We start from the raw sequence: 57,671 nt of genomic DNA, 5'->3' as shown, positions 1-57,671 counted from the left end.
GGGAGCGTGTGGGCTAGACCTCATATGGAGCAAGATGGCGCAGACATGGCGTATCGCCACTTACAATACCTGGAAGTGCGATGGCCTTTACCGTGATCGTTTGAACTGGATGGGGCTGCGCCTGCAGGCGCTAGCTCCTGACATTCTGTGCCTACAAGAAGCCTTCGATTGCACGGAGCGCAACGCAAATACAGCACGGCACCTGTCGGGCGTTTTGGGCATGACCGCAGAAGTCTTGTCTGCACGGCGTAAACACCGTGCGTTTGAGCAAGACAATCGGATGTCCAACTCCAGTCTCGCCATACTATCAAAGCACGACATGACTCGTAAGCCAGACATGAAACTCGCTGAGCATGAAGACGACAGAGACCGATGGGCGATGCAGGTGAATGTCTCGACGGGCCTGGGCTGGAGATTACGCATTGTGAATACGCATCTCACACACATACGCGGCAAAACGGGTGACCTGGTCCGAAAGTCCCAGGCCGGACAGCTCGCGAGTATCTGCACCCCGCTGGATCGCGAAATTGTGATCCTGTGCGGTGACCTGAACGATGATTGGCATTCAGAATCCCTCTCCGCTGTGCGAAAGCTTGAATGGCTGAGGGCGCAGTATGAAGTAGACGGCGGAACCTGGCTGGGCCCACGCGGAAGTGCACGTTCTCTGGACCGTAGAATTGATCAGGTCCAAGCGGTCACCAAGTCCACTGGCGGAGTCAATGTACTAAGAAGGTTCCCGGCGCTTAACACGCCAGTTGGGCAAGGCGGAGAGTATGCCAGCGATCATGCCGCCTTAGTCATTGATCTTGAACTTCGTCCACCGCACCAAGGGGCAGTGTGATGGCAGACGGATATCCCACTACCAGCACCAAGAAATCAGATGCTTATCCGGGAAAGTCTGTCGGATGGAGAGACGTGCTGGGACTTTGCGCACACTATTGGAAACAACAAGAACGACTGCTTGGACTGATCCTCGCCGTGATCCTGGTACAAATTCTGATAGATCTCACCATTCCGATTACGTCTGGCCTTTTGGTTGACCGGGTCATCGCAGCCCTGAATGAGCAGGCAGAATTCGGGCCAGCGTACCAGGCTTTGTTCCTGCTTTCCGGCGCTACGATCGGCTTCCATTTTTTCCGTTGGATCCGGTTTCACCTGCTGCACCATTTTCTGACCAAATCCATGGACCAAATGCTCAGAGATGGCTTCGCCAAAGTTCAACGCTTTTCCGCAGATTGGCATGCCACCACATTTGCAGGCGCGACGGTACGAGAGCTCACACGCGGCAAATGGGCTTTTGACTCGATGACCTCGATCCTATGGAATAATTTCTTTCCCATTCTCCTGAGTATTTGCGGTTTAACTGCGTTGATCGCTTATCGCTTTCCTTTCATCGGATTGATGTTCGCGATGGTTGTAATCTTCTACACCGTCACAGCTGGTCTCATCGCGACCTTTTACGTACGCCCAATGAATATCAAAGCGGCGACGTCCGATAGCGCGATCGGGGCCTCAATGGCCGACACCATCATGAACAATCCTGCTGTGACTGCCTTTGGCGCAGCCAGTAGAGAAGACGACCGTTTCCATGGATTGACCGAGCGTTGGCGCGGATTCTGCCGCCGGGCCTGGAACCGCGGCGCGGACATGTTTTTCATCCAGAAATTCATCTGGGCAGTGCTGCAGTTTTTCCTGGTCCTGGCTTTCATCCACATGGTTCGAATGGGCCGTGCCTCGCCAGGTGATGTGACCTTTATCCTGACAGCAAACCTTTTGGTAGGATCATATCTGCGTGCGATTGGCGATCATATCCGAATGCTGCAGCAGAGCTTCAGCGAAATTGCCGACATCGTCGAAATCATACGCAGGCCGGTTCAGATTGCGGATGCTGAAGGCGCTAAGGCGATCCACCCAGAAGCCGGCCAAATTCAACTCGAAAATGTCACTTTCGGATATGAAGAGGGTGCGCCCATTCTTTATAAGGACTTTTCCTTGTCAATTGGTGCAGGCGAGATTGTCGGCTTGGTCGGCCCTTCTGGTTCTGGCAAATCAACCTTCGTCAAATTGATTCAGCGCCTGTACGATGTGAATGACGGGGCCATCAGGATCGATGGAAAGGACATCTCGCATGTCGACCAAGCTTCGTTACGCCGGTCGATCGCTTTGGTGCCTCAAGACCCCTACCTGTTTCACCGCTCATTGGCCGAGAACATTGCGTATGGCCGGCCGGATGCAACATTGGAAGAAATCCACAAGGCTGCTCATAAAGCACATGCAGCGGAGTTTATTGAAGCGCTGCCGCTTGGCTACGAGACCCTTGTTGGTGAGCGCGGTGTGAAGCTCTCTGGAGGCGAGCGCCAACGCGTGGCGATAGCGCGCGCCTTTCTTGCCGACGCACCCATTGTCATCTTCGATGAGGCCACATCCAGCCTGGATACAATTACAGAGAAGCACATCCAGGATGCGATGGCGGAGCTGATGAAAGGCCGCACCACGATCATCATCGCGCACCGGCTTTCAACGGTTCGTGATGTTGACAGGATTCTGGTCTTCGCCAAAGGCAGCATTGTCGAACAAGGCAATCACTCAGAACTCATGCGAGTCCCATCAGGTCACTATCGCGCCCTTCACGACCTGCAGATGGAAACAGAGGGGGTGCTGTTGTGAGTGCCGACACCACCTCGACTGCGGCTTTGCATAAACCACGCAAACCCTATCCGCGCCTGAAAACTACGGCTTGGGACATGCTCGCTTTACTGGGGCGTTACTGGTTGCGCCGCCCGCTTCGCTTTTTCCTTTCGTGTGCGATCGTGATCGGAATGGTGGCTGCGGATATTGCGATGCCAATGGCAGCTGGCGCAATGGTCGACAGGATCGTTGAAGCCATTATTGGCGAAGGAGACATGTCAGCTGCACACTTTGCGCTGCTCGTGTTTGCTGGGGCTGGCGTATTTGGATTCACACTTCGGTGGATACATTCGCGCGTTTGGAATGGCATGGCCGCTGCAAATATGCGCGAGCTGCTCGCTGAGACATTTGAGCGGGTTCAGCGCTTCTCATCCGATTGGCATGCCAACACATTTGCTGGTGCAACGGTCCGCAGGGTTACACGTGGCAAGTGGGCCTATGATGCGATGTCTGACATATTCTGGGTCCACTTCTTGCAACTCGGATTGGTGGTCGGCGGCATTACGCTTATAATGCTCCTGCGGTTTCCAATTGTAGGCTTGCTGTTCCTTGTAACCGTCGTCATCTACATCGCAATCTCGACCTGGCTGGCAATCAAGTATGTTCGTCCTGCCAATGTGAAATCGGCAGAGGCTGATAGTGCCATCGGCGCTTCCATCGCAGACAGCATCACGAACAACGCTGCGGTCAAAGCTTTTGGCGCAGAACACAGGGAAGACGGATTGTTCAGGGGCGTAGTCGGACGCTGGTCTGGATTGGCCAGGAATTCCTGGAACCGCGGACAAGACCTGGCGGCTGTGCAACAACTGCTGTGGATCGCGTTACAGCTCTCAACCATTTACGTTCTGATCGAACTGGCAAAAGCAGGTCAGGCAAGTCCCGGGGATGTGACGTTCGTACTGACCGTCAACTTCATGCTTGGTGGCCGGTTGCGGCAAGTCGGCGACCATATTCGCCAGTTGCAACGCACGACCAGTGAGTTTGCCGACGTAGTCGATTTTCATAAGCGTCCACCGCAGGTCAGGGACATGGAAGGTGCGGTTGAAGTTGTACCATCAGGCGGGCGGATTGAGTTCGACCACGTGACTTTCGCTTACGGCCAGTCAGCGCATGCGATATATCAGGATTTCTCTATCGACATTCACCCCGGGGAACGCATCGGTTTGGTAGGGGCATCGGGGGCCGGAAAGTCGACCTTCGTCAAGTTGATCCAGCGGCTTTATGATATTGATAGCGGCGAAATCCGGATTGATGGGCAAGGCATTGACAAGGTCACTCAGGCCTCCCTTCGCCGGGCCGTGGCTCTAGTGCCGCAGGATCCACTACTTTTCCACCGTTCGTTGGCGGATAATATTGCTTATGCCCGCCCTGGAGCGAGCCTTCACGAAATCACAGAAGCTGCTCGAAAAGCCAGTGCGGACAAGTTCATCGATAACCTCGAATTCGGACTCGATACGTTGGTCGGAGAGCGCGGTATCAAACTGTCCGGGGGTGAGCGTCAGCGGGTCGCAATCGCACGCGCATTCCTGGCTGATGCGCCTATTGTGATATTTGATGAGGCTACGTCCAGCCTGGATACAATTACTGAAAAACATATTCAGGATGCGATGGCTGAACTCATGGATGGGCGCACGACCATCATTATCGCACACCGTCTCTCCACGGTACGAGACGTTGACCGCATCCTGGTATTTGAAAATGGCTCCATCGTCGAACAAGGCTCGCATCAGACCTTGTTGCGTAACGACAATGGGATTTATCGCGCCCTGCACGACATGCAGGCAGACGTCTTGGTTTAGAGGATAAGGAACAAGATGATCACTGTGTATGGCCGGCCGGACAGTTCCGCCGTTGCGAGAGTCATGTGGACCATAGGCGAGCTTGGCCTCGAATATGAGCGTGTAGATTGGGGCGGGGCATTTGGCGGCAATGATGAGGCTGAGTATCGTGCTATCTGCCCATCCGGAAAAATTCCTGCGGTCCGCCTCGGGAATGGTGAATCATTGTGGGAATCCAACGCGATTATCCGCTACCTTTGTGTGAAAGACCAAACGCACAGATTTCTCGCTCAGGCCCCGCTGGCGCGCGCAAAGACAGAGGCATGGATGGATTGGTCTGGTGCGTTTCAAACCGCAGTTTCAAATATCCGAAAGGTTTACAAACCCGCTGATGCGACACAAGCGAGTGGTCTGCCTCCCGAAAAGTGGTCCGTTATTTGAGTTAGTTCCGGCTTCAGATATGGAGCTGAGACATGGGCAAGAGAGCCAAGCCTGAAGAGATTATTGCGAAACTGCGGGAGGTGGAGGTTCGCCTCGCTCGCGGTGAGACGGCAGCTTCGGCGGCGCGAGCCGTTGGTGTGACCGAACAGACCTACTACCGCTGGCGCAAAGAGTATGGCGGCCTGCAGGTCGACCAAGCCAAGCGCATGAAAGATATGGAGAAGGAAAACGCCCGACTTCGGCGCGCAGTCTCTGATCTCACGCTGGACAACCAGATCCTTCAAGAAGTCGTGCGGGGAAAGTTCTAAGCCCTTCGCGTCGTCGTGCTGCAGTCGATCACGTGGTGGAAAAGCTTGGCGTCTCCGAACGCCGGGCCTGCCGTGTGATCGGCCAGCACCGTTCGACCCAGCGCAAGCAGCCCATACGGCGAGACGATGAGGACGCCCTGACATCGGCGATTATCCGCCTGGCCGAACGGTTCGGCCGGTATGGCTATCGCCGGATCACGGCGCTCCTCAGAAATGATGGCTGGTATGTGAACGAGAAGCGGGTTTACCGCATCTGGCGACGGGAGGGGCTGAAAGTGCCGATGAAACAACCAAAACGCGGTCGTCTCTGGATGAATGTTGGCTCGTGTGTGCGGCTGAGGCCGGCGCACAAAGGCCATGTCTGGTCCTATGACTTTGTGCAGGACCGCACCCGTGATGGACGTGTGTTCCGCATGCTGTGTGTGGTCGACGAGTTTACACGGGAGTGCCTCGCCATCCGAGTCGAGCGAAAGCTGAACTCACGGGATGTCCTCGACACGCTGGGTGAGCTGTTCGTTCGGCATGGGCCGCCGGAACACATACGCTCTGACAATGGCCCTGAGTTCATTGCAACAGCCCTCCGTGACTGGCTTGAACGGATCGGAGTGAAAACGCTGTACATTACACCGGGATCACCTTGGGAAAATGGCTACTGCGAGAGCTTCAACTCCAAGCTCCGCGACGAGCTTCTGGCGAGGGAAATTTTCTTTGATCTGCGAGAGGCGAAGATCCTGATCGAAGCCTGGCGCCATCACTACAACACCGCCCGTCCGCACTCTTCGCTCGGCTATAAGCCACCCGCCCCAAAAGCCGTCTTGCCCGCAGCGTTCATGCCGCCTTACTATAGGGAGGTGGCAGCATGAACGCTGCTACTTTGAAACCGCCGGGCTAATAAATCTGGTGGATCACCCCTGTGGGGCAGGCCACATATGGTCGGGCATATTTATGGCTGCCCATTCCTTGAGCGAGGCATGTGCCTGTTTGAGGCTGAACGACCGAAGCAACGCACCTTGCAGGCCATGTCCACAGACGCAAATGCGATCCAGCTTTTTCTGCGCCAGGATGCGCAGCGCCTCCCTACCCCGTTGTTGGCAGCTATCGGCACTTTCCCAGCCATTTATTGACAATTCAGGCGCATTGAATGTTGCCGTGACTTGAGTCTCATAATCCTTAAGAAAACGGCCTCTTTGGAGTTCGGCGAAGCGCTCATCGACTTCCACTGATTGATCTTCACCAAATAGCCGCTTCGCAGTTTCCCGAGCTTTGACTTCAGGACTGGTGACAACCAGATCGAAGGACAAGGCTTGTACAAATACACGAATACTGAGCTCGTGATGAGCTACGTCCGGCTCCAGCACCCAAGACTCCGCGTGCTGGCTTGGATCGCTGACAGTTGGACAGTGACGAATGAAATGAACAAGCATGTTGTCTTTCAGTTGCCGGAAAGGTCGGACTCTAAGCCCAATTCAATAGATCGCACATCCTGTTGCTGTACGTAAGGACAAGATAGAACCGGTGTAGACAAGTCCTGGGCTTAGGTGAGCTTTCTGGCACATCCTGACATTTCAACGTCACGGACATGGACTACCCGTTAAGCCTTCTGTCAATGGAGGCACGCCTACGATGCGCTTTGTTCTGATCCTATCTTCGATTTTCGCGATCTTCTTGAACTCGGCCCACGCAGACCCCGGTCACCGTCACGGCGATACGATGCCACCATGGCAAGAAGCAACAGGCTGGCCAGACCGGATCGTGGTCACGCTTGCCGATACCCCACAGAACCGGTTTTCGGTGACCTGGCGTACGGATGAGAGTGTGACAGAAACGATCGCTCAAATTGCTGTCGCAACCGAAGACGCACGTTTTGATCTTGCGGCGACAACAGTTTCAGCGCGTACAGAGCCGCTAAACCCGGCCATGCCCGAATTGCAAGGTACTGTATATCAAGAACCCATGAATGCGGGTTTGCCTGCCGCCCACTTCCACTCCGTTACGTTCTCTGACCTGCAGCCTGACACGGTCTATGCCTATCGCGTTCGTGGGGTCCGGGGCGCTTGGAGTGAGTGGTTCCAGACACGCACTGCTGCTGAAACCGGACCCGTGAAGTTCATTTACGTTGGTGATGCGCAGAATGGTGTGATGTCACATTGGGCGCGTCTTATTCGTGCAAGCTATGCTGCCGTCCCGGATGCAGATTTTATCCTGCATGCAGGGGATTTGGTGAACCGGGCATCAAGAGACTTTGAATGGGCGGAATGGTTTAAAGCCGTCAGTCACATTCACGGTATGGTTCCGGCACTTCCTGTGGCCGGGAACCACGAGTATGCCCGGCTCGGTCTTTCACCCAATCAAACAGACCGGGTGTTGTCGATTTTCTGGCGCCCCCAATTCACGTTGCCGATTGAAGACAGCTTACCACCGGATCTGCATGAGGTGGTCTATGACATGCGCTATTCTGAAGATCTGCACGTGTTCATCTTGTCCACCCAGAACAGCAACATTCAGGCTCAGGCGAAATGGCTGGATACACAACTATCCAATAGCACCGCGACGTGGAAAGTCGTGTCTATGCACCATCCCATTTTCTCTTCGGGACGAGGCCGTGATAGCGAAGCGCTCCGAAGTGTCCTGCTGCCTGTGTTAGAGCGCCATTCGGTTGACCTTGTGCTTCAAGGGCATGATCACACATATGCGCGAGGCGCTATAGGACAGACCCCGGAACGCCTTGGCTGGCGCGACACCGGCGGACATGTACAGACAATGTTTGTGAACTCTGTCAGCGGTCCAAAGCAATACGAGTTCCAGGATTCGGGCTGGGACATGTATGAGGGCTATGACGTTGAACTCGCCCGGCGTGCGGAGAATACGCCTTTCTATCAGATCATCACTGTCGATGGCGACACACTGAACTACGAAGCGCGCACGGTGCTCGATCAACTGTATGATGACTTCGAAATGCGCAAAACCGGAGGCATCAAACAGATCACGCGTGGAGCGACTTCGACCATGTCAGAGCGGTCCTACCAAAACACAGGTGAGTATCCGGGGGTAAATGATCTCAAATAGAGATCATTTACTTCCGCGCTGGCGATACCAGCCGAAACTGGTATCGCACCGAGGCTAAGACAACACGACAAAAGGCGCTCTTCCCTAGATTTGGATAGGAGGCAGAGTTGAAATTACGCCTGCTCGCAGCATTATCAACCTGCCTTTGTACACATGCGCTGGCACAAGCCCCATCAGACGCTCCGATTATTTATGAATCGGATTACTTTGAGCGTTTCGTCCCGCAAACAGCCCTCGATATGGTTGAACGGGTACCCGGCTTTAACCTCGACCAAGGAGAAGACCGACGCGGCCTCGCCGGCGCGGCGGGAAACGTCCTGATCGATGGCCGGGTGCCTGTGGTAAAGGGGCAGAGCATTCGTGGATTTCTACGGCGTATTCCAGCCTCTACAGTCGAACGCCTTGAATTGATCCGTGGGTCTGGCACCAGCGCATCCAATGCCCAGACAGTACGGGTAAACATAGTACGCGCTACAGAGGGCGGTTCGGGGGTATGGCGCACAACGTTTGATTATGCGGAAGATGATCGCATTAGTCCTAACGTTGATGCCAGTTGGACGGGTCGCGTTGGACGGGTGGAATACCGTGTATCAGGCGATTACCGAAAATCGCATGATCCGCGCACCGGTACGGAATTGATATTCGACGAAGCGGGTGTTCTAGACGAGCGCGAAACAGAACAACGTGTTCGCGATGATGATCGCATAGGCGTTTCAGGTGAAATCACCATCCCGTTTGAGACGAGTGAGCTTCTTCTTGTGGGCGCCTTCAACACGAGAGACGAAAAAGCGAGCGAAACAGCCCGGATCTTTTCAGCATTGGGAGTAAGTGATGATCTCGAACTTGTGCTGTCCGAACAGGAAAATGAAAGCAGAGAACTCTCGGCCACATACTCTCAGCATATCGCTGGCTGGGATAGCGAGTTATCAGCATTGATGCTTTTCGAGCAAACCGAAGACCGACAAGCTGGTATCGACTTCGATACTGGTGGCGGTTTTGATAGCCGCACTGTGGAGGTAGAAAAACTAGAAGAAGCCGAAGCCATTTTACGTACCCAGGCTGCGCGCGGACTACGCAATGGTACTATAGCTATCGAGGGAGAGCTCGCCTTTAACACGCTTAAACAGTCCTTACGTCTCACTGAAGACGAAGGGGATGGACCGCTCCTCGTAGACTTGCCTGGAGCAAACACCACCGTGGAAGAAAGCCGGGGTGAATTTGGTGCAACACGGGCGTGGGAAATCGCAACCAATTGGAGCATTGAAGCCGGTATCGCTTTCGAAGTTTCACGTCTCAGTAATGAGGGTGACTTCTCCGATGAACGCGATCTTTCATTTTGGAAGCCCTCTATACAGGTCACACGTAAGTTGGGAGAGCAAAATCAACTGCGCTTTCGTATCTATCGCGATGTCGATCAACTCGACTTCGAAGACTTTGCGGCCGGGGTCGAATTGGACAATGAGGATGTAGTCGCAGGCAATTCCGACCTACGACCAGAAACCTCGTGGCGTGCCGAATTTGTAGCGGACTGGCGCTTCGGTGAAGGAGCTTTGGAAATCTCCGTGTTTGGATGGGATGTTGAATACGCTCAGGACTTCGCATTGATTGAAACCGAGAATGACCGATTTGATACTCAACGAAACATTGGTGATGGTACCATCTACGGCCTGAATGCACGTGCAGAAACGCCGATAAAGTTCGTTCCTGGGTCAACGCTGGCCATTGGGGGGCATTGGCAGAATAGCGAAGTGGAAGACCCCCTGACCGGTAACACCCGCAAGCAATCAGGAACACCGGACACAAATTTCGAATTCGAATTCCGCCAGGATATTGAATCTCATGCCTTTGCCTGGGGCGTGGACTTCGAGCGTGAAACACAGGCGCCCGAATTCCGGTTCGACCGTGTCACAGAAAGCCAAAATCAGGACCGCGCGCGTCTATGGGTGGAAACCACGGCCTTCGGCAATTTCAAGATTCGCCTGGCGGCTGACAATGTGACCGGATCACGACAGACCCGTGATCGCATTCGATTTGATCCCGACCGATTGGGGGCGTTAAGGCAATTTGAACACCGGGAGAGAGATCCCGGCACGGGCTTCAGCCTACGACTGCAAGCTGCCTTCTGAGACTGGCTCCACCAACTATACGACAGATTTGTTGACTGAGTGCCTCGGTAATCGACATGTGACTGTCGCATTCGGGGCTTACGCTTCCATATGAGGAGGATCGCCCTATGAGCCCATTGCAGAATATTTCCAAGCGCACCCTGTTGAAAGCGATTGCCGCCAGCAGCTTCCTCACGCCGGAGTTGCAAGCCCTCGCACAGCATGGAAATTATCCGAAACTGCTGCTCGGGCCGATGCTCGGACCACCTACACCAACCTCAGTCAGTCTCTGGGCTATGGTCAATGGCGTGTACGACGTGGTGATCGAGTATGCTGACAATGATGTCTTTCAAAATCCCATTCGCACAGAACCGCTTCGTGCAACGCAGGACAATCTGTACATCGTCCGGCCAGTCATAGAAGGGCTCAGCCCAGCAACAAACTACTGGTATCGTTTTATCGTCAACGGACGTGGTCAGGAAGGGGGGTATCCTTTACCAATGGGCCGCTTTAAAACAGCGCCGGGTTTAGGACGGGCACAAGACTTTACAGTTGGATATGGCTCTTGCGCCAACTTTGGCTATGACCAGGTTCAGGCGGTCTGGAAAGCTGTATCTGCCAACCTGCCGGACCTGTTCTTCAATCTGGGTGACAATATTTATTGCGACTCATTTGAGCCTTTCGTTCTCGATTTCGAATATCAGCGCCAACGCGGCGTTCACAACTATCAGCATGTCGCACGGAACATACCACAACTTGCCATCTGGGATGATCATGATTTCGGTCTGAACGATCATGACCGAACCAATCCGATCAAAGAGAACGCTCTGGCAGCGTTCAAGCGCTATTGGATGAACCCGTCTTATGGCCTGCCTGAAACGCCTGGCGTGTTCTTCTCCTATCAATACAGTGCGGTCGATTTCATATTCACCGATGGACGCTATTATCGCGACCCCAACTCAGATGAGGACACACCCGAAAAGACCATGCTAGGCAAAGTTCAGCTGGAATGGCTGAAGTCGCAATTGAAAGCGTCGAAAAGCGTATTCAAAATTCTTGCATGCGGCAGCGGGTGGTCAAAGAATAAAGGCCCTGGCGGTGATGCGTGGTCAGCCTTTTTGCACGAGCGAAATGAGCTATTCGACTTCATCCGGGATGAAGAAATCGAAGGCGTGATCCTGATCTCCGGTGACACCCACATCGGCGAGTTCAACTGCATTCCTTGGTCAGAGCACGGCGGATATGACCTTTATGACCTGGTCAGCTCACCGATTTCCAGCCGGCAATCGCACAGCTGGCTCAAACGCGAACCAGAAATCCGTTTGCGGACACCGCCTTATACTATAGGGCCGAATGTCGGCTTCATGAATTTTGACTTTGCGGATGAACCGTCAATGACTTGGTGGCTTTCAAAGCCGGATGGCAAGCCGACATGGCCCCCCGCAACGTTTAAGCTCAGCCAACTGAAGAACGGCGTGTCCTCATGGCGAAGCTTTATGCAGACATAACTCCTCCCACGCCATGATCATTCACATCAACAGTTACCCAGGGGTCGGAAAACTGACGATAGCGAAAGCTCTCACAGTAAAGCTGGGCGCGAGAATTTTGGATAATCACTCCGTATACAATGTGGCGTTTGCGCTGACTGACTTCAAATCAGATGCGTTCTACGATACTGTCCGGGCAGTGCGTGCCATTGCTTATCAGCGCGTTACACAACTGCCGCCAAATGTGCCTGTCATTCTGACAAACGCGCATGCGCAGGATTCCAAATGGGGAAATGAATGCTGGGATGCAGCCATTGAACTAGCGAAAAGCTGCGGCCGCCAGCATGTGGTTGTTCTGCTTGATTGTTCTCGTGAAGAAAATGCCCGGCGTATCCGGGGATTAGACCGTGAGGAAATGCGAAAGCCGCGCGATCCGGGTATGTTTCGTCAAGGCCCGACTGACCGGGTACTAATCGAACGTGGCGCCAATGCGCTTTTACGACTCGATGTGACAGATCTGACAGCAGAATACGCTGCAGATCACATTGCTACGTGGTTGCAAACAATATCTGCAAAAGCCTGAGGCCTGAATTAGAGAGTCAGGTTGCTGCCGAAAATCGATACCTAATCTTCTCCATATGGCCATGGCCTTAGGATGGCGATGGAGGGAGATCAAAACGAAATAAAGGGAAAGCAATTCGAACTCTCGCTACCCCCTCTGAGAATCGCCATGACTTGTGATCTTGTTCAACCAACAAACAGGATACCACTATCAAGTGGGTATTTGTGGAACCTCACTGCACACGCAGCGCACACAAAGGCACATAATCAGTTGTTTTTATTTTATTTTGTTCCCAATCCATCATCGGCGCAATGGAGAAAGTATAATTCAAAGGCATGGCGGAAATCACTTGGGGGCGGCGGATTGGAACGAGTGCGCCTTCTAGCGGAAATAAGTGGCCTGTGCATATTCTTCGCTGCACAATCGCGTTTCCCTACCGTTCCAAAAGTCACAGGCACAAGGCTTGCAGCTGGTTCTACATGGTTTCCATCGACCCATTCGCTTTCCATTTTGACGCTCATGTGCCGGATCACACGATTGTTCGGATCATGGATCATGCGGATGTTGCCGCACACTCCGGCATGCTGAGCACGGTGGATATCCAACGGCTTGCCATGCTCAAAGATGCGGGAAAGCGCCGCGATCTTGAACGCTCGCTGATCGCCGTAAAGCAGGAATTGGCGGATCTGACGGGAAAATCCGTCTCCCAAGTAGACTTGACGCACGATAGCAAGGGTGCCCCTGCCCTTTCATCCTCACCCGGCGTGCACATTTCGATTTCCAGGACCGCAGGCTGGTCGGCCGTGGCAGTGTCGCGGCAAAATGCCTTGGGGATCGATATCGAGCATATGCGTCCTGTCGACTGGACGTCTATGCAGAACATGGTGTGCACGTCGGAGGAAACGGCATTTCTGTCCAGGCTGGGAGCTGATGCGCTCCCCGCCTTCTATCGTCTATGGACCGCAAAAGAAGCTGTGATGAAAGCCGTCGGCGAAGGATTTCGTATGGGCGCGCGAAACCTGAGTCTTCCCGATGCGTTCCTGACAGGAGCAGACCCACACGCTACCATTTCGACCGGACACAGAGTCTTCAGCGTAGGCTGCACTCATCATGATCATCTCATGGTCAGTTTGGCGACCGCCACAGACTAGACCCGATCTTCCAGAGCAAGACTGAAGGGACCAACTTCATACACCCGAAGCCCATCGCGCCACAGACTGCCGCGAGCCGTAACCAGATATCCGTTTCCCCGCTCTTCAATCGAGGTGATTTCCATTACGGATACGACCTCTTTCTTATCGGGCGTTACCTGACCTCTATAGCTCCATTTGAAGGGTGCGCCGGTTGCGATGGTTTTGAAACGCGGACTGCTCATCCCCTGATCCATTCCCTTGAGCAGGATGGCACGCGCAAGAAGCTGCGAGAGGGCATCGAGACCAAGTGAGCCTGGCTGAACTGGATCCTGATAAAAGTGCGCCTTGAAATACCACGCATGAGGATCAACCACCTGTCGCCCTCTTATCAGACCAAGCCCCGCTTCGCCACCCTCGGCATCAAAATAGTCAACGCGGTCAAGCATGCGAAGCTGGCCACTGGGCAGGCGTTTCTCGATCCTCTTCGTCTTCACATTCTGGCCTGGTAGTTCGAACGCGTCTCGGAAATGAGGTTTGTCTGACAGGCCCGCCTGCCGCGCCAGTGCGGCAGCCGGGAAGAAACCAAACTGGGTCGTCAACTCCAGGACAGGCTCACCGCTGGCCAAGCTTACCTTCACGGCAAATGTAACAATCGTCATTGGCCCGACACGGGAGAAAGCAGTCAGCTCACTGTCGACAACCAATGTGCCGTCTTTTGGTCTCAGTTCACGGTGAAGGACACCTTCGCCTTCCAGGTTTCGGAATTTGAGGTCCCCAGAGAGCGCGAAACCACAATGGCTGGCCAGCCAACCGCAAGGCTGCAGTGCAATCTCGGACAGAACTGCAAAAGGCATGGCGCCATTGCGATTGTCGTGGAAGTACCAGGCATCTGCTGGAATGTCATATTCCGCACGAACCCGCGCGCCTTTTTCCGGAACTCCCGGACGCGTCGACACATCCAGAACACGCGTCATCATATGATAGGGGTCCTGAGGCAGGCGCGGCACGATACCTTCCCGGTCGAACCGATTATACATGTCGCCAAAAGCTGCTGACGGCGCACCATTGGCGCAATCAAGCAAGGCTGCATGATCTCCACGACTCTCGCCCTGAGGGCCTGTCCGGATCGGGTGTTCAGCGACACGAGGCACCGGCCAATCCCTGCGCAAGCGCAGACCAAAGCGCGGGCAATGGAAGACCTTCTTGCCATCGGAGCTCGCCAATAAGGAGGCGTAGATTTCGGGGGCCTCGCCATCGACGATCTCATCGATGAACACTTCATAAGTCACGTCATGATCTGCATCCGGAATGACCTGTCCCCGGCACACGAACTTCGCCATATGCCCCGGCACTGGCTCAAAGACATAGCCATCCCGTTCGGTTAGCAGGCCCGCCGCCGCTGCGTAGAACTCCAGCGTCTGAACAGCCGCCTCTGCCATCAGGGTCCCCGGCATGCAGGGATCATTGTGGAAATGACCGTCGTAGAACCAGGCGTCCTTCGGCACATGCGCGCGAGCCTTGAGATACCCCCTGCCCCATGGGCCTCCATGTGGATCGAACATCTCCACATCATCGAACAGGGCAAGACGATCATCAGGCAAGCGATGCGGACGAGAGCGGGCTGCTGCCAGTTCGAACCCATCACCGAAGCAGGCCCATGCATCACCGGCCCGATAGGCTGCGATATCTCCGGCAGTGAAAGTGCGCTTGCGGCTGGCGCCCTCCGCCTTGAACTCAGCAGGCTGAGCGGTTGGTGGCGCGTCCTTTGTGGCATCCCACATGACGCCTTTTCCGGACGCAAGTTCGTCATCGCTGAAGAAACCAGCCTGTCCATTGCGCACCGAGAAGACGCGACGATCACCCGCCAAACAATCGTATTGGAAGAAGAACATCCGCACGCCAGCCAATGTGGCGTGACCCGTTATCTCGATCTGAAAGCGTAGCGTTTCGCCAGGCTCCGGCAGGCCTCCGTCATGGAATGTGATTTCACACCCAAGCAGGCGGTAGACACGGTCATTCTGGTTCTTGAAGTCTGCCCCCATCCAGCCAATCAAGGTCAAATCCGCCTGGCCACTTTCAATCAGCGGCCCCGGCCTGATGCGACCGTCATGGATGAACCACTGGTCCCCAGTCAGATCCGTTTCGGTCCAGATGACACCCGTACTCTCCACCCCTGCTTCAGCGTCGATTCCGGTAATCCGGTTGACTAGCAGCAAGGGCGGCGCTGGCAGCCGGACTTGGCGGTCGTACGTATCCTGCTTCCTGAAGCTTTTACCAAAAAACTCCGACATTTTCTCGCGAGCAGATTTCTCAATCTCCGGATAATCCCAGTTTGGTCCCACCGGCGTACGCGGCAGCAAGGGCTCTGTACCCGCAATCACCTTGCGGGGCGGCGGTAATCGCCGGTCCGACGGAGGCGGCGCAAAGTGAACTGGCTCATCCATCGTCGTAGCGGGACTTGATGGAGGGTAGACAATATCAGAGAGCGCAGGTGCTGCGGGCATCCTGAAGGATGATGCAAGCGGGGGAACGATTGGCGGCGCGTAGGGGACCGGCCGAGTGAGTGGCCAAGCTTCGGGCCGCCTTGACGCATTGCGCCTCGCTGCGTCCAGTGCCTCCGCAACTGGCTTCATCTTGATGGCGCGTCCGTCCGCGAACAGGAATGCCACCAACTCCGCAATCTGGGACAGGTCAGCAGATTCGATCCGGTCTGTGGCGACAGCCTTGAACTGCTTGCCTTCAAGAATGTTCGCCAGAGCAGATGTCAGTGTGTCTCGTGGGCCAATCTCCACGAATGTTCGTATACCATCCTTCCATGCTCGCTCGACTGTGGGCGGAAAGTTTACCGTATCGACGGCCTGCCGGGTAAGCATGTCTGCTGCCAGTTCGCTTGTGGGCTCATAGGCTGCATTGATGGCGTTGGCATAGAGACGAACGTCTTTCCCTTTATGTAGCTTGCGCGTGTGCAGACGCCGCCAGGTTTCTGCGAATGGTTGCATCGCCTTGGCATGGACGATGAGGTGCTGATGCATCTTCGCGCCACTGCCGGGCCCCAATGCTGCGCAAACCTGTCGGCAGGCTTCGGCTGGGCCACCAATCATGCAGTCGGTCCGCGAATAAATGATCGTGATCTCGACACCGTCATGTTTCGTGACTTCTGCTTTTACGGCCTCAACCGGCGCCTGTACCCGCCAATTCGTCCAGTCCGCTGGAACGTTCGGTCCCCAGGCCTCTTTCGCAGTCTCGAAATCTCCTCCGATGTGACGCTCGTACATGGCCGCGTCAGAAATCTCGTCCAGCAGTGCGCCGGGATCTCGCCAGAATCCAAATGCGAACAGGGCATTGCTCTCGCCAAGCGACAGTCCGAGTGCGGCATCCGCTTTCAGGCCGAGTATATCCTGCAGAAGGATCGCGTGTGCCTGGCTCAACAAGGTACCGGCGCACAATTGTTCAAATTCGCTCAGACTGGCGCGCGCCAACAATGGTGCAATCTCTTCAGCCTTGTCGAGTTTTGACAGGCGCTGACGCAATTCCGGAAATGCTGAAAGCAAGCCGCGTCCCATACGCGGATATACGGCGGCCGATCCAGTAAACATGAAAGCCAGCTCACCTTCGGGCTTGCCCTCACCAAACTGAATGCCCTCCCCGTCTGGAATTTCATCCTGCTCCAGCTGTTTCTGTACGGATTTCTGCCGCTCCCGAAGCGCGTCTTCTGTCGGCGCAAGAATTGCGATGCGGCATTTCCCTCTGCCCCCCGCCTTCCCCGATGCAATTCGACTCGCGAGCGTTGCCTTGTCCTTTCCGGCAGCCCAATACAAATATGGCGTCGGTCGCAAGGCATCCGGCACAGGCCTGGCGTCTGCAGGGCAGAAGGAGAGCGCGCCTGTACAATTCGCAGGCGTCGAGCGTGCTACAGTTTCCAAGGCCTCTGGCGAACTTCGCAGATCGGGAATTGCCCCGCCAGCCGTCAGCAATTGGCCGCGCGCGGCCAATTGCGCGTTTAGCGCCAGATCGAACACGACAGATGCACACGGAGCGACTCCAAACACCTCGTCCAAGACGCTTCCAGTAGAGGCTTGTGTTCTGGTCCAATCAACAAACTCTATTGATCCGAAACTATGATCCTTGGCAGACGCTGCGTCATCCGCACGCTTGAGCACTAGCGCAGCAGCCTGATCACCCGGCTGGACCGTGACTCCAAGTTCAGCCAAAACTGACACTCTGACCGGCTCCGCCGCGAAGTCTGCCGCCGCAACAATTACCATATCCAGCCGCGCGCTGCCGAGCGCCTCAAGGGCGAGATCAAGCGCGGCAAGGCCGGATGCCGCTTCCGCCGACACCGAGAACCCCATGCCATGAAAATCGTGAGCGTAGGTAACGCGATTGGCCGTCATGTTCGCCATCGCCCCCAGCACTGTTGAGGCTCGTAATGGCGGCGCCACAGCAGCCTCGGCTTGCACCAGCGCATCAGAATTCGAGCGCAGGGCTGTGAGCGCAGACAGACGCTCTCTCAGCAACCAACGCGCAGAGTCCGACGCGCACCCCATTGCTGTGAAGATGCCGACGCGCTGAGGATCGACAGGCGCTACCGAGGACAGTGCCTCCTCAACCACATCCAATATCGCCAGCTGTTGCGGCTCGGCCTCAAGCAAATCCATTGGGGGTGTGCGAGCAGCTCTGGGGTCCGCGCCAATCTTCCGGCAAGGCCCGACGGGTTTCAACGGAGAATTCATGATCCTGCGCGTCACGGCGTCCGCACCGCGATCAGTTCCGGCCATGAGACCGGTGCCGCAAATCACCACTTGTGGACGTACGGATACGGGATCGATCGGCTCTCTTTGTTTCGCATTTGGATCATACTGATCCAGGATCAAATGGGCATTATTGCCCCCAAATCCGAAATTGCTGATCGCAGCTCGGCGGACACCGCCTTTCATTTTCCAAGGCGCGGCATTCTGGACGACGGTGAGTCCGCCCTCCTGAACTGGTCCGATCAAGTCCCCGGCGACCGGCGTTGGCGGCAAGCTCTCACGTTTGAAAGCTTCGGTCAGCTTCAGAAGACTGGCCAGCCCAGCCGCCGTGATCAGATGCCCGGTATTTGCCTTCAATGAACCAATGGCGAGAGTCTCATTGTCGGCGAACATTTCGGTGGATGCCTGCACTTCGACACCATCACCCGTCGGTGTCCCGGTCGCATGGCACTCCAGATAGGACACACTGGCCGGGTCCAGTCCAGCCATGTCATAGGCACGGCGCATTGCTTCTCGCTGACCATCACCAGAAGGTGCCAGCAACCCTTTGCGTCGGCCATCATTGGACAGACCAATGCCACGGATCACGCCATGAACCCGGTCTTTCTTGCGGACGTCTGACAAACGCTTCAAGACAACCGCCACCGCCCCCTCAGAGGGTACAAGTCCGTCCGCCCCGTTTACAAATGGACGGGATTGCCCGGTCGGACTGAGCGCTTTCAAAGCATCGAACCCGATATGCAGGATAAGATTGTCCGCTGCGTTCACGCCCGCTACGAGCGCGCAGTCTATCGCTCCCGACTGCAACCTGCGGCAGGCGATCTCCAGCGCATAAAGCGAGGAGGCACAAGCCGCATCAAGGGAAAAGGCCGGACCTGACAATCCCAGAACATCAGCAATCAGGTGTGGCGGAAGGGACGCGTTCAACGTCGCTCGCGGATTTTCGGCCTTCTGCCCGGCCCAGAATTCGGCTGCATGTTCCGCGTGCGCCATAGACGGATAGGACAGGTTCGCGACGAACACGCCGCCCTTCCCCTTGCGAACTTTTGGTGTGCGCGCGTCAGACCATGCGTCCAGCGCAGCGCGCAAGGTCCACCCACAAACCGGATCAGCAAGCGCGGCTGTCTGCCAGGACTCGGAGGCGTCATTCGGACGGAAGGCTGCTTCGAACCCATCAACGGTTCCGGACACATATGCGCGGGAGAGCGCTTCCGACTCAGACAACCCCAGATGATTGGCCGATACTGGCCCGTACACGATGCGCTTGTTGAACACGATATCGCCGAGCTCTGCCGGGCTCATTGCGCCTGGCAAGACACACCCCTGTCCGACGATTGCGATCGGTTCGAACTGGTCTGACATACTCATCCTGCCCACTCATCCCCGATCAGAAGCTCAACTTCACTTCGTTCACCCTGCAGGATTTGATCAGCGAAGATACGTGCGCCATCTTCCAGACCGATCAGGGAAATACCACGCGAAGCAAAATGACCCGCAAGAGACGAGTCGACCATGCCGCCAGCCCAAGGCCCCCAGCAAAAGCTCTTCACAATGGCGTCAGGCAAATCGGCAGAGAGCTTTCTCGCCATCGCGCCCAACCAGGCATTCGCCATAGCGTAGTCACTCTGTCCGACATTTCCGAATACGGCCGATGCGGACGAGAAAAGGCCGACATAGCGGAGCTGTGATAGATCGATAGCTTCTAGCAACATGGCCAAGCCTTCAACCTTCGGCCCGAAAACATACGCGACATCTTCGCGGGATTTCTTGAGAGCCAGCCCATCCGACAGCACCCCTGCCCCGTGGACGAGTCCTGTAATGGAGCCATACTGTTGTGAGACTTTCGCAATGGCGGACTGGATACTCGCACGATTTGACATGTCGGTGCGTAAATACACTGCTTGCGCGCCGGACATCGAAATATCGTCCAGCGTCTCTCGAATCTCCTGACCCGCCAGCAGAGCTTTCGCCTGTCGATCGACGTCCGGAAGCGATGGCGTCTGACCGCTCGCGCGAGCGACCGAAATCAGCGCCCCGCGCAACTGTTTCATGTCGCTTGTAACGTCCATCCCTTCTGGCCACGGGACAATGTCTGAGCGGCCCGCGAGCACAAACACTGAGCCGGACTGTCTGCGAGCGAGCTCTTTCACACACGCCGCGGTTACGCCGCGCGCACCGCCTGGAACGAACCAGACATTTGACGCTTCGACGACGGCTCGGCTCAATCGAGGTGCTTGGTGAATTGCTTGAATGGCCGCTCCTTGCCGTGTCAAAACCGCGTCAGACAAATCGGTACCCAGAGCGGTCGTTACCAAATCGGCCCACCCAGTTACGCGTTCGCCAGCGGGCAAACTCCACGTCACCACATCATGGTTCGGCCATTCCTGACGCAAAGTTCGCGACAGTCCAGACAGCCCACACAATTGATCAGCAGCCGCCTCAGAAGACGGCTCCAACATGATTATCCGAACGCCGCGGTCATGAAACTGCCGACACAGATTCAAGGCCTGCCAATGCCGTTCCGTGACAGGAAGACCTGAATGCCCTTCCGTGAGGATGACAGTGCGAAAGTCATCAGATGCCTCGCCCAGAATCCCTGCCTGCGCACCTTGCGACTGCAGGAACTCGACAAGGGCATATGCAAGCTCCGGCGCCGCACCCGATACTGCGAACGGCCCCTGCGCAGCGATATCGACAACCCTGCTGAAGGGCTGTGATGCGCCGAGTGAAACGACACGTACTGAACTTTCATAGTCCGGAACCGAACCGGCCTGAGGGCCGGGACGGGAGAGCGCGGCTGGCGCTCCGCCGCCCCCTACCCAAAAAAATCAGCGATCGCCCGGATCGTGCGCAAGTCGGCAAGAACCTCTGGATCGACTTCGGGCAGCTCCGGGTGCTGATCGCGCAGGGCGGACAAGATTTCCACCTGCTTGATCGAATCGACCCCAAGCTCGCCCTCAAGGTCCATGTCATCTTCCAGCATATCTTCCGGATAGCCGGTCTTCTCCGCTATCAATGCCCGAACTGTATCGGCGGAAATGCCGCCATTGGCCGCGCCCCTTTCCGGCTCCGACACACTCACAGGCGCCGCAGCTGGGGCCGCCGCTCCCGTGCCGGATGCATCAATCATTTCGGCAATTGCCGAAATCGTGCGCAATTCAACAAGCTGTTCAGGGTCGATTTCCGGGAGGTCCGGCATGCGCTCTCTCAGCGTAGAAAGAATCTCCACCTGCTTGATCGAGTCGACGCCGAGTTCGCCCTCCAGATCCATGTCCGGTTCAAGCATATCCTCCGGATACCCCGTCTTCTCTGCAATTATCGCGCGGACCAGGCCAACCGAATCTGCCCCCAGTACCGGCTGCGTGACTGCAGGCGCTGCCACGGGCGCAGGACTGGCAGGTTTCGGCGCCGGAGCACTTTTTGGAACCGGTTCGGGTTCAGATGCTGGCTCGGGCGCGTCCTCATGATAGGCCCCATTAGCTTGCGACTGAACGACAGGAGATGGCGCAGCAACGGGCGCCGGCTTCGGTGCTGGAGCAGGCGCTGGCAACGCGGCTGGCTTTGCCGGCTCGCTCGGCGTTTGTCCGGCAAGTTGAACCGCGACATTCAGGAATGCCGAATGCGCCGTCGACATGGCTGCCATATAATCCGCGTGGCGTTGGGAAACTTCCTGCATGATACGCTCAGTGGTCGAAGCGGGTGCTGCAGGTGCGGAACTTTGTACCGAAGCGAAATACGGGCTCGGTGCGGACGGATCTTGGGTCATGGAAGCGCCTGTCTGTTCTGGAAGGTCTTGAGCAGCCGGACGTGGTGAAACCCCAGCCCGGACCGAAGGAGGAGCGGATGATTCCGCCATGGTGGATTTCGTGGGCATCGCTGGCTTTTCGGGGTTCGGTGTCGCGCGCCCCTCAGCGCCCTTGGCCGGCGGATACGGCTTGTTGTAATTGCCGCCAGTGATCTTCACTGCATGCTTGGACGGAGCTGGATTGGGCGGTTGTGGCGGAAGTTCAGCAAACAGCGCCGGATAGTCGAGCTCAATTCCCGCTACGCCCAACGTGGCAATCGCGAGCAAGAACTGGTTCACCCCATTGCGCCGCTTGTGGTCCAGCGAAATGGCGAGATGAGGCCGATCACCCAATATATGACCGACGAGACCTGTCACGACGCCGCCTGGACCGACTTCGACGAAAACCCTTGCTCCGTCCGCATACATGGCCTCAACCTGCTCACGGAAACGCACCGGCTGGATCAGCTGGTCGGCGATGAATGCCGGCAATTCGGCGACTTTCGCATCATACTTCCGGGCGGTGGCATTCGCATAGACATCAAGCTTCGGCGCGCGGAGCTTCTGCTTAGCAAGCAGCTTTTCAAAAGGCGGCACCGCCTCTGCGACAATCTCGGAATGGAAGGCGGTGGCCACCGGAAGCATCCGCGCCTTAAGGCCTCGCGCGTCGCATTCCGCCTTGGCCGCCTCAACTGCCTCCTGTGCGCCTGAGAGGACGACTTGGTCCGGGCCATTATCATTGGCCAGCACCAGGCCCTGACCCACTGTTTGCAGCACGGGTTTGATCGCTTCTGCATCCGTCTGAACCGCAAGCATCGCGCCCTTGGTGTTGCCAGCTGCCTTCGCCATCAGGGCGCCGCGCTCCGCCGCAACTGTCAGCGCGGTGTCAGCATTCATTACGCCACCAAGGTGCAACGCCATGATTTCCCCGAAACTGTGCCCGGCGGCCATGTCTGCTTTGAGGCCAAGCTGCGATAGCAGCCCCAATTGCGAGAGTGCGACCGCCGCGATGGCGGGCTGGGCATGCTGCATCTCTGTCAGAGTCTGCGTTTGAGCGCCGAAGTCGACTTGATCAAAGGCGGCAGGTGGAAAGGACAGTCGATCCAACCGCAACCTGCCGGTACGTTTGTGACCGGCCGCCCTGTCCCATGCCTCACGCGCCAGAGGGAAGGCCATAGCCAGATCAGAACCCATGCCGACATACTGACTACCCTGGCCAGAAAACATGAAAGCAGTTTTGCCAGTCAACGGCGCGTCCAGCGAGGCAACGCAATCAGCCTTGAACGGACGGACACCGATCTCGCCAGCCCTGATCTGCTGGGACAGGCTTTCTGTTTTTGACTTCAGATCCGCCAGAGACTCAGCAATGATTGCTGCGCGCGCCGGAGCGTCAGCCCTGAAGGCAGCGTGCGTTTGCGACGCGGCGTACGCCAGCCCGGCTTCGTCTAGCTGACCAGGTGCGGCCTCAATCGCGGAGGCAAGCGCATTGCCCGAATCCGCACTAAACAAAAAGAGCTCAGCTGGCATCACCCGATAAGGCTTCGCCGCTGTCTTGCCGAGATACTCCTCCAGCGTCACATGGAAATTGCTTCCGCCAAATCCGAATGAACTGACAGACGCGCGGCGCGGGCGCTTTTTGGGCGCTATCCAGGGGCGAGCCTCGGTGTTCAGGTAGAAGGCTGGGCTATCCTTGATGACTTCCGCAGGTTCTTCAATCTTGATTGTAGGCGGAAGGATTTTACGACTGAGCGCATTCACGACTTTGACAAGACTGGCGGCGCCGGCGGCGGCCTTCGTATGTCCGATCTGGGACTTGATGGACCCAAGCGCGCACCAAGGCGCTTCAGACTCAACCTCACCGAAAACCAGATGCAGTCCGTCCAGCTCAGCCTTGTCACCGGCTTTCGTCCCGGTGCCATGCCCTTCAACCAGGTCGACGGCTTCCGGGCCGTACCCCGCTTGCTCATAGGCACGCCTCAAGGCGCGCGCCTGCCCTTCTGGCACCGGCGCATAAATGGCTGTGCCTTTACCATCTGATCCACCGCCAAGTCCCCGGATCACCGCATGGATCGTGTTGCCATCGCGTTCCGCATCTTCGAGGCGGCGCAGCGCCAGCATGCCGATCCCTTCACCAAGCATGGTGCCATCGGCTTCGTTCGAGAACGGCCGGCAGTCACCTGTTGGCGACAAGGCCGGCGTTTTTGAAAAGCACATATACATCAGGATGTCATTGAGCGCGTCGACGCCACCAGTCAGCACCGTGTCGCTGTCGCCCGAGCGCAGTTCATGCAACGCGATGCTCAGTGCAGAAAGACTTGAGGCACATGCCGCGTCAGTGACCATGTTGCTGCCGCCAAGATCAAACCTGTTGGCAATCCGTCCGGCTACGACGTTTCCGAGCAGTCCCGGAAATGTCGCTTCCTGCCATTCGACATAGTGGCTTTCGATCCGCTCGGCGAGCGCAGTGACTTCACTTTCCGGCAGTCCGGCTTCGCGCATGGCATTGACCCAGACCGGCCGTTGGAGACGACCTGCCATATGCGCCGTCAACTCGGTAGCAGACGCTACACCCAAGACCACGCTCGTACGAGATTTGTCGATCCGACCCTCGCTATCACGCTCAATATCCTGAAGCGTCGCATATGCCGCGACCAGCGCCAGCAACTGTGCTGTATCCGTCCCCTCCATCGCCTTTGGAGGGATACCGAAGGTCAGCGGATCGAAAGCGACAGGATCAATGAACCCGCCCCGCCTGCCATAAGTCTTGTCCTTCGTCCTCGGATCAGTGTCATAGTAGTCTTCGGTCAGCCAATGCGTGGACGGCACATCCGACAGCAAGTCGCGTCCCTCGAACACATCACGCCAGAACCCGGTCACATCCCCGCGCCCCGGGAAGATCGCGCCCATGCCTACAATGGCAATCGGTGTGGCGGCTTTTGAACTCATGGCTTGCTGACCTTGTAAGACATCATATCAGAGAAACCTTTTTGGCGTGCAGGAGAACGCAGTGGGCGGCACAGCAATGCCTGCAGCGCGCATTTGCCCTGCTCGCGTCAATCGTGCCGCACCTTCCATCAGATTCAGGGCGATCTGGCGAACCGTCCGGTTCTCGATTGGCTCCAGAAATGTGCCAGCAACCCATTCATTGAATGCGCCCTGGGCTGGCCCGCACCAGATCTGATAGTCCGAGGCCTTGTCGGCCACACCCTCACGCGCCCATTGTGCGCCCATGAACAGATAGCGACGCGCCGCGAGCGCCAGCCGCTTGTTCCCATCCGCCTCAGCGCGCGCCGCTTCCTTCGGGTTTGATTGCAGCATGAAGGCTCGTGTCTTCTGCCAGACATCGTCAAATGGCTCGCCCAATACGTCTTCCAGCCAGGCCCGATCCTTCTGTGTCATCGTTTCGAACGACAAGCCCGCCTTGTAGAGCGCGTGCAGTTTGCGCCCCCGCATGGCGAACAAGGTTCCGCGCTTCAGCACCTGCACCTCGACGCCCTGTTCGAACATGTCCGCTGCCGGAGCCATCCCGACATCGGCTGGCCCAGCCTTGGCGAGCAATTGTCGCGCAGGTTCGGACAAACCCGACTCGATGGCCGCCTGATTGATTGATCCGGTCAGGACATAGGCTGCGCCCATCTGGAACGCCGCCGCTACGCCGTGCGGTGTGGCAATCCCGCCGCCCAGGCCGATACGGATCATGTTCGCATCGATACCCGTTTCCGCGGCTACTTGATCACGCGCAATAGACAGCGATGAAAACAAGGGCGCCGCGGCGCGGTTGTCGGTGTGACCACCGCTATCCGCCTCAGCCGTTATGTCGAGTGCGACAGGAACCTGCGCCGCCAGTTCGGCCTGCTCCGGCGATATGCGATTTTCTGATACCAGCGCGCGCAGAATTTTCTCTGGCGCAGGCTGCATGAATTGCCGCGCGACTTCAGCGCGCGATACTTTCGCGAAAACATGATTGGCGCGCCGGATGCCGCCTTGTCCGTCCCTCGACAAGCCAAGCGCTGTGTATCGGACGACTTCTGGCGACAAACGCATATAGGCTGACGCCGAAACGCGCCTGACGCCCATCGACAGGAACAAGTCCACGACTTCTGCTTCGTAGCCCGGCTGTTGGGGTGAATGAATCAGATTCGCACCCCAAGAGGTTTGCCCCTGCGCAATGCCTGCCTTGATTTCCTGTATGCCCGCCTGGATCGTGTCGGGCTTCAGTCCGGCGCTGCCATAGAACCCGACACATCCTGCTCGAACGGCTTCGATAACCATCCTGGGCGTGGCGATGCCCCGTGCCATTTCGCCGACGACATAGTTGAATCGAGCGCCATGCGCCTGTGCAAACGCCGCGTCTCCCAGCCATTCCGGATAGATCGCAGGTAGAGATAAAGATCGCGCATCTGCCGACTTCGCAACCAGCACGCCATTCTGGACATGCACATCCACATTCTCGCGAACGCAGTCCAGAATCTGATCCACCGACCGATCCATAAAGCCTTCCTGCCTATCACCCCCGAATTCTTCGGGATTCGATCCATTCTCAACGTCAACATGACGCCCGGCATTTGTGATTGCGAACCGAACCACTCCCCAGCGTCTTACAGTCTCCGAGACAGCCGAAGCTCTCTCCCTCCGACGTTCATTCTATAGCAGCAATTACAGAACGCAACCTGAAATAGAGTTTTTTTAAAATTCTATTCTTGGTTAATTTTTGTGGGGTGATACACGCAGAAGGTGCAGTTTATTGACATGCAAGACCGGGGCCACAGTCGATCCTCGTATTCACCATAGAAATGACACGAAATCAGGTTTTTGAGGCAAAAATGGGCGTCGTCAGGGAACTTATCAGTCTGTACCACGTCCCCAATTGGGACGCCGAAGTGATCCGAACGCTATCGCCTTCACCGCTCGCATGGTAGGTGAGCAGAGGACTGCCTCGATTAAGGCAAAGGGACAAATTCACGTGAAGTATTTCAGATCTATCGTGGCCGCGATGGCCCTTCTGTCATTGCCCGCAATGTCAGCCTCCGCTGACAGCAGCGACCGGACCGACGACCCGGTAACCATGGGCTATGTCGAGAACGTATATGTCGGAAAACTTGGCCTTGAGATGAAAGGCAAGCTGGATACGGGTGCCGATTCCAGCTCGGTGTTTGCACGCGATGTTCACATCTACAACAAGTCCGGCAAGGACGACTGGGTTCGCTTCCGGCTTGTCGGCAAGAATGGGCGCACCGTCCGATACGATCAGAATGTTCGGCGTTTCGCGCTTATCAAATTGAAAAAGGGCGGAACCATAAGACGCCCTGTGATTCACTTGCCGCTATGCATCGGCGGCGTAAGCGGCCTGGCGGAAGTCAATCTGGCTGACCGGGAAGAATTCGAATACGATTTCCTTGTAGGACGCGAATTCATGGCGTCCCGTGTGCTTGTCGATTCCGCCTCGACGTTCATTGCTCCTGGCAGCTGCGAAACAGAAGACCGTGAATAGCTTTACCCATACCCGATTACTTGCCCTGGTTCTGGCCGCCATTGGCCTTGGCATCTTCGCGACGAAAGTGCTTCAGCACGATTATCCGCTGACCCCCGGCCTGCAGACCACAACTTGGGATTTCGAGATCTATCTCGACTTCGATACGAGCAACCAGCCAGTTCGGCTGGAAACCTTTGTTCCCTCGAACAGCGAAAATCGCCGCGTATCGCAGGAACAGTTCTACAATGGTGCTTTCGGATTGAGGCTGAATGGCCGCAATGATGAGGGCCGGACCGCCATCTGGACGTATCGGTATCCGAATGACCGGAAGGTGCTTCGATACCGTGCGCGCCTGCTTGGCGAGACCGTTGAAAGCCCCCTTCCCGACGACATGCGCCGAAAACTGCGCCGCGCCGCGCCTGAGGCAGAAAACGACCTTGAGCGACAGGCTTTCCTCGTATGGTCCACGGACTTGCGCCGGCGCTCAGCCGATGACGAGTCTCTCGCAGATCTCGTTCTGGAAGAGATCTTCGTGGACGGGGATGTCGATGAAGTCGACGCCCTGCTATCGCCAGCCCTGCCACGCCCAATCGCACGCCTTGCGCTTGCCCGCGATGTCTTGACCAGTCAGGGTATCCCTGCCCGCGTGGCGAATGGCGTATTCTTGGATTCTGCGCGCCGCCGGGCGGAAATCCGGCATTGGCTCGAATATCATGCGGATGGCGTTGACCGCCGTTACTTCCCAGGTCCGGATCCGCAGGAATTCTTCACGATCTGGCATGGCACCAAGGATTTCATCCGGGCGGAAGGCATCTCCGATCTCGACCTGCAAGTCAGCATCCAGCCCGTCAATGCCGCTGTCGCGGATGTGGTGCAACGTGTCGCCAAGGACGAAGGCTCGGCGATGCAATGGTTCTCGTTCAATCGCCTGCCTATCACCACGCAACTTGTCTATCAGGTTCTGGTGACCATTCCGGTGGGCATTCTGATGTTGGTCTTCCTCCGCCAGTTCATTGGCCTCCAGACCCTCGGCACATTCATGCCTGTCCTGATCGGGATTGCGTTCCGCGAAACGGCGCTCGTCAACGGAGTCATCCTGTTCACGGCGCTCATCGCGCTGGGACTCGCCGTGCGTTTCTATCTGGAAAAGTTGAAGTTGCTGCTGGTTCCACGATTGGCGACCGTTGTCGTGTTTATTGTTATCTGTATGGCCGTTATCGCGCAGATCATGAACAATAGCGGCCAGCGCATCGGCCTTTCAATATCGCTGTTCCCAATGGTCATTCTGACGATGACGATCGAGCGCATGTCGATTGCCTGGGAAGAATACTCGGCCACCGAAGCCATCAAGCAGGGCATCGGCAGCCTGATGGTCGCTGCGGCGTCTTACCTCGTCATGACCAACACGCATGTCGAGTATCTGATGTTCAACTTCCCTGAACTGCTTCTCGTGATCATGGCGATCTGCCTGCTGATGGGTAAATACACCGGATTGCGCCTCAGTGAACTGATCCGCTTCCGCGAGTTGGACACACGCAAATGATCGGACGGTATCGGGCTTTGCGGAAGGCTGGGCTGCTCGGCATCAACGAGCGCAATGTCCGCCTCGTGAATGAGCTCAACCCACGACGACTGATCCGTCTGGTAGACGACAAGCGCGAGACCAAACGTCTCGCCAACGCGGCAAACATCCCCACGCCGGAGCTTTATGGCGTAATCGCCAACCCGTTCCATATGCGCCATCTGGAGTCTTATCTGGACAAGCCTGATGGTGTGGTGATCAAGCCTGCCAACGGCTCTCAGGGGAACGGGATCCAGGTCTTGATGGAGCCGATGCGGGGCGGTTGGCGCCGGTCGAACGGCCAGCGCGCCTTGCTGGAAGACATCCGCTTCCACGTGAACAATATCCTGTCTGGCATGTATAGCCTCAGCGGCCAGCCGGACGTGGCCATGTTCGAGTATCGGGTGAAATTCGACGAAATCTTCAATCCGATCTCATTCGGCGGTGTGCCAGACATCCGCATCATTGTCGTTCGCGGTATTCCTGCCGTTGCGATGGTGCGCCTGCCAACCGCAGAGTCGGATGGCAAAGCGAACCTGCACAAGGGTGGCGTGGGCGTTGGACTGGATCTGGTCACAGGCAAGACGCTGAGCGGTATGCAGAACGGCAAGACCACAGACATACATCCTGATACCGCGAACCCGCTGCGTAATTTTTCGGTTCCGCATTGGGACACGATGCTGGAAATGGCCTCGAAGGCGTACGATGTGACGGGGCTCGGTTATCTCGGCGCAGACATTGTTCTGGACAAGACAAAGGGACCGCTTCTTCTGGAGCTGAATGCACGGCCGGGGCTCGCCATTCAGATTGCGAACCGGATCGGCATTCGCCCACTACTCAAGGCGACACTGGAAGCAGATACCGAAGGATTGGATGCACTCGGTCGGGTAGAGCTTGCCCGCAAGCTGTACCGAAGCCATGTGCCCGAACCGATCTGATCAGAATTCGTAGTCAGGCAATGAATTGAAGGCGAGCTTCAATGCGTCGCCCCATTTCGAAGAGATCGTCGAGAAGTAAGGATCGTTCTCCTCGACCCGCCGCTTCTGGCCGACCTTGCAGGTATCCAACTCAATGGTTTGCAGGTCGAGCGGCATACCCACGGACAGATTGGCCTTCAGCGTCGAGTCGAACGAGACGTATAGCAGCTTCACGGCCTCTTCGAATGTCATGTCGGGACTGAAAGCCCTCAAAATGATTGGACGACCATATTTGGTTTCCCCGATCTGGAAGAAAGGGGTCTCGTCACTCGCTTCGATGAAGTTCCCTTCAGGGTATACAAGGAACAACCTTGGCTCCATGCCAGCGATCTGACCACCCACGATAAGCGTCGCGCCAAAGGCTGCCTCCGATTCCGGGCCGCCATCCCCTTGCGTGCGGATCACCTCTTTCAGCGTGTCGCCCACCAATTTAGCGACCTGGAACATGGTATCCGCCGCCATGATGCTGGGATTACGTTCTTCCGGTGCTTTCAGTCGCTCATCAAGCAGGCTGATGACGGCTTGTGTTGTCGCAAGGTTGCCAGCCGTCATGATGGTGATCACGCGGCTACCCGGCTTCTCCCAGGTGAACATCTTCTGAAATTTCGAAATATTGTCGATGCCCGCATTTGTGCGAGTATCCGACATGAAGATAAGTCCCCGGTCCAACCGAAGCGCAACGCAATACGTCACTGGGTGATTCTCCGATACGAAAGCTCTCGCAATCTACTGCTGCACTTGAATGGATACTACCAGGTTTTCAGCGCCTGCCCCGTACACCATGCCGCGGATCGGCGCAGCGTCCCGATAGTCCAAGCCGGTCGCAACCTGGATGTAGCGCGCGTCTGGGCAGATGCCATTGGACACATCGAACCCTGTCCATCCGAGGCCATCCACCCACGCCTCCGCCCACGCATGACCCGCGTCCTGATCAATGCGGTCTGTCATCATCAGATAGCCGCTGACATATCGCGTCGGAAACCCCAAAAGCCGCGCAACTGAGATGAAAATGTGCGCATGATCCTGACACACCCCTTGGCCCTTCTGCAGCGCTTCTTCAGCTGTGGTCTCGGAATCGGTTTCGTTGGTTTGATAAGCCACATGAGTGGCAATTTCGGCCATTACCTCATGCAGCACGCCCACATCCTGTGCGGTGTTGCTACCGAACTTTCCCGCAAGCGCCCGCAATCCTTTTGCAGGTGCCGTCAATCCTGTCGGACGCTTGTAGAGCCAAAGCGGTACAAGCTGACGATGCCCGCCCATCATGCCGGACATGTCGTGCGTTTCCACCTCACCTTTCACGCTGACGGTCACGCTCGAAGCGTCTGGATCCACCTGGACCAGGTCGACAAGATTCCCGTGATGATCTGTGTAGCTGGTCTCCAGACGCGCCCCATCAATAGACAGATCCCATGACAGGATCGATTGCGAGGGCAAACTGACAGGACGTTTACGAACCTGTTGGAGAGCGTACGATACGCCTGTCTCATAGGTGTAGGTCGATGTGTGATCTACTGTCAGCCTCATCCCATCACTCCGCAAACCTGTAGTCTCGTTCGATCTGGGTTGATAATGCAGCGTTGCGACCGAGAAAGTCCGTCAGGAACTCATGCAGGCCGCTATCAAACACGCTGTCTACATTCGTCGCGGCCAGACTTGCTTCCAGAGACGTTGCCAGATCGTGGGCCATGACGCGTTGGCCGTACTGCCGAAACAGACAGTCGAGCTCATGCGTGATCGTCTGGTAGCAATAGGCCAGAGAGCGCGGCATGCGCGTGTCAAAAACAAGAAAGTCAGCGATGGAGCGCGGCGTAACACTGCCGCCATTCAGCCAATGAAATGAACGCTGCGCAGAGGCAGACCGCAAGATCATCTCCCACTGAACATTGTCGAGGGGAGAGCCGACAGACGCACTGGTCGGCAGGAGGACATAGTACTTGGTATCAAGGATACGCGCCGTGTTGTCGGCTCGTTCGCACATGATGCCGAGAATGACGAAATTATAGATGTCGTTGCGAAGCATCGTGCCGGTTGTCGCGCCGCGAACTTGCGCACCTTGCTGCCGGATCATGGTGAGGATTTCAGGCAAATCAGTTTCCGAGGGGGGCCGCTTGAGCGCATCTCTCAACGTCATCCAGAAATCATTGATCGCCTCCCACATTTCCCGCGTCAGGGCGGTGCGGGTCATACGGGCATTTTCCCGGGCGGCGTGAAGGGTCGACAAAACACTGGAGGGGTTTGATCGGTCACGGAGCGCAAAGTCTGCCACCTTGGCCCCATCAATCATATCATGTCGCGCACGATAGGTGTCATGGCAACCGGCCGTAACCAGAACAGATCGCCACTCCTCTTCCCCTGGCTGCGACCGGGTCAGCGCCATGCGGAAACCAGCCTCCACAAGGCGACTTGTGTTCTCGGCGCGCTCCAGAAGGCGGGCCATCCAGAACAGACCAGATGCAGTGCGTCCGAGCATCTCCTAGCCTTCCTTCAAAACCCAGGTGTCCTTGGTGCCACCACCCTGGCTCGAATTGACAACGAGCGAACCCTTTTTCATGGCCACCCGTGTCAGACCTCCAGGCGTCACATCAACACCGTCTGGCGACACCAGAACGAAAGGACGCAAATCTACATGGCGGGGCGACAATCCGGCCTTGGTCAGGATAGGTACCGTGGACAGCGCAAGCGTGGGCTGCGCGATATAGTTCGCTGGCTTCGCAGTCAGCTTTCTTCGGAAAGCTGCGATCTCTCGCTTGCTTGCGGCTGGCCCGACCAACATGCCATAGCCGCCTGATCCGTGCACTTCCTTCACCACCAATTCTTCCAGATACTCCAGCACATAGGCCAGCGCATCCGGTTCAGCACATCGCCAGGTTGGAACGTTCTTCAGGAGCGGCGCCTGCCCTGTATAGAACTCGACGATTTCCGGCATGTAGGAGTAGATCGCCTTGTCATCCGAAATGCCCGTACCCGGCGCGTTCGCAATGGTGATCCCGCCTGCGCGGTAGACGTCGAATATTCCAGCGACACCCAGCATGGAGTCCGGTCTGAAATTCAAGGGATCCAGAAAGTCATCATCCACGCGGCGATAGAGTACGTCAATTGGCTCGTAACCTTGCGTCGTCCGCATCGCGACCCGCCCGTCCACCACGCGCAGATCGTGGCCTTCAACAAGTTCGACACCCATCTGGTCGGCAAGGAAAGCGTGCTCAAAGTAAGCCGAGTTGTGAATGCCGGGCGTCAGTACGGCCACAGTGGGCCTGTCGGCTAACGATTTCGGCGCGGACCTTTCCAGGGATCGGCGAAGGGCCATAGGATACCCGGAGACACGCTGCACAGGCACTTGCGCGAATAGCTCGGGAAACATTTTCAACATCGTTTCCCGGTTTTCCAGCATGTAGGAAACGCCAGATGGTGTCCGCGCATTATCCTCAAGCACGAAGAATTCGTTTGGTCCTGTTCTGACAAGATCTATGCCAACTATGTGCGTGTAGATCCCGCCCGGCGGATCGAAACCGATCATCTTGGGCAGGAATGCATCATTCTCGCGGATCAAGTGTTCGGGCAAACGGCCCGCGCGAATGATCTCCTGTCGATGATAGATGTCGTAAAGAAATGCATTGATAGCGCGGACCCGCTGTTCAATGCCGCGAACCAGCAAAGCCCACTCACTGGCCCCAATAATACGCGGCACCAGATCAAACGGAATCAGCCGTTCATCGGCTTCAACATCACCGTAAACATTGAACGTAATGCCGGTGCGACGGAAAAAGGTGCGCGCTTCCCGCGATTTCTTCAGCAGTGCAGACGGCGTCGCGCCTTCAAACCAGGAGGAATAGCGGGCGTACGGCGACCGTACCGCTTCCCCGAAGCCATGCATTTCATCAAAGACGTCGTCACTCTCACCCATGATTTCAGCAACGCACAGTCGCTGAATCAGTTCAACAAACTCAGTTCCGGCCGCTCAGCATCGAACCGAGTTCGCTAAAACTGTGCAGGTTTATGTGACTGCTGCCCAAGGCTTGCTCAGCAGTGCCGCAGAATTGATGATTCCGACCATGCAATAGGTTTGTGGGAAGTTCCCCCAGAGTTTACCGGTCTCCGTATCCACGTCTTCAGACAAGAGGCCCAGATGGTTGCGGGTGGCCAGTACAGTCTCAAACATGCGCCGTGCCTCTTCGACTCGGCCGACGCGATACAGCGCGTCAATGAACCAGAACGTGCAGGCCGTAAAAGCGGTCTTCGGTTTCCCGAAATCGTCCTCAACCTTGTAACGGTACACATGATCGCCCATGCGCAAATCCCGGTCCACTGCATCGACTGTGGCGACATAGCGCTCGTCCGTTGCGGGCAGGAATCCGATCTCCGCCATCAGCAGGACTGACGCGTCCAGATCCGTACCGCCGAACGCGGCCGTGAAAGCTTTGACGTCATCATTCCAGGCTTTGTCCAAAATGGTCGCATGAATTATGTCTGCGCGCTCTCTCCAATAGGCAGCGCGACTTTCAAGTCCGAGCCTGTCAGCGATCAGCGAGAGGCGATCACAGGCGGCCCAGCACATGATCGCGGAAGATGTATGCACATGAGCGATGGTTCGGAATTCCCAGATGCCTGCATCCGGTGTGTCGTAAACGGCAAACGCCCGTTCGCCCACCGGCTCCAATTGTTCGAACTCCGCAATACCGGGCTGAGCGAGCAGTCTGTGGTCGAAGAAAGATTGTGCAACGCCCAATACAACCTGACCGTACACATCGTGCTGAATGTGCTCCGCAGCCTGGTTGCCACGCCGGACCGGACCTGAGTCCCTGAATCCCGGCAAGTGAGGCGCGAGGTCTTCCGTGAGGTCCGCTTCAAGGCCGATTCCGTAAACAGGCTGAATATGTCCACCCTTCGAATGGGCAACAATATTCCTCACCCATCTCATATAATGTTCCAAAGTACCCATTCCGGACAGTCGGTTAAGCGCGGTCACAGTAAAGTACGCATCACGAATCCAGCAGAAGCGATAGTCCCAGTTGCGGGAAGACCCTTCATGCTCAGGAACGGACGTTGTCAACGCGGCAACAATTCCGCCTGTTTCCTCAAACACGCACAGCTTGAGCGTTATGGCAGCGCGGATAACTTCATCCTGCCACTCAAATGGAATGGCGAGGCTTCGCGCCCATTTCGCCCAGTATTGGCGCGTACGTTCTTCCCAATCACGGGCAATGACGCCAGGAGAATCCGTCAGGGATTCATCAGCCCCCAGAATAAAGGTCACATCCTTATCCAGAATAAAGCTGGTTTCTGTCAGAATGTAGGAAACCGGCGCATCAGTCGTCACCCGGAATGACAATTCCTCATCGACGAAGCGCACATGATTGACACCTCGAATTGGCTTCAAGCGGCGTCCGCCCCAATCCGTTTCCGGTGTGAGGGAAATCTTCAGCTGCGGCGCGCCCGAGATTACCTCGAAACGCCGGACCAGGCTCGCGGGCCGAAAAGTGCGCCCCTTATGCTGAAAGCGCGGAGCAAAGTCGACAATCTCGAGAATTGCTCCGTCTTCAGCCTCCATTCGCGTGCGCAGTATAGCCGTGTTGCGATCATAGGTCTGGGAGCGCTTGGTCAAGCCCTCCATCCAGACGGTGAACGTTCCGCCGCCACCCAACAGCTTGTTGAACACAGGCTCACCATCAAATCGCGGAAGGCAGAACCATTCATAGTCTCCGCGCGAATTGATCAGGCCGGCAACAGTCCCGTTTCCGACAACTCCAAGATCCAGGCTCATAAATCTCCCAACATCTCTTTCAGGTAATTTTCGACATCCTTATGGGACGTCAGCCGATACTCTGCAGCGCTGGCCCCTTCTCCAACTTTGACAGACCATCCACCCAGACGATTGGCGACAAGAATGGCGTCTTCATCTGTCTTGTCGTCCCCAATCATAATGGGAACCCGCCCCTCGAAGGGAGGTGCCTGCATCGCCTTCTCAAGGCAGACACCCTTATTCGCCCCGCTCGGCTTCGCCTCAAGCACCATCTTTCCGGATTGCAGCGCGTAGTCGGAATACTCTGCAAGAGCGCTTTCCAACTGCAAGGCCAACTGCTCACCCTTGTCGGGCGCAGCGCGATAGTGCACAGCCAGAACAGGCCCTTTCTTCTCCAGGCGCACCCCGTCAAAAGCGCTGATCACAGATTGAAACCGACAGATGAGCCCATCAGGAGCGTCCGTCACCGTGTCCGCCATCCTCTCTCCCGGAGCGGCGGAACGGAGACCATGATTTCCAAAACGCCACAAGGCATTCGGGACGCGCTTGGACAGATCCGTCAGGTCGCGTCCAGACAGGATGGCGAGCGCACCATTCAGCTTCTCTGATAACTGAATCAACACATCATCCATGCCCGGCGCCAGAAATACGGCATCCGGATCATCCTGAAGCGGCGACAATGTGCCGTCAAAATCGAGGAACAATGCGACCGTATTTTCCAGCCTTGGAGGAGAGACGTCCGGCTGGCTCATGCCGGAACCTGCTCGAAGGCGGTCATGAAGCGGCTTCGCCACCAGCCGATGTCTTGTTCGGAAATGTTGTCGTAGAGCTTTTGCCAGCGTTCCCGCCGTTCCTCGCGCGGCATTTCAATCGCCTGCTTAACGGCTTCGGCGATCGCCGAACTGTCGTAAGGATTGATAATCAAAGCCTCCTTCATTTGCTCCGCTGCGCCGGCAAACTGAGACAAGATCAACACGCCGGGGTCTTCAGGGTCTTGCGCGGCGACAAACTCCTTGGCGACCAAATTCATACCATCCTGCAAAGGCGTCACAAGGCACGCCGTGGCAAGTCTATATAGACCGGCAATCTCCTCGCGATCATATCCGCGAGCGAGATACCTGATCGGCATCCAGTCGAGATCACCATAGTCTCCATTGATGCGCCCGGACAGGGCATCCAGCTGTTCGCGAAGCTGCGCATATTCTTCTACAACGGAGCGCGATGGTGGCGCGATCTGCGTGAACGAGATCTTGCCGTGCAACTCGGGATATCTGTCGAACAGATCCGCCATGCCTTCGAAACGCTGTGGCAATCCCTTGGAGTAATCCATTCGGTCGACACCGATGACCAGATCCCGCTCTCCAAGAAACCGGGACAGGCGGCTTGCGGCGCGCGTTGCTGGTTCGTCCTGCGCTGTCTGCGCGAATGACTTGCTGTCGATGCCGATCGGACAATGCAGCAAATGCACAATACGACCTTCAACCAGGAACTTGCCATCTGGCTGTTCCTCGGCGCCGAATTCCTCTTCCAGATACTGCGCCAGATTGGCCAGATCTTTCCGGCATTGCAGGCCGACAACATCATAAGCGCACAGGCCTTTCGCAAGCTTGCGATGCTCCGGAATAGCGCGAAAGACTTCTGGAGAGGGGAATGGAATATGCAGGAAGAAACCGCAGCGTCCTGTCCATCCTTCTTCCCGCAATATACCGCCCAAAAGCAGGAAGTGGTAATCGTGCACCCAGATCAAATCGTCCTCTGTCGCCTGACGTCGCACAATGTCGGAAAATTTCTCGTTGATCTCCACATAATAGCGAAAGAACGAAGAATCGAAGACGGCAAGATCGATGCGATTGTGCATCACTGGCCACAGCACGCTGTTCGAATAGCCCAGGTAAAACCCATCGAACTGATCGCGGGAATAGTCCGTCAGGGCAAACTCCACCCCATCCTCGCTGGATTTGCGGGCGCGATTGCTGGGAAAGTCCAGAATGCGACCGCTCCAGCCGATCCAGAGTCCTCGTGTATCGGCAAGCGAGTCCCACAAGGCCACAGCGAGCCCACCGGCGCGGCTTTCCTGCCCCGCAGCGGTCCTGTTCGAAATCGCTATCAGTCGACTACGCTTTGGCGTCTCAATTTCAGTCATTGCCCATCCTGTCCCACTTGGTCTAACCCGCGTCCAGCCATGACCAAAGCGCGCGGCCAAAGACTGGATGCGGAAACCATCATGCTGCCCGCTTTCTATGCACTAGCACAGAACCGGATGAAACAGGGCTGGTTCCGGTGAAGCTGTGATGCGGCCGCCCCCTTCTCGTATTCCCGCTAAATTGCTGGGTGGAAACTTGCCGCCTGTGCCATGCGCCATTCCTCAGCCAATTGGGTCTCATCAGGCGCATCCAGCAATTGCCTGTTGGAGATCAGCTGGTAGGCTCGTTCGGCGGTGTAGGAGATGTCTTCAGTGACCCTGTGCATCACATGGCGAGGCGTCAGCTCAGAAGGATGCGCGCACCCTGCGGCACCGACGACTTCCATCAGCGCCTTTACCGTATTGTGATGAAAATTCCTGACGCGGATCGCCTTGTCTTCGACGACCAAGCCACGCTGGCGTGACATGTTCGATGTCGCAATGCCCGTCGGGCACGTATTGTTATGACAATTGAGGGACTGGATACAGCCAAGCGCAAACATGAAGCCACGCGCTGTGTTCACCCAATCTGCGCCAAGTGCCAGAGACGAGGCCATTGAGAACGCGCTGATCTGCTTGCCCGAACATGCAAGGCGAACCTCATCCTTCAGCCCCGTTCCAACCAAGGCGTTACGCGTAAGAACGAGTGCCTGACGCAAGGGGGTGCCAACATGGTCTAGAAACTCCGCAGGCGCAGCGCCGGTCCCACCTTCGCCGCCGTCAACAACCATGAAGTCAACGCGCAGACCTGTTTCCAGCATCGCCTTGCAGATCGCCAGGGTTTCCCACCGGTTGCCGACTACGAACTTGATACCAACAGGCTTGCCACCTGACAGATCACGCAATCTGGCAACAAACTCCAGCATCTCGATGGGCGTCGAGAAAGAAGAATGCGAAGGCGGAGAGATGCAAGTCTGCCCGATTTCAATGCCACGCGCTTCTGCGATTTCCGCAGTCACCTTCTCGCCCGGCAACACGCCGCCATGCCCTGGCTTGGCACCCTGGCTCAGCTTCACCTCGATCATCTTGATTTGGGGGTCTGCGGAAGTTTCGGCGAACTTGGCAGCATCAAAGCTTCCATCAGATGCGCGACACCCGAAATAGCCAGACCCAAGCTCCCAGACCAAGTCACCGCCTCCCTGTCGGTGATAGCGCGAGACACCCCCTTCCCCCGTGTCGTGATAGAACCCCCCAAGTGCGGCGCCTTTTGAAAGGGCTGAGATAGCGTGCGCTCCCAGAGACCCGAAACTCATGGCGGAGATATTGAAGACACTTGTCGAATAAGGCTGGGACGTGCCAGGCGCGCCCACCATCACGCGCGGGTCGCTCTCGGTGGGATGTTGTGCGGCGATAGAGTGCGCCAGCCATTCATAGGGCGGCTTGTCCATATCCAGATGACTGCCAAACGGCTCCACCGAAGATACATTCTTTGCTCGGCGGTACACCATCGCCCGATCTTCCAGATTAAATGGACGACCTTCTGTTTCGCTCTCGACAATGTAGGCACGCAGAAAGGGATGAAGCTCCTCCGCCACCCAACGGATCCGCGCCACCAATGGATAGTTTCGCCAAAGACTGTGCTTGCGCTGGAAGACGTCATACAGGCCAGTCAGCGCAAATAGTGCAAGCACGGCAGCTGCGTACAGCAGCCATGGCTGCAGTCTCCAAAACACAAGACACCCGACAAGCAGGAGTACGATAGTGATCCACGGCAAGTATCGGAACATGTCAGCCCTCATCTCATGTCTGGTTTGCACTCAAGATGTGTACTCCCAATCCGCACAGGTCAATCAATGTAGTTCACGCCCTGAACGAAACGTGCAATCAGCAACCCAACTGCCATTTTGTCCGTATACTTCATGTTGCTGAGAATCGTTTCACTACCGAAAAGGGGTTGGCAGGCTGTGGAAAAACAGTTCAGTGTCCAATTCACGTTTCAAACTGATTCGTATTGTGAGCTGCGTAAATTCAAACACGCCCGTTCGTCGGGCCCATTGAGGAGAAACTCCCATGGCAAAAGCAACCAAAGCCAAGAAAGCCGCGGCGCCGAAGAAAGCCGCTGCACCAACTGCAACAAAAGCCGCCAAGGCACCTTCTCCGAAAGAAGTGCTGATGGAGAAGTATGTCACGGACCTGAAAGACAAGGTTGGTGAAAAACGCTCCGACATGGATCTTCTGAATGCCGCCGTGAAAGCTTGTGGGCCAACAATCTACAAGGCCGACTCTGCGACAGTCGCTGCGTCCGACAAGGAAGAACTGGCCCGCATCAAGAAAGGCTTCATTGCAAAGAAGCTTGGTGTAACTGACGATGCGAAAGCAGACGCAGCCATTGCCGACGCCGTTGCGAAGTACGGAAAGTCCGTTCGCGCAAAACATCGTCCAGTCATGTACTACCTGATTGCCAAAGCCCTGAAGAAGGGATCGGTCCTGAAGGGCTAAGCCAGCGTCTCTTGCGAGATAAAAGTAAAGCCGGGAAGGATCAGACCTTCCCGGCTTTTTTTCATTCAGTGTTTCCGAACCGCTAGTAGCCTGCAAGGCGCGCGTAGCGATCCCGGTGCCAGCTGGCAGATCCGAACATGGCTTCCTGCACACGAGCACGTTTCATGTAGAGGCCCGGATCAGCATCATCCGTCATGCCGATACCGCCATGCATCTGCACGCACTCATTGGACACCAGATGCACCAGTTCGCTTGCCTTCGCTTTTGCGAGACTTGCAAGTTCGGCGACATTCTCCTTGCCCTCATCAACGGCAGCAAGCGCAGCTGCCACGCAAGAGCGTGTCAGCTCCAATTCAGTGAACATCTTTGCGGCGCGGTGCTGCAGAGCCTGGAACGATCCAATCAACTGGCCGAACTGTTTGCGGCTGTTCAGGTATTCCAGCGTCATATCGAATGCCGCTTGCGCACTGCCAAGCATTTCTGCCGCCTGTCCAATGGCCGCCCGATCAAGAACTGGCTCCAGCACATCCGCGCCTTTATCCACCGCGCCAATGATTGCACTGTCCGGAACGATCACATCTTCCAGCGTGATATGAGCCGCGCCATGCGAATCGACGGAGTTCAGCGTCTGAACTGACACGCCTTTGGCATCGGCTGGCACAAGGAACAGCGTCAGTCCGTGCCTATCGCCCGCCTCGCCATAAGTGCGGGCCACCACGATCAGCATGTCAGCATGATGCGCATCGGCAACGAAACGCTTCATGCCATTCAGCGTGTAGCCCTGACCATTACGCTCAGCTTCCGTTGCAACACCGAGTGGATTGAAGTGCGCGGTTTCGTCAAGCGCCAGCGCAAATGTCGCGTCTCCGCCAGCAATCTTTGGCAGCCATTCAGCCTGTTGTTCCGCACTGCCACCCAACTGTAACGCACTGGCCGCGATCAATGCGGTTTGAAGCACGGGTGTGGCAGCCAGAGTCCGCCCCTGCGCTTCCAGGATCTGACCCAGGCCGACAAGCCCGAAATGCTCACCGCCTGGCTCATCCGAAATAATCACACCAAAGAAGCCAAGTTCGGCCAGCTTCTGGCGTGTGTCCGGGTCCACACCGTTTGCCCCACTATCACGCAATTTGCGCAGGCGCGTCACTGGCAGTTCATCGCGCGCAAATGCCATTGCGGTATCCCGCAGCATTTCCTGGTCTTCCGTCAAAAGGAATGTCATCTGAATATCTCCGAAGCCTTGCGTTTGTCCCTGGTGTTCTTTGCAACACGCCGCACGTTTTCCGCTTCGCGCCCAACCAGCAGTCCGGCCAGCCCGGCCGTACTCCAGAGAGCGCTGGCAGCGAGTGCCAGCCTGATGCTTGTCAATTCGAGGCGCGCCGCCTCCATACCCGCCCACACATAAAGTGCGGCAAGCGTGGACAGCAGCGCGAACATCCACACAGCCGACTGCACCAGCCAACGCCCACGGAAGAACGGAGCCAGGACTCCGGCCATGAACGGTGTGCCGAGAAACAGAAGGATGATCTGCGTGGACGACATGGGTTACTTGTGGTCCTTGAGGCCCAGCACGCGTTTGGAGATCACGTTCAGATTGATCTCACTCGTACCGCCCTCGATCGAGTTACCTTTTGAGCGCAGCCATTGGCGCGTGACCTTCTTGGCTGCCGGATCAAAGCCCTCGCCTTCCCAGCCAAGCCCTTCCGTGCCGAGCGCCTCAACGAGTAGCTCATGCCGGTCCTGGTTCATCTTCGCAGCACCATACTTCAGAATGGATGCTGTATGGCCAACTTGCTGGCCCGCTTTGGCTTGTTCCGCCTGGCGTTGAACAGTCAGGTTGAATGCCTTGGCATACATCTTGTGGTCAGTGATCCGCCCACGGAGGTCACCATCTATCAGGCGACCTTCACTGTCGGTGCCAATGTGCATCTTGGCGTATTCTTCCGGCCCCAGAATGCCAGAGCCACCTGTGCCGCCAAAGCCTCCGGCAGAAATGGACGAGCGCTCGAATTGCAGCAAGCGTTTGGCGATCTGCCAGCCACCATTCACTTCGCCGACCAATTGGTCTTTCGGCACTTTCACATCCGTGAAGAATGTTTCGCAAAATGGGCTCTCGCCGGAAATCAGCAGAATTGGACGCGCTTCAACGCCTTCGCTCTCCATGTCGAACAGGATGAAGCTGATCCCTTCATGCTTGGTGCTCGTATCGGTCCGCACCAGACAGAAAATCCAGTCAGCCTTGTCAGCGTAAGAGGTCCAGACTTTCTGACCATTGATCAGGTAATGATCGCCCTTGTCTTCGCAACGCGTCTGCAAGTCTGCCAGATCAGACCCCGCGCCCGGCTCGGAATAGCCCTGACACCAGCGTGTCTTGCCCTTCACGATATCCGGGATGAAGCGCAGTTTCTGTTCTTCATTTCCAAATTCCAGAAGCGCCGGGCCGAACATCCAGAGCCCGAAAGAGAACAAGGCAGGCCGCGCCTTGATGCGGCGCAGCTCTTCCTGCAGCACGCGGTTCTGCTCACGGCTGAGGCCGCCGCCGCCATACTTTGCTGGCCACTCCGGCGCGGTCCAACCTTTTTCACCCATCCGCTCCAGCCAGACCTTGGCTTCAGGGTTCTTGAACTTTTCGCGTTTTCCACCCCAGACAATCTCGTCATCCTTCATGGGCGTACGCATCGAAGGGGGGCAATTTTCTTCAAGCCATTCGCGCGTTTCAGCGCGAAACTGCTCTAGGTCGACTGATTCATCATACGCCATATCGGACTCCTCTGGGGGCAACAGATCGTGCATCGACTGTATGCCCAAGCCGAAGGACCGCCAAGCATTGACCTTGCGTTAGAAAATGCGGGGGCGCTGTTCCCGGCTCCGTCAGGCGTCCATATCGTGTGGCGTCTTCACCCAAAAATGCGGTCGCCGCGACAGGCTGTAAAGCGCGCGCATCATAGCGAAGTACTGAAGAGGCCAGTAAAAAGGGATAGTCAGGATATCCCGCAGCCGGACCGCAAAAGAAGACGTCGGTACAGTCAGCGCCGCGATCACGCCAACAGCATAGGACGCTGCCAACATGCCCAAGCTGATCGACCCTATACTTGCGTCCGGCACCAAGAGGCAAACCGCGCACCAGACAAGCCAGGGCAGATGGACAAGTGCCGACAAGATAGATGCGCCAAGGGTCAATTGCATCGAGATGAACCCCAGAACGCCCATCTCCTTTATGGCCGTGGATGGATACCGCATCAGAACGAGCCAGGTCTGGATGAACCCCTTCAACCAGCGGGATCGCTGACCGACCCATACATCGAGCTGTTGAGGTGGGGTTTCGACAGTCGGCGGCGCAATAACATCAACCTTCTTCCCCAATCTTGCGAAACGCAGTCCGAGATCGGCGTCTTCGGTCACATTCCAGGCGTCCCAGCCGCCAACCGCCTGAAGTGCCGCCTTGCGAAAATGATTGCTGGTTCCGCCAAGTGGGATCGGCATGCGCAACCGGGCCAGCGCCGGCATCATGCGGTTGAATTGGATTGCGTATTCGAGTGCCCAATGGCGCGACAACCAGCCGCCGCCACGCACATTGCCCGATAGTGGCGCCTGCACACAAGCAAGCTGCGGGTCCCAGGCGAACCGGCGGGCCGCCTCCATCAGCTGACCGGGGTTCGGACGATCCTCCGCATCATAGACCGTGACAAATGCTCCCCTGGCCCGCGCCAGTCCGTAGTTCAACGCACGCGGTTTCGTCTGCGGCTGACCGCGCGGCAGCACAACAAGCTCAGTTCCCTCGGGCCATATCTGCTCATGAATTGCGTTTTTCGTATCATGATCCCCCTCCTCCAAAAGAAGCTTCACATCCAGCAGGCGCCGTGGATATTCCAACGACATCAGACTGTTTGCCAATTGCGGCATGCATGCCGCCTCGTCCTTGAGAGCAATCAGGATGGTGTAGGTCGGCAGGAGCAACGACAACGATGCGGGATTGGTCAGAAGATGAACGGAACTCGGGCCGAACAGGACCAGGCCGAGCCGGTACAGAATCATCAACGCGAATACGCCAATCCCCACGGCTCCAAAAATCGATAGCAACCAACCAGGCGCAACAAGTCCGCAAACTCCGGACACTGCCAACAAATGTCGAAGCAGTTTGGCCTGATCAGTGGCCATACCGGTCTTGGCAGACATGCCAAGAAATCTTGCTGGGAAGGCCTCGGCCGCATCCTCCGCCAATCGCGGGTCGGGCTTCGGTTCAGCAAGATTATCAAACAGATGCAGCGGGAAACGATCCCGCGCAGTAACTCCCTCAGCGCCCATAAATGGTAAAGACGAACTTTACCATTGACCTGCAAGAAACCAGAAGTTGAATTTGTTTCGGTTTCGCAATGAATTAGCGCATGCGCCGAAAAGATTGGACAAAGAGGAACAATGTTCTATATTTGTTCCATGAACGATCTACATGTCATCTGGTTCAGACGAGACTTGCGGGTGCATGACCACGCAGCCCTCGTGGCCGCCTGCGCATCAGGCGGGCAGGTCCTGCCCCTCTACATTTTTGATACCCGGCATTGGCATCGCCCGGACACATCCGGCCGCCAATTCGACTTTCTTCTGGAATCCCTTGCAGATCTCGACGGCGCCCTGCGCAAACGCGGAAGCAAGTTGTGCCTGAGATCCGGCAACGCAGCCGAAGTCCTGTCGCAAATTCACACCCAGTACGGGATCGCCTCCCTCCACTTCCATGCGGCAAGTCACGATCCGGAAGAGACGGAACGCGTTCAGCACGTCCGCAGCTGGGCCATGAAAGCCGGAATCCCACTGCGCGAGCAGGCCATAAGGCGTGCGATGCCATTAACTCCGGGAGAGTCGGAAACCGCTTTCCGGCACTACATGCGCCAGCCACGTCTCAATGCACCGGAAAACTTGGACACGCCGGATATGGTGTCGGAAGACTGGCCGGTCGCATCAGATTACGGATTGGGTGACGACGCATGTGCAGGCCGCCAGACTGGAGGCCGCACCAATGGTGTGCTTCAGCTGCGCCAATATCTGTCAGGTCGCGGACGGCCGGCCTCCAAACGCAATCTCTCTGTTACGGACCGGGAATCATCTGCCTCCGGCCTGTCCCCCTACCTGAACTGGGGCACATTATCGGATCGCGAGGTCTGGCAGGCGGCGATGCGTGCCAAAGGTGCCCTTCTATCCGATGGGGATGAGACGTTTGCCGCCTCGCTCGACGCATTTGTTGAGAATCTGGAACAAAGGTCTCGCCTGCTCACCGCCAAACCACGGCATGAGCAGGTTGAGAATGCCGGTCTTCCAAATGATATTTTCAAACGTGAAATGGTCGGCGCGGCAGATCCCCGTCTGGCTGCCTGGGCCAGTGGCCGCACAGGTTTCCCACTTCTTGATGCCAGCATGCGCTGCCTTCAGGCCACCGGACGCCTCGAATCGGAGTTGCGCAGCCTGCTTCTGTCATTCGCGACGTGCCATCTCTGGCTGGATCCGACTGCGCCTGCCCAGCATCTGGCGCGGCTCTCCACCGATTTTGACGGGGCCCTGTTCTATGGGAACGCACGGAAAGTTGTCGGCGTCAGCTCACACCCGGTCGGGCAAATTCCGAATCCGGTACGACACTCCCAGATGCGCGATCCTGAGGGCACCTTCATTCGAAAATGGATACCTGAAATCGCTGACCTGCCGGACGCGCTGATCCACTCGCCTTGGGATGCCCCAAAAAGTCTGCTCGCCGAGAAGGGCATTGTCTTGGGCCAATCCTATCCGATGAGAATGGTTGATCATATGGCTGCGGCCAGGGCGGCTCGCCGTCACCTGTTCCCTGAGCAAAGTTCGCATGCGTTGCCATTTGGTGTTCCGGCACGGCCGAATATGGCGCGCAGGGCGGGCATGTCGAAGTCTGGACGTGTCCACGCCTTACCTGCCAAGTCGGTTCAGCTCAGCTTCGATTTGGGTGGCCATGCCTGATCCATGCGAACGGAACGGGTTCCGCTTGTCGCATCGATTCAGCGCTACAATGCATTGCATGAATTCTTCTCCAGTTTATTCGGCATCGCTTGACTTGAAAAACGCGCAACCATATCGATATTCGGCAAACAACAGTGCCTTGAATTTGTTGGCATTTATTATTTTTCGATAAAAACTTATTGATTTTCGATAATTTCTGACCTAGATAGAGGGTGTCGGCGGCGGGATGGTCTCGCCAAGGACATCAACAGAAAGCTAGAAGGAATTGAAAATCATGATCCCCCGCGCCCGTCAGAGCGACATCGCCGTACCAGCCACCGAAAGCATGATGGCCCTCTCCATCATGACCGGAGAGGCAACTCACCGGACCCGGCCGGCAAATGATGTCACAGCGGAGGGTCGTCAGAACCTTCTGGTCCGCCGCCGCCGTCGCTTCGCCCGCCGCGAAGCCCGCTAAGCCTGTCCTGCTGGCGCCGCATCCCCCAATCCCCTGATCGATGCGGCGCCAGCCACCCTGCCCTGATTATCTCACCGAAATTCGAAAGGAATACTGCCATGATCCGCATTTTCACCGCTCTTGCCGTCGCCGCTTCCGTCGCCACCGCGCCAGCCTTTGCCGCGTCAGATGAATTCAAGATGGAAATCGACGTGAACCGTACGCAACTGGAAACGGTTGTCGGTGCCCAGGAAGAGTACGACCGTATCCGCGACGAAGTGAACGCTCGGTGTACTTCAGAACACGTCGCTTACAATTTCGGAAAAGCGCTGGCTGTGCGCCAATGCGAACGTAAAATGATGAAGAAGGTCGTCGCTTACGTGGACCACGACACGTTCACCAACGTGCACTACCAATCAAACTAGCACTGATCCGGTCGGCAGGGTCTCAGCCTCTCCAAACCGCCTGACCGACCAGGATCTCCGCCCTGCCTTCACCGGCAGGGCTTTTTTCGTCAGAGTGACGCATCAGCCTCGCGAAGGTCCTTCGCACGCAGAATTTGAGTCAGTTTGAAATGGACCGGCAGAAAGGCCCCGTCCTGTTCACTCTCGAAGAGAGCGCAGCAACTGGTCGGAAATTTCTCGATCAGCCTGACAGATTCCTGATGATCCTGGCTCCCGGCTTCGCGCAAAATCTCCATGGCGAAATCATGCAGTCCCGGGTTATGCCCAATCACCATCAGGGTACCTGCCCCGTCATTGTGGCAGATGGCCTCGGTCAGACCGCGAACGCCGGTGAGATAGAGGTTTTCCATCGGGCGTACCTTCTCGCCCTCCACAATCTTCGCCACTTCAGAACAGGTCTCCCGCGCCCGACGCGCAGTTGATACGAGAATGCGTTCGGGGCTCCAGCCGGTGGCAACAAGTTCCTCGGCCATGCGCTTTGCATCTTCTTTCCCACGCTCGGTCAACGCCCGGCTAAAATCGTCAATGCCTTCTGCCCAGGGTTCGGTCTTGGCATGACGCATGAGAATGAGACGTTTCATTCAAATTCCTTCTTCCCTGACCGGGCATTAGAAAAACTTATCGACAGCTTGAGATGCTGCGCATTGGTTTGCTTCTTCTTAGGCACCACTTTCCTGTCAGAAATCAAGAGACAGGAGTATGGTAATATGAGCCTTCTGATTGGCGACGTTGCCCCGGACTTTGAAGCCGACACGACAGAAGGCCGCATTCGGTTTCACGAATGGATTGGCGAAGACTGGGTGGTCTTCTTCTCTCACCCGGCCGATTTCACACCTGTCTGCACCACGGAGCTCGGCTATACAGCTAAACTCAAGGAGGAGTTTGCGAGGCGCGGCGCAAAAGCACTGGTGATCTCCGTCGACAGTCTGGAGGACCACAAGAATTGGATCTCCGACATTGAGGAAACCCAAGACACAACCGTGGAATTCCCGATCATCGCGGATCCGGACCGGAGCGTGGCAACCCTCTACAACATGATCCACCCAAGTGCGGACGCGAAAGTCACCGTGCGCGCTGTGTATGTCATCGATCCGAACAAGAAAATTCGCGCGTCCATAATTTACCCGCCCAGTGCCGGGCGGAACTTTGACGAAATCCTGCGTCTCATCGACAGCCTTCAACTCACCGACAATCACAAGGTTGCGACTCCTGTGAACTGGCAGAACGGTGATGATGTGATCATCGTGCCATCGCTGACAGATCCTGACGAGATCGATCGGCTTTTCCCGTCAGGTTACAAGGCGGTGAAACCCTATCTCCGCTACACTGCGCAGCCGGGGAAATAACTCGGTTCCACGAACGCCCTGAGACCGAGGTCTCGGGGCGCTTCAGTTTCAGGAGAGGTCAGTAAGGCACTGCATCGCTGAGCCTTCCGCCGACGCGAATGGCTTCGATACGGGTCGCAAGCCCGGTCGCATCATCTGTCTCAACATAGGTTCCGCAGAGTGTGCCTTCGCCCAGGGCCGGCTGATAACGTTCGCCGGGAAGCTGGGTCTCGAAGCGATAGAGCGAGATCTGCTTCTGCATCCCGATCACACTATCATAGTCACCGCACATGCCAGCATCTGTCTGATAGGCCGTACCTGCTTCAAGGATCATCGTATCGGCGGTTGGCACATGCGTATGACTGCCAACAACCAGACTGGCCCGACCGTCACAGTAATGGCCCATCGCCATTTTCTCACTGGTCGCCTCGCAATGCATATCCACAATCACCGCATCAGCCACAGCGCCAAGCGGCATTGAATCGAGCGCTTCATCCACCGCGGAGAACGGATTGCTCAACACCTGTTTCATGAACACGTTACCCTGAACCTGGATCACGCCCACGCGGCGGCCATCGGACAGGCTGAACAGGTTTGCGCCCTTACCGGGCGCATTGGCAGCCGGCGGATAATTCAATGGGCGCAGCAGACGCGGTTCGCGTTCAATATAAGTGAGCGCCTCGCGCTGGTCCCAGGCATGGTCCCCCAGCGTCAGACAGTCCGCGCCAGCCGCGAAGAACTCCTCCGCGATAGCGCTGGTCAACCCGAAGCCGCCCGCAGAATTTTCTGCATTTACAACGACAAAATCGAGACGCAGACGCGCTTTCAGACCCGGTAGATGGTCCAACACGGCCTGCCGGCCGGGCTTTCCGACCACATCTCCAAAAAAAGCCAGTTTCATGACAGCCAGTCTATGCCTCGACTAGCACGCAAAGAAAAGCGCGTGCACCCACACGGGATGCACGCGCCTATACGTCTGGTTTGCCTGGCGACCTATTCGTTGGAGGCCGAGAAACCGAGCGCCGACTTGGTCAGACCGGACGGATCTTCCATGTCTGCCAGCGTTGATACTTTCAGCGGCGCAGCCGGGTTCAACGACAGCGTCAAGGTTTTCGGATCGGTGATGAAGCTGGACAGAGCTGTTGCAGCTTCTGTCACCAATTCCGGATCAATACCGGATCCAGCAGCCATCATCGGAGCCATGGCCAACATGCCAGCAGTCTGATTGCGCAATTGCTGCGGGTCTTCGCCGCTCTGGGCCGCGTATGCGTTGAAGGCACGATCCACGATGCCATCATCGTCCAGCGCCAGGTCAAGCGAATGGATCGTCAGCTTCTCCATGACAGCATCCATCATGGCAGATGGGTCTGCAGATGCGTCACCCTGCTCTGCCTGCGCAGCCGCCATTGCGCTGGCGCCTTCATACTTGGCACCAAAATCGAGGCGGAAGCCATCTTTGAGCTCCCAGTAGTTCTTGCCCTTGGCCAAGGTCACAATGTCAGCATCCGGATCGTAAGACTGCTCGCTCGCCATGGTCAGCTCCAGCTTTTCATAGCCGAGCGTCGCAAGTTGCGTACCCAGTTGTTGGCCAAGTTCGCCATCGCCTGCATTCAGCACCATCTTCACCGGTTCGGTCACGACCTTCACCGCGCGGCCCTGTTTGTCGTGGCTCACTTTGGAAACGAGAGACGGCATATCGAAATTGACGCCGGATACGTCGAAGTTGAGGTCCTTCATGCTGATGGACTTGTAGCCTGGATTCGCAGGGTCCTGAGCATTCAGTCCAGACATGAAGCCTGACTCAAAACTGTCCTCTAGGCTTTCGCCTTCTTCCGGTGCAAATACCGCAAAGTCGAAGCCTTCGACGCTGACATCACCGATATTCGCTTTCACGGTCGTGTCTTCAGACGGGTCGAACATGTCGAACTTCATGTTCTTGAGGGACATCCCCGCTGCCTTGCGGTCTTTCAGGCCACTGACGGAAATGGCATCGATCAGGAAGGTACCAGTCTCGCCGTCTTCTTCATTGATCTGCATGTTAACATCGCCAACTGACCAGAGGTCGAACGACAGGGCGTCGCCGGTCGGCAGGTCACCATGATCAGCATCACTGAATGCGCTCGCGACCCAGGCTGCCAGTTCAGGTGAAGGATTTACAAGTTGGATCGAGCCAATCGTTGCGCTTCCCTCTTCAGCCTCTTCCGGGTCTGTCGGAACGAGCGAAATGTCGCTCATGACCATCTTCGAGAAGCTTGCTTTCCCGTCGACCATTGCGAGGCCATCAAGCTCAAGCTTCTTCGCCTTTACGACGGTGCCATCAAGATCGATGCCGTCCTCGTCTGAATCGTCGTCATCATCGGCCGACAAAAGCGTCACATCCGTGAATACGGCCTTGTCGCCCTTGATGTCGCTACCCGCGAATGTGAGACGCGTCGAATCGGACCCATCCAGCGCGAAAGCGGCCAATGCCTGCGGTGCAGTTGCCGGGTCACCCGCGCGCGCTGTGATGTCTTGCACAGCATATTCTGAGCTTGCACCATCATCTGGCTTGTCATTGTCCCCGCAAGCCGTAAGCATGGCGATGGCGGCAACGCCTGTGAGCAGATATTTCATGTTTGGTCCCTTAAAATAGTTGATGCCAGCGTATCGAGTGCGCCCGTCACCTAATGTGAGATTATTAACATGCCATACAACAATGGCCAGACCGTGACACTGAGTGGACCGGACGGGGACGAGATCCGCGTTCGCCTCGAAGTGAACTCGAAAGCGCGGCGCTTGATCCTTCGGCTGGATGAACGCCGCAGGGAAGCGGTCGCTGTTGCGCCCTCACGCCGTCAGATCAAGGACGCGGCAGCCTTTGCGGCTGAACGCGTTGACTGGATTCACAGCCGGTTGCGGCACTTGCCCGATGCAGTCAGTTTCGAGGAAGGCAGCGTGATTTCCTATCGCGGCGCGCCTTGTCGTCTGACCGCCATTGGGGACGGCCGCGTCGCGCGCCTGGTTCCCGGCGATCCGAATACGCTATGCGCCCCGGGCGATCCCGATACATTGCATTTACGCACGACGAGATACCTGAAGAAGCAGGCCCGCGCAGACATCACCCGCGCCGTAAAACGCCATGCCGCCCGCCTGAACGTGACCTATAGCGAGATATCAGTGAAAGACACGCGCTCACGTTGGGGATCGTGCACCGCAGATGGAAAACTGTCCTTCTCGTGGCGACTCATCATGGCGCCGCCAGCTGTCCTTGACTATGTCGCGGCTCATGAGTGCGCGCACTTGCTGGAAATGAACCACTCGCCCCGCTTTTGGGCCCACGTTTCCACCTGTTGCGTGGACTGGAAGACACATCGCAACTGGTTGCGGGTTCATGGTGCCACGCTACAGGCCGCAGGCAGCTAGCCTTGATTGCCGTCAGTGCTGATGTCCTCAGGCTCTTTTGCAACTTCCATTTCACGTGCCGGACCGAAACTGATCAGGGTGACTCCGTCGCCGCCGCGCGCCTCACGGTTCGGCCCAAGGAAGATCAAGGTGCCATCCGGGCGGATTTCCGCGATGATATCGGCTTTCGGGCGATCCTTTCGATACTCCGCAAGATCGTATTCCTCGGTCAGCTTCGTCTTGCCAAAGGTCCAGCCCCGATAGTGATCGCGGATCAGGCCGTCATACCCCCTGCCCCGACGGATCAGGGTGCGTCCGCGCGTACCCATGCCAATGGCGCGTGGATCCTCTTCCTCAGTGTCTTGCGCAGACAGCTGATAGACTCGATGCCGCCCAAGTTCCGGTGCGAAATGCCCGGAAACGAGCGCATTGTAGGGCTCGTTCGCAGACAGGCCGACAACCTGGTCAAACGCCGCATGGTCGAGGCGCACTTCGGCCTCTTCAGACAGGACTTCCCCGAAGAACGTATTCAGTCCCGCCTCACGTGCTGGCCGCAGGCGTCGCCAATTGTTGTCGGCAAGAATCGGCTCGATGCCGACATCTTTCAGTACCTTCGCCAGATCAATGCTCCACGGGTTCACGCCGACCAGCAGAACGCCCGGTCGCTCTTTCCGCGCCAGACCAAGACGCCGCGCCAGCGGGCCAATCGTGAATCCGTGCAGGACGACGGTGACAAACACCATAGCGAAAGCAAGCGGAGTGATCTGCTCGGCGCCGGAGAAGTAAAAACGAGAATCCCCGCGTCGACCGAGGTCTTCAAGCAGGGTTGCAAACAGGCTGGACACAGCGACAGCAACGATACCGCGCGGCGCGATCCAGCCAAGCAGGATGGCCTCATTGCGCTTCAGGGTGCCCCAGGTCGCGATCCAAACCGAAAGCGGACGCACAATGAACAGCATCGCCATCAGGAAGGCGAGCGTGTTCCACGTCAACGCGCGGCGGATAACATCCGGCGTCAAATTCGCGGTCAGGATCACAAACACGCCCGAGACAAGCAATACTGCAATGTCTTCCTTGAACTTTCGTAGCTCTGCGAGGCCCGCGAGCCGCGAATTGGCCAGCGTCATGCCGTAGGCCGTCACAGCCACAAGACCGATTTCCTTCTCGATCATTTCTGCCAGAGCGTAGCAAAGGATAATCGAGGCGAAGATGATCGGCGCCTTGAGATATTCAGGTGTCCAGCCCTGACGGAAGGCCCTGACAATCGCCCAGCCAAACGCAAACCCGAGACCCACACCCAGCGCCGCAGCAACGATGATCATCGCGCCTTTGCCAAGAATGGATTCGCCCGTCGCCGCCACGCGGATGATCTCGAACGCGGCAACGGCGAACAACGCACCAACGGGGTCGTTGACGATGCCTTCCCATTTCAGGAACTGACCCGTTCGGCCCCCAAGCTTTGATTGCCGCAGCAAGGGCATGATCACCGTCGGCCCGGTAACCACCAACACGCCTGCAAACACAACGGAACTGCCCCAATCAAGGCCCGCTGCATAGTGCGCGGCAAATGTACCCAACGCCCACGCCAGTGGCCCGCCCAGGAACACCATGCGACGCACGGCAGCGCCCGCATCGCGCAAATTCTCGAATTTCAGAACGAGACCACCCTCAAACAGGATGACCGCGACAGCCAGTGACACAATCGGCCTGAGCAACTCATTGCTGCCGCCATTGAACACTTTTTCCGGATTGAGCAGCGGCTCGCCAAAAATGACCGTCCACAGCGGTCCGACGGCGAGACCTGCCAAGGCCATCAACACGATGGCCGGCGCCTGAATGCGCCATGCAATCCATTGTGCGCCGATGCCGAGTGCGCCAATCAATGCGCACGCAAAGATCAACTCGCTGGACCCCGCGGCCGCCAGTGCAAAATCAAATTGGTCCATACCAGCCCCGTTCTAGGTCCACCCTGCCCACCAGTTCGTCAAAAAACTAGGCTTGAGCGGCATTTATGTCATCAGCAAAGTCGAATCCGATCTCACGGGTTCCATAGTCGCCCACTTTGTAGCGCTCGATATGGTCTGAGAACCAGAGCAGGATGTGCTGATAAAGATGGTCGTAAAATGGCTCAGGATCGGCGTCTTTTAGCGGCAGGCTGAACTCGTATTCCGAGCCATCCTCGATCTGGATCATGAATTTGTCGCCAATCTTGCGACACCTCATCACCAGCCGCAGCCAATCGGTGTCGCGGGAAACCCGTACTGCCAGGCCGAATGCAATCGGCCCGAGCAGGCGGAATCCGCGCGGTGGGATGGAAAATGCGGCGTCACCGTGGGCTTTCGGCTTGTACTCGCCGACCGGTGGCACAAGATGGACACAAACGCCGTCACTCGCGCCAAGATAGTCGCAGAAACCACTGCGCACTTCCTCAGCCAATGTTCGGATCCGGTCATAATTCTCGGCAGCGAGGGCCTGATAGGCCTCCACCGTCTCGATCAGTTTATCAAAACGTGACACAGCCTTGCGGCCCCCTTGGTTACCAAAGCCCACATAAATTAGGGTGCCGTAGCGCGGCCTTCAAACTTTAAAGTCGCAACCATGGGGCAATGGTCTGATGCTTTCGGCGTAATCCAGCCTACACCGGGGAAGCGATCTCCATCGTATCGCGCCGCCCGGTAGGGCGAACCAGCGCGAACAATCTCAACATTTGCCGCCGGATTCTGCGCGGCGAGATTTGGCGACAAAAAGATATGGTCCAGCGCACCATAGGTGTCGTCACCACTATAATGATGCGTCCATCGGTCAAAAGGATCGGCAATTGCGCGGCTAGCCAGATCGACCGCAAAGCCATCGCCAACCAATGGGCCGAGCCCGTGCGACGGGGCTGGCTTGCCGTCTACTTCCCAGTAATCATTGAAGTCACCCAGAATCACCCAATCCTCTGACGCGGGCGTCTCAAAGCGCTGACTGACAATCTTCCGCACAGCCTGGGCTTCCGCTTCACGCACCAAGGCCGTGCGCTTGCGGCCCCCATGCATGGATTTGAAGTGACAGATAAACAGCGTCAGCTGCCGTCCCTCTTTCACAATATCCACTTCCAGACAGTCCCGCCGGAAGACGTAGTCATTCACCGATGCGCCCTTCGGCGGTCGAATGCCAAGCCGGCCAAACGTGGCACGTGCGTGACTGCGCTGAAACACGACAGGGTGCGACGAAAGCAGGCCGACATCGATGCCGCGGCTATCATTGCCTTCGTGCAGGACACGTTGGCCGAAGGGCTGCCCTGCCCAGCGCGACACGTAGCGATTGTCAAATGCGGTGAGCGTGACAAGGTTTTCGACTTCCTGCAGGGCACAAACTTCGGCCTTTGCCGCCACGAGTGCCTGCGCCGTCAGGGTCCGGTCATCCTCCGACAAGACATCGAACACTGCGTCCACCTGCTCAGCGATCCGGGCATCATCGACATCTGTCAGGCGACTGCGCGCATTGGCCAGACCCGAGCGCGCGAAATCACACCGCATCATCAGGTTTTCGCAATTGAACGTGGCCAGTCGAATTTGGGGCATCTACCGGTGATGCGGCTTCATTCCAGTGCGGTCAACGCGCAATGGACGTGAGGCTAGGCTACGGCACGTTCGGTAAAGCGCGCGCTCGTCTGGGCGCGTTCTACAGAGTCAGCGTCCGGGCGCTGTTCGACGGGAATGGCTGTGCGGCCGAGCTCAATGGCTATTCCGGGCTGAACGCCGCTGCCAAAGGCAGACAGTACGGTGCGTACCATATCAAGAGGCTGTGCCTCATCCTCAACAATCTGGCCATAACGCGCTGCAACAGGCCCAACGACGCCATAAGCGAGAAACACACCGAGAAACGTTCCCAGCAGCGCGGTTCCAATCATCATCCCAAGAATGGCTGGTGACTGGTCGATAGACCCCATTGTTTTGATGATACCCAGCACAGCCGCCACGATGCCGAGCGCAGGCAGCGCATCTGCCACCGTATTCAACGCGTTCACGGCCTTCATCCGTTGATCCACATGAAGCGCAACAGCTTGTTCCATATGCGCTTCGGCCCGCGCCGGGTCGGACAGATCCAGCGCCATCAGGCGAAAGGAATCACAGATCATGTCGCGAACCGCCGCATCTGCCTGAACTGCGGGCGCTGTCGCGAAGAGGGCAGAATCGTCCGGATTCTCTATGTCGCGTTCAATCGAGACAAATCCATCCTGACGTGCCCTGCGCATCAGGGTCGCCAACAGGACCAGCAATTCGCGGTGTTGTGCGCGATGCCAGCGGCTACCCTGAAACGAACGAACAAAGCCGCCGAAGGCCTCTTTGGCAACTTTGGGCGAATTCCCGATCAATAGCGTGCCAACAGCCGCGCCGCCGATCAGGGCCAGTTCAAACGGCAATGCCTGCATCACGCCTTGCCCGCCGGTCAGGGCAAGGCCACCCATCACGAGGACGAGCACGAGAACAAGACCGATTAGTTGAGGCAAAATGCGCAGGCTCCGGCAATATTAGAACCGTGACCCTCGCACATTCGTCTTAAGCCAAGCTTACAAGCCCCGCATTTTACTGGGAGATCAGCTGGCCAGAAGCCCTTCCCCACCCATCACCGGATCGTGCTCGGCCACGAGGTGACCCGGGCTGACTTCCACAAGTTTCGGCTTGTACTGGTCCGCATCTGCATCATCGACCAGCTTCGATTTCATGAACCGCAGCGCTGCCCGGCTATCCAGCGGGCTGGGCAAGTCACCCGTCAGGCGCAGGCGCTCGCGATTGCGCTCACCCGTCGGATCGGCGTTTGGCACCGCCGCGATCAGGGCCTTCGTATAGGGATGGCGCGCTTCATTATAGATCGCGTCGCGGCCTGCGAGCTCCACCACGCGGCCCAGGTAAAGCACCATGACGCGGTGGCTGATCTGCCGAACGACCGCGAGATCGTGGCTGATGAAGATCATCGCGAGGCCGAATTCCTTCTGAAGCTCGATCAGAAGATCAACGACTTGCGCCTGGACCGAGACATCCAGCGCAGAGACAGCTTCATCGCAGATCACCAGTTTTGGCTGCAGGATCATGGCGCGGGCGATGCCTACACGCTGGTTCTGCCCGCCCGACAATTCGTGCGGGTAACGGTTGATCAGGTTCGGGTCGAGACCAACGCGCGGCAGGATTTCGCGAACCTTTGCCTCGCGCTCGGCCCGCGTCAGGCGTGGCTGGTGCACCTGAAGCGGTTCCGCGATGGAGGCTCCGATGGACATGCGCGGATCCAGACTGGCCAGCGGATCCTGAAAGACGATCTGCAAATCATCGCGAAGGGCGTTCATTTCCTTCCGCCCGGCCTTCGAGATGTCCCGGCCAAGCCACGCGACCGTGCCATCAGTCGGCGGGATCAAATTCAACACACCGCGCGCAAGGGTGGATTTGCCGCAACCGGACTCGCCGACAACGCCGAGGGTTTCGCCGGGCTTCAGGTCAAAGGAGACGCCGTCCACTGCCTTGAGCGGTTTGGTCTTCCCGAACAGGCCACCTTTGACCGAAATCGGGAAGTGAATTTTCATGTCCTCTACCTTGAGGACCGGCTCTGTGCCTGGCGCCGGAGCATCTGACAGGACAGG

Annotated in this window: 45 protein-coding genes (2 of these 45 running past the window's edge); 20 read left to right on the top strand and 25 right to left on the bottom strand. The window is 56.9% G+C overall.

The annotated features are described in order from the left end of the window. The 6 genes from HF931_RS06225 to HF931_RS06200 all read left to right on the top strand — a co-directional run. A protein-coding gene (locus HF931_RS06225; RefSeq protein ID WP_273242490.1) for an alpha-D-ribose 1-methylphosphonate 5-triphosphate diphosphatase crosses the window boundary here: on the top strand, positions 1-17 show its 3' portion. The gene continues 1,114 nt to the left of window position 1, outside the view; only the last 17 of its 1,131 coding nucleotides appear in the window; its start codon lies beyond the left edge, outside the window; its stop codon occupies positions 15-17. 17 nt (positions 18-34) lie between these two features. Then, positions 35-841 carry an endonuclease/exonuclease/phosphatase family protein gene (locus HF931_RS06220; RefSeq protein WP_273242489.1) on the top strand — a complete coding sequence of 269 codons (807 nt, stop codon included), beginning with the start codon at positions 35-37 and terminating at the stop codon, positions 839-841. Continuing rightward, positions 841-2,667, top strand: a complete 1,827-nt coding sequence (locus HF931_RS06215) for an ABC transporter ATP-binding protein (RefSeq protein ID WP_273242487.1) — start codon at positions 841-843, stop codon at positions 2,665-2,667. Before HF931_RS06220 ends, HF931_RS06215 begins: the two co-directional genes overlap by 1 nt. Continuing rightward, positions 2,664-4,487, top strand: a complete 1,824-nt coding sequence (locus HF931_RS06210) for an ABC transporter ATP-binding protein (RefSeq protein ID WP_273242484.1) — start codon at positions 2,664-2,666, stop codon at positions 4,485-4,487. Before HF931_RS06215 ends, HF931_RS06210 begins: the two co-directional genes overlap by 4 nt. A 15-nt stretch (positions 4,488-4,502) precedes the next feature. After that, the gene (locus HF931_RS06205; RefSeq protein ID WP_273242483.1) at positions 4,503-4,907 is read left to right on the top strand and encodes a glutathione S-transferase N-terminal domain-containing protein; all 405 of its coding nucleotides are present in this window, start codon (positions 4,503-4,505) and stop codon (positions 4,905-4,907) included. Positions 4,908-4,939: 32 nt separating this feature from the next. Further along, a protein-coding gene (locus HF931_RS06200; RefSeq protein ID WP_273239771.1) for an IS3 family transposase occupies positions 4,940-6,078 on the top strand; the annotation gives its coding sequence in 2 pieces (ribosomal slippage) (positions 4,940-5,198 and positions 5,198-6,078; 1,140 coding nt in all). 42 nt (positions 6,079-6,120) lie between these two features. Here the strand turns inward: HF931_RS06200 and HF931_RS06195 are convergent. After that, entirely contained in the window at positions 6,121-6,639 is a 519-nt protein-coding gene (locus tag HF931_RS06195) for a histidine phosphatase family protein (protein WP_273242480.1), read from the bottom strand. A gap of 199 nt (positions 6,640-6,838) precedes the next feature. Between HF931_RS06195 and HF931_RS06190 the strand changes: the two genes are divergently transcribed. From HF931_RS06190 to HF931_RS06170, 5 genes are all read left to right on the top strand, one after another. Beyond that, entirely contained in the window at positions 6,839-8,281 is a 1,443-nt protein-coding gene (locus HF931_RS06190; protein WP_273242478.1) for a purple acid phosphatase family protein, read from the top strand. Positions 8,282-8,388: 107 nt separating this feature from the next. Beyond that, on the top strand, positions 8,389-10,407 hold the full coding sequence (locus tag HF931_RS06185) for a TonB-dependent receptor plug domain-containing protein (RefSeq protein WP_273242476.1): 2,019 nt from the start codon (positions 8,389-8,391) through the stop codon (positions 10,405-10,407). A 143-nt stretch (positions 10,408-10,550) separates the two neighbouring features. Beyond that, complete coding sequence (locus HF931_RS06180; protein ID WP_273242474.1) at positions 10,551-11,894, top strand: alkaline phosphatase D family protein; 1,344 nt, start codon at positions 10,551-10,553, stop codon at positions 11,892-11,894. Positions 11,895-11,907: 13 nt separating this feature from the next. Continuing rightward, positions 11,908-12,456 (top strand): P-loop NTPase family protein, encoded by a 549-nt coding sequence (locus tag HF931_RS06175; RefSeq protein WP_273242473.1) that lies wholly within the window; start codon positions 11,908-11,910, stop codon positions 12,454-12,456. A 458-nt stretch (positions 12,457-12,914) separates the two neighbouring features. Beyond that, positions 12,915-13,586: a 4'-phosphopantetheinyl transferase family protein gene (locus HF931_RS06170; RefSeq protein ID WP_273242470.1), complete on the top strand. Its 672-nt coding sequence runs from the start codon at positions 12,915-12,917 to the stop codon at positions 13,584-13,586. Here HF931_RS06170 and HF931_RS06165 read toward each other — a convergent pair. The 4 genes from HF931_RS06165 to HF931_RS06150 all read right to left on the bottom strand — a co-directional run bounded on the left by HF931_RS06165 (position 13,583) and on the right by HF931_RS06150 (position 26,594). Next, complete coding sequence (locus HF931_RS06165; RefSeq protein WP_273242468.1) at positions 13,583-19,687, bottom strand: beta-ketoacyl synthase N-terminal-like domain-containing protein; 6,105 nt, start codon at positions 19,685-19,687, stop codon at positions 13,583-13,585. The genes HF931_RS06170 and HF931_RS06165 overlap by 4 nt on opposite strands. Continuing rightward, positions 19,684-20,544, bottom strand: coding sequence for an SDR family NAD(P)-dependent oxidoreductase (locus tag HF931_RS06160; RefSeq protein ID WP_273242466.1), 861 nt, complete (start codon positions 20,542-20,544; stop codon positions 19,684-19,686). The genes HF931_RS06165 and HF931_RS06160 overlap by 4 nt, the downstream gene beginning before the upstream one ends. A gap of 590 nt (positions 20,545-21,134) precedes the next feature. Then, positions 21,135-25,049 (bottom strand): beta-ketoacyl synthase N-terminal-like domain-containing protein, encoded by a 3,915-nt coding sequence (locus HF931_RS06155; RefSeq protein WP_273242464.1) that lies wholly within the window; start codon positions 25,047-25,049, stop codon positions 21,135-21,137. Between the two features lie 27 nt (positions 25,050-25,076). Further along, positions 25,077-26,594 (bottom strand): PfaD family polyunsaturated fatty acid/polyketide biosynthesis protein, encoded by a 1,518-nt coding sequence (locus HF931_RS06150; protein WP_273242462.1) that lies wholly within the window; start codon positions 26,592-26,594, stop codon positions 25,077-25,079. 472 nt (positions 26,595-27,066) lie between these two features. Here HF931_RS06150 and HF931_RS06145 point away from each other — a divergent pair, with 472 nt between their 5' ends. From HF931_RS06145 to HF931_RS06135, 3 genes are read left to right on the top strand one after another with little or no spacing between them, the layout of a single operon-like run. Next, positions 27,067-27,594 carry an ATP-dependent zinc protease family protein gene (locus HF931_RS06145; RefSeq protein ID WP_035547395.1) on the top strand — a complete coding sequence of 176 codons (528 nt, stop codon included), beginning with the start codon at positions 27,067-27,069 and terminating at the stop codon, positions 27,592-27,594. Continuing rightward, the gene (locus HF931_RS06140; RefSeq protein ID WP_035547398.1) at positions 27,587-29,119 is read left to right on the top strand and encodes a UUP1 family membrane protein; all 1,533 of its coding nucleotides are present in this window, start codon (positions 27,587-27,589) and stop codon (positions 29,117-29,119) included. Before HF931_RS06145 ends, HF931_RS06140 begins: the two co-directional genes overlap by 8 nt. Continuing rightward, entirely contained in the window at positions 29,116-30,075 is a 960-nt protein-coding gene (locus tag HF931_RS06135; RefSeq protein ID WP_035547400.1) for an alpha-L-glutamate ligase-like protein, read from the top strand. The genes HF931_RS06140 and HF931_RS06135 overlap by 4 nt, the downstream gene beginning before the upstream one ends. Here the strand turns inward: HF931_RS06135 and HF931_RS06130 are convergent, their stop codons facing one another. The 8 genes from HF931_RS06130 to HF931_RS06095 form a co-directional block, all read right to left on the bottom strand. Further along, the gene (locus HF931_RS06130) at positions 30,076-30,807 is read right to left on the bottom strand and encodes a proteasome-type protease (protein WP_273242459.1); all 732 of its coding nucleotides are present in this window, start codon (positions 30,805-30,807) and stop codon (positions 30,076-30,078) included. Between the two features lie 33 nt (positions 30,808-30,840). Beyond that, complete coding sequence (locus HF931_RS06125) at positions 30,841-31,641, bottom strand: transglutaminase family protein (RefSeq protein ID WP_035547405.1); 801 nt, start codon at positions 31,639-31,641, stop codon at positions 30,841-30,843. A 4-nt stretch (positions 31,642-31,645) separates the two neighbouring features. Continuing rightward, complete coding sequence (locus tag HF931_RS06120; protein WP_035547409.1) at positions 31,646-32,587, bottom strand: alpha-E domain-containing protein; 942 nt, start codon at positions 32,585-32,587, stop codon at positions 31,646-31,648. A gap of 3 nt (positions 32,588-32,590) precedes the next feature. Then, complete coding sequence (locus HF931_RS06115) at positions 32,591-34,021, bottom strand: circularly permuted type 2 ATP-grasp protein (protein WP_273242457.1); 1,431 nt, start codon at positions 34,019-34,021, stop codon at positions 32,591-32,593. Between the two features lie 90 nt (positions 34,022-34,111). Further along, positions 34,112-35,878, bottom strand: coding sequence for a glycoside hydrolase family 15 protein (locus HF931_RS06110; RefSeq protein ID WP_273242455.1), 1,767 nt, complete (start codon positions 35,876-35,878; stop codon positions 34,112-34,114). Further along, positions 35,875-36,609, bottom strand: a complete 735-nt coding sequence (gene otsB, locus HF931_RS06105) for a trehalose-phosphatase (protein WP_273012738.1) — start codon at positions 36,607-36,609, stop codon at positions 35,875-35,877. Before otsB ends, HF931_RS06110 begins: the two co-directional genes overlap by 4 nt. Beyond that, a complete protein-coding gene (locus HF931_RS06100; RefSeq protein WP_273012155.1) occupies positions 36,606-38,000 on the bottom strand; it encodes an alpha,alpha-trehalose-phosphate synthase (UDP-forming) in 1,395 nt (464 codons plus the stop codon). Before HF931_RS06100 ends, otsB begins: the two co-directional genes overlap by 4 nt. A 176-nt stretch (positions 38,001-38,176) precedes the next feature. Next, positions 38,177-39,766, bottom strand: a complete 1,590-nt coding sequence (locus HF931_RS06095; RefSeq protein ID WP_273242453.1) for an FMN-binding glutamate synthase family protein — start codon at positions 39,764-39,766, stop codon at positions 38,177-38,179. A gap of 283 nt (positions 39,767-40,049) precedes the next feature. Here HF931_RS06095 and HF931_RS06090 point away from each other — a divergent pair, with 283 nt between their 5' ends. Continuing rightward, the gene (locus tag HF931_RS06090) at positions 40,050-40,478 is read left to right on the top strand and encodes a DUF2853 family protein (RefSeq protein ID WP_081805978.1); all 429 of its coding nucleotides are present in this window, start codon (positions 40,050-40,052) and stop codon (positions 40,476-40,478) included. Between the two features lie 82 nt (positions 40,479-40,560). Here HF931_RS06090 and HF931_RS06085 read toward each other — a convergent pair whose 3' ends face one another. The 4 genes from HF931_RS06085 to HF931_RS06070 form a co-directional block, all read right to left on the bottom strand. Next, the gene (locus HF931_RS06085; RefSeq protein ID WP_273242451.1) at positions 40,561-41,697 is read right to left on the bottom strand and encodes an acyl-CoA dehydrogenase family protein; all 1,137 of its coding nucleotides are present in this window, start codon (positions 41,695-41,697) and stop codon (positions 40,561-40,563) included. Continuing rightward, entirely contained in the window at positions 41,694-42,017 is a 324-nt protein-coding gene (locus tag HF931_RS06080; RefSeq protein WP_035547429.1) for a hypothetical protein, read from the bottom strand. The genes HF931_RS06085 and HF931_RS06080 overlap by 4 nt, the downstream gene beginning before the upstream one ends. Before the next feature lie 3 nt (positions 42,018-42,020). Beyond that, a complete protein-coding gene (locus HF931_RS06075) occupies positions 42,021-43,235 on the bottom strand; it encodes an acyl-CoA dehydrogenase family protein (protein WP_035547432.1) in 1,215 nt (404 codons plus the stop codon). Between the two features lie 111 nt (positions 43,236-43,346). Next, the gene (locus tag HF931_RS06070; RefSeq protein WP_273242448.1) at positions 43,347-44,651 is read right to left on the bottom strand and encodes a glycosyltransferase family 2 protein; all 1,305 of its coding nucleotides are present in this window, start codon (positions 44,649-44,651) and stop codon (positions 43,347-43,349) included. A 240-nt stretch (positions 44,652-44,891) separates the two neighbouring features. Between HF931_RS06070 and HF931_RS06065 the strand changes: the two genes are divergently transcribed. From HF931_RS06065 to HF931_RS06055, 3 genes are all read left to right on the top strand, one after another. Next, a complete protein-coding gene (locus HF931_RS06065; protein WP_273242446.1) occupies positions 44,892-46,448 on the top strand; it encodes an FAD-binding domain-containing protein in 1,557 nt (518 codons plus the stop codon). Between the two features lie 274 nt (positions 46,449-46,722). Then, on the top strand, positions 46,723-46,905 hold the full coding sequence (locus tag HF931_RS06060; RefSeq protein ID WP_035547437.1) for a hypothetical protein: 183 nt from the start codon (positions 46,723-46,725) through the stop codon (positions 46,903-46,905). 98 nt (positions 46,906-47,003) lie between these two features. Next, on the top strand, positions 47,004-47,309 hold the full coding sequence (locus tag HF931_RS06055; RefSeq protein WP_035547441.1) for a UrcA family protein: 306 nt from the start codon (positions 47,004-47,006) through the stop codon (positions 47,307-47,309). Between the two features lie 89 nt (positions 47,310-47,398). Here HF931_RS06055 and HF931_RS06050 read toward each other — a convergent pair whose 3' ends face one another. Continuing rightward, a complete protein-coding gene (locus HF931_RS06050; protein WP_273242444.1) occupies positions 47,399-47,929 on the bottom strand; it encodes a SixA phosphatase family protein in 531 nt (176 codons plus the stop codon). Between the two features lie 126 nt (positions 47,930-48,055). On the opposite strand from HF931_RS06050, the gene HF931_RS06045 reads away from it, so the two are divergent. After that, the gene (locus HF931_RS06045) at positions 48,056-48,694 is read left to right on the top strand and encodes a peroxiredoxin (protein WP_273242442.1); all 639 of its coding nucleotides are present in this window, start codon (positions 48,056-48,058) and stop codon (positions 48,692-48,694) included. A gap of 58 nt (positions 48,695-48,752) precedes the next feature. Here HF931_RS06045 and HF931_RS06040 read toward each other — a convergent pair whose 3' ends face one another. Further along, positions 48,753-49,574: a TIGR00282 family metallophosphoesterase gene (locus tag HF931_RS06040; protein ID WP_273242440.1), complete on the bottom strand. Its 822-nt coding sequence runs from the start codon at positions 49,572-49,574 to the stop codon at positions 48,753-48,755. A gap of 92 nt (positions 49,575-49,666) precedes the next feature. Further along, entirely contained in the window at positions 49,667-51,286 is a 1,620-nt protein-coding gene (locus HF931_RS06035; RefSeq protein ID WP_273242438.1) for a hypothetical protein, read from the bottom strand. A 69-nt stretch (positions 51,287-51,355) separates the two neighbouring features. Between HF931_RS06035 and HF931_RS06030 the strand changes: the two genes are divergently transcribed. Next, complete coding sequence (locus HF931_RS06030) at positions 51,356-52,075, top strand: M48 family metallopeptidase (protein ID WP_273012716.1); 720 nt, start codon at positions 51,356-51,358, stop codon at positions 52,073-52,075. On the opposite strand, the gene HF931_RS06025 is transcribed toward HF931_RS06030, so the two are convergent. The 5 genes from HF931_RS06025 to HF931_RS06005 form a co-directional block, all read right to left on the bottom strand. Further along, positions 52,072-54,000 (bottom strand): cation:proton antiporter, encoded by a 1,929-nt coding sequence (locus tag HF931_RS06025; RefSeq protein WP_273012715.1) that lies wholly within the window; start codon positions 53,998-54,000, stop codon positions 52,072-52,074. The two genes, HF931_RS06030 and HF931_RS06025, sit on opposite strands and share 4 nt — an antisense overlap. A 46-nt stretch (positions 54,001-54,046) precedes the next feature. Further along, complete coding sequence (locus HF931_RS06020) at positions 54,047-54,571, bottom strand: hypothetical protein (RefSeq protein ID WP_035548261.1); 525 nt, start codon at positions 54,569-54,571, stop codon at positions 54,047-54,049. A gap of 38 nt (positions 54,572-54,609) precedes the next feature. Beyond that, a complete protein-coding gene (locus HF931_RS06015; protein ID WP_273242435.1) occupies positions 54,610-55,620 on the bottom strand; it encodes an endonuclease/exonuclease/phosphatase family protein in 1,011 nt (336 codons plus the stop codon). A gap of 53 nt (positions 55,621-55,673) precedes the next feature. Beyond that, complete coding sequence (motA, locus tag HF931_RS06010; RefSeq protein WP_273242434.1) at positions 55,674-56,549, bottom strand: flagellar motor stator protein MotA; 876 nt, start codon at positions 56,547-56,549, stop codon at positions 55,674-55,676. 87 nt (positions 56,550-56,636) lie between these two features. After that, on the bottom strand, positions 56,637-57,671 hold the 3' portion of the coding sequence (locus tag HF931_RS06005) for an ABC transporter ATP-binding protein (RefSeq protein WP_273242432.1). 801 nt of this gene lie beyond the right edge of the window; 1,035 of the gene's 1,836 nt are visible here — the last part of the coding sequence; the start codon falls outside the window, past its right edge; it ends in the stop codon at positions 56,637-56,639.

This window comes from Hyphomonas atlantica corrig., from assembly GCF_017795365.1.
GTDB classification, from domain to species: domain Bacteria; phylum Pseudomonadota; class Alphaproteobacteria; order Caulobacterales; family Hyphomonadaceae; genus Hyphomonas; species Hyphomonas atlantica.
Note: the sequence above shows the minus strand (reverse complement) of the source record. Positions and strands in the feature narration are given on the sequence as shown.

Bases quoted from the DNA above. Each gene is read 5' to 3' on its own strand.
- HF931_RS06220 (WP_273242489.1), top strand. From the start codon at position 35: ATGGCGCAGACATGGCGTATCGCCACTTACAATACCTGGAAGTGCGAT.
- HF931_RS06215 (WP_273242487.1), top strand. From the start codon at position 841: ATGGCAGACGGATATCCCACTACCAGCACCAAGAAATCAGATGCTTAT.
- HF931_RS06205 (WP_273242483.1), top strand. From the start codon at position 4,503: ATGATCACTGTGTATGGCCGGCCGGACAGTTCCGCCGTTGCGAGAGTC.
- HF931_RS06195 (WP_273242480.1), bottom strand. From the start codon at position 6,639: ATGCTTGTTCATTTCATTCGTCACTGTCCAACTGTCAGCGATCCAAGC.
- HF931_RS06190 (WP_273242478.1), top strand. From the start codon at position 6,839: ATGCGCTTTGTTCTGATCCTATCTTCGATTTTCGCGATCTTCTTGAAC.
- HF931_RS06175 (WP_273242473.1), top strand. From the start codon at position 11,908: ATGATCATTCACATCAACAGTTACCCAGGGGTCGGAAAACTGACGATA.
- HF931_RS06170 (WP_273242470.1), top strand. From the start codon at position 12,915: ATGGTTTCCATCGACCCATTCGCTTTCCATTTTGACGCTCATGTGCCG.
- HF931_RS06165 (WP_273242468.1), bottom strand. From the start codon at position 19,687: ATGAGTATGTCAGACCAGTTCGAACCGATCGCAATCGTCGGACAGGGG.
- HF931_RS06155 (WP_273242464.1), bottom strand. From the start codon at position 25,049: ATGAGTTCAAAAGCCGCCACACCGATTGCCATTGTAGGCATGGGCGCG.
- HF931_RS06150 (WP_273242462.1), bottom strand. From the start codon at position 26,594: ATGGATCGGTCGGTGGATCAGATTCTGGACTGCGTTCGCGAGAATGTG.
- HF931_RS06135 (WP_035547400.1), top strand. From the start codon at position 29,116: ATGATCGGACGGTATCGGGCTTTGCGGAAGGCTGGGCTGCTCGGCATC.
- HF931_RS06125 (WP_035547405.1), bottom strand. From the start codon at position 31,641: ATGAGGCTGACAGTAGATCACACATCGACCTACACCTATGAGACAGGC.
- HF931_RS06120 (WP_035547409.1), bottom strand. From the start codon at position 32,587: ATGCTCGGACGCACTGCATCTGGTCTGTTCTGGATGGCCCGCCTTCTG.
- HF931_RS06115 (WP_273242457.1), bottom strand. From the start codon at position 34,021: ATGGGTGAGAGTGACGACGTCTTTGATGAAATGCATGGCTTCGGGGAA.
- HF931_RS06110 (WP_273242455.1), bottom strand. From the start codon at position 35,878: ATGAGCCTGGATCTTGGAGTTGTCGGAAACGGGACTGTTGCCGGCCTG.
- otsB (WP_273012738.1), bottom strand. From the start codon at position 36,609: ATGAGCCAGCCGGACGTCTCTCCTCCAAGGCTGGAAAATACGGTCGCA.
- HF931_RS06100 (WP_273012155.1), bottom strand. From the start codon at position 38,000: ATGACTGAAATTGAGACGCCAAAGCGTAGTCGACTGATAGCGATTTCG.
- HF931_RS06095 (WP_273242453.1), bottom strand. From the start codon at position 39,766: ATGTTCCGATACTTGCCGTGGATCACTATCGTACTCCTGCTTGTCGGG.
- HF931_RS06090 (WP_081805978.1), top strand. From the start codon at position 40,050: ATGGCAAAAGCAACCAAAGCCAAGAAAGCCGCGGCGCCGAAGAAAGCC.
- HF931_RS06085 (WP_273242451.1), bottom strand. From the start codon at position 41,697: ATGACATTCCTTTTGACGGAAGACCAGGAAATGCTGCGGGATACCGCA.
- HF931_RS06080 (WP_035547429.1), bottom strand. From the start codon at position 42,017: ATGTCGTCCACGCAGATCATCCTTCTGTTTCTCGGCACACCGTTCATG.
- HF931_RS06075 (WP_035547432.1), bottom strand. From the start codon at position 43,235: ATGGCGTATGATGAATCAGTCGACCTAGAGCAGTTTCGCGCTGAAACG.
- HF931_RS06070 (WP_273242448.1), bottom strand. From the start codon at position 44,651: ATGTCTGCCAAGACCGGTATGGCCACTGATCAGGCCAAACTGCTTCGA.
- HF931_RS06065 (WP_273242446.1), top strand. From the start codon at position 44,892: ATGTTCTATATTTGTTCCATGAACGATCTACATGTCATCTGGTTCAGA.
- HF931_RS06060 (WP_035547437.1), top strand. From the start codon at position 46,723: ATGATCCCCCGCGCCCGTCAGAGCGACATCGCCGTACCAGCCACCGAA.
- HF931_RS06055 (WP_035547441.1), top strand. From the start codon at position 47,004: ATGATCCGCATTTTCACCGCTCTTGCCGTCGCCGCTTCCGTCGCCACC.
- HF931_RS06050 (WP_273242444.1), bottom strand. From the start codon at position 47,929: ATGAAACGTCTCATTCTCATGCGTCATGCCAAGACCGAACCCTGGGCA.
- HF931_RS06045 (WP_273242442.1), top strand. From the start codon at position 48,056: ATGAGCCTTCTGATTGGCGACGTTGCCCCGGACTTTGAAGCCGACACG.
- HF931_RS06040 (WP_273242440.1), bottom strand. From the start codon at position 49,574: ATGAAACTGGCTTTTTTTGGAGATGTGGTCGGAAAGCCCGGCCGGCAG.
- HF931_RS06035 (WP_273242438.1), bottom strand. From the start codon at position 51,286: ATGAAATATCTGCTCACAGGCGTTGCCGCCATCGCCATGCTTACGGCT.
- HF931_RS06030 (WP_273012716.1), top strand. From the start codon at position 51,356: ATGCCATACAACAATGGCCAGACCGTGACACTGAGTGGACCGGACGGG.
- HF931_RS06025 (WP_273012715.1), bottom strand. From the start codon at position 54,000: ATGGACCAATTTGATTTTGCACTGGCGGCCGCGGGGTCCAGCGAGTTG.
- HF931_RS06015 (WP_273242435.1), bottom strand. From the start codon at position 55,620: ATGCCCCAAATTCGACTGGCCACGTTCAATTGCGAAAACCTGATGATG.